This is a genomic window from Streptomyces sp. NBC_01260 (assembly GCF_036226405.1).
GTDB classification, from domain to species: Bacteria; Actinomycetota; Actinomycetes; order Streptomycetales; family Streptomycetaceae; genus Streptomyces; species Streptomyces laculatispora.
Window position 1 is genome coordinate 5,599,609 of the sequence record NZ_CP108464.1, and the last position, 57,671, is coordinate 5,657,279.

Below are 57,671 nucleotides of genomic sequence, written 5' to 3' on the forward strand. Positions count from 1 at the left end.
CCAGGAGTGACGTCTCCAAGTCCCGGAACCTACGCCGGTAGATAGGAGCAACCTCGGAGGCACAGATCAGGATTGCAGGGGCTATGGCGTGGATGGCTACTCCTACCCCATCCCTCTCCGCCACAGAACTCCATGTGTTGAGGAACAGAGAAGCCAGACCCGTAACCCACCTGAAGGCAGTAGGCCACTTCCCTCCATCCAGGCCATGCCTAGAGAGAACTGCATCGGCGGAGATAGAGAGGATGAAAGCAGCATCGGTAAGGACTCCTAGAGCCCAGCCTGACCACTGCCATTGAGAGTGGGCGGAGACGAGTGGAGTACTGGTCATCAGTGAGTAGAAGACAGCCCCGGTTACGATCAGCCAGAGCATCGAGTTAACAAGCTTACGGGTCTTGGTTACGGACTTCAGTTCCTCGGTTACGTTCATACTTGGTTACGGTCCCTTCGGTTACGCGTTCCTGGTTACGGTTACGCTCCCTGGTTACGCACATTGGTTACGGCTACTGGTTACGGATGGATGGTTACGGATGGATGGTTACGGAGAGGGCCCGCTTATGCGGGACCCTCCCCTGAGTGTGTTGGTTACGGGTTCATCGCTCCTCGGCTAGTCGAGAGAGCTACGGATCATGCAGATAGCTGTGGTCCTTCTGTTCTCTGCCATGTAGAGCTGACTACGGAACCGGCGGAGGTGAGGAGCAAGAGAGACAAGCTCCTTGAGGATGGCTATCTTCTCCTCCGCCCTCTGCTTCATGCCCTCCCAACCTCTGTGCCTGTTCTGTCGGTCTGCTATGGCTAGGAGGTAGAGAAGGGTATTGATCTGATCCATGGCTACTCCTTGATGGTTGTCGCTCTCCAGGTTCCTGGAAGAGCTGGTCTTACGGGTCGGGGCATAGCCCTCCCCTTGGCGGAGATGAAGAGGATGTCTCCCAGAGCACGGACCGGTAGGGGAGTGCTCGTAGGTTCCCTTGGCTACTGGTTCTTGGGCTGCTGAGTCAGTCGGGCAAGGACAGCAGGGTTCAGGAGAATGGACTCAGGGATTGCCTTGAGCTGCTTCCGGGTGAGGATGATGGGCTTGGGCTTCTTGGAACTGAACATGGTTGGTGGTCCCTTCGATTCAGGATGCGTAGCCTTGGCGGAGCATCCGTAAGTGTCTGGTCATGAATAAGGGCCCCTCTCCTTACGGTCGGGGCCCTGGGTGTTGCAGTGCTTCTCTTACCCTCCGCCAAGACCACGACGGGCTACCGGAGGAGTGGTCGTTAGATCTCTTCTGGTCTTACGGGGATCGCTCCCTACCGGTCGGCTCACCCCTTGGTTGCCTGGCCTTCTTCTTCCTCCGCCAGACTCTCTAGGTCTCTGGATCTGTGGGGCTCTTACTCTGTGCATAAGTTGTACCCGAGGACCGGTCTCTACTCTGTGCATAAGTCGTACCCCTGAGACTGGATGAGACGAGAGCTTCTACTCTGTGCATAAGTCGTACCCCAGGACTGCACCCCCTTACTCTGTGCATAAGTCGTACCTACCACTCCGTTGGGTCCAGCTCCTCTAGCTCCTGGTCGTCTGCCCCCAACTCGTCTTCCTCCTGGTAGAACCACCCGGACCGAACCCCGACTTCAAGGGTGTAGGTGGTCTTGGCTCCCCTCTTCTGACCGACCACTGTCTTGGTTATCCAGCCGGACCTTTCCAGCACCTTGACTCCACCTTGGACGTAGGCAATGTGCCTGCCTGCCTTGTCGATAGTCCCCACTGCATCGGCTAGAGACCGCTCAGGGATAGTCACCTCACAGCCTTCACCGGCAAGCCTGGCCAACTGTCGGGCTACGTCCCTTGCACTCCGTGGAACGTGGAGCCTGGCCTCCCAATACCAGTCAGCAGCCTGACCAATCGGGGGAGTGTGCTCGGCAGCCATGGCGAACTTCCTCTTCTTCAGCTTCCGCCGGTGCTCCTCTATCTCCGCCGAGTAGGCAGTGAGGATGTTGACGGTCTTCTTCTGCTGGGTGGTCTTGCGTCGGCTCATGTGCTGGTCTCCTTCTGGTTGGTGACATGCGAAAGGGGCCCTCACCGGATGGGTAAGAGCCCCTTGGGTTGGGGGTGTTGCTGCTCAGGGAGGCGGACCGTAAGGGAGCACTCCCGTTGTTCCTTCAATGCCCCTGTGTGCCTCTGCGCTGGCCTGTCAGATCCTCTTGGTACTCAGGGAGCCTGCATGTCCGCTGTCCCTGTACAGGGGCTCTCAGGGCCTTCTAAGTGGGCGTACGAAAGGGAGGGCCGGTTAACCCGGCCCCTCCCGTGGGGTCTTACTGGTTACTGCATCAAGTCCCGAGTCAGACGCTGGTATCTCTCCTGGCTAATGATGACTGCCTGAGTGCTCCCGTACCGAGTCAGCTCTACCGTCTGCCCCTGCTCTGCTACTCGGATCAGTTCGGGGAGTCGTGCCTTTGCCTCTGTCGTAGCCACCTTCATCAGATACCCCAATCGTCGTCGTCTGCTTCGGTCTCTTCGTCGGCCTGCTCTGTCTGCCGGGGATCGGTCTTGAACTCCCCAGTGAGGCGCCCCTCCTTGATGCCAAGCTTCTCTGCCCACTCGGCCGCATGGCTCTTGGTTCCCTTGGCGCCCATGTGCTTCTTCTCCTGCCACTGCTGGAACTTCTCTATGGCTTCTGCTGCCTCGGGGTGGATGCCCTGTTCCTCGGCCCACTTGAGTAGGGAAGGGTCTGCATGGAACTGCTCCATGCGTCCGGCCACTCGAAGGTGTAGCCACTGGCTATGGATCAGAAGCTCTGTGCTGGTCCCTCCCTTGAGAACAGCCAGCACCTGGACCGGAACACCCTTGTGCTTCTGGTAGCTGTTAGAGATGGTCTGGAGCCTGCTCAGGTCTTCCTTGCCGGTCTTGCCCAGCTTGATGTTCCCGTTGTCCATGCGGATGACATAGGTCCATCCCTTGGTGTGCTTCTCCTTGAAGAAGCCTTCCTCTTCCATCTCCGCCACTAGCTCTCTGGCCTTAGTGCTCTGGTGTGCAGCCAAGTTCCATGAGTCGTCGTCACAGAGGTTGATGGTGAAGGTGGCAGTACCCGTGTCATAGATCCTGGGCCTGCCTTCCCTGGTGCAGTCGTTGGCTGAACACGTGCTGGTCTGGTCCTCGGTCATGTCTGGTCCCTTCGATCAGGGGCGAGCGTAAGCAGAGCCCCGTGAGTGTGCCTGTGTGGCTGTGTGCTGGTTCCTGAGTGTGCGTCTGGGGAGTTGCTAGGGATAGCCCCTGACAGGCTCTTAGATGGGCCTACAGAGGGTTGCCCCCGTACCTCTCTTGCCCTGGCGTGGCTGGCAGTGGCTACCGAATGCCCTCTTGCTAGGAAAGTCCTGCCGACAGATCGGGCACCTGAGTTGGGCAGAACGAGTCTTGACGTAGAAACGCTTCATGGTGTTGGTCCTCCTTGGATCAAAAAAAGGGCAGGCCGGTTATCCGGCTGCCCGTGGGGTGGGTCGTGCTGTGTTGGTCCACCTCTGGTCAAAAGGAAGAGGCCCGATCCTCACTGGGAGAACCGAGCCTCTTACCTTGTGCTCACGCATTGAGCTTGAAGGGACCAACCTTCTTCTGCCACCTGCTGTCACTGCTGTCCGGTTGCCCGGAAGAGTCGAGGTGGAGTCTTGGGGTGTGGAGGGGAGCTGCTGTGTGCTCAGCTCTGCCGGGTAACCGGCGAGCGATGAACCCTCACTAGTGTATGTAGGCGGACGGTGGCCATGAGCGTCCGCTCGTTACCCAACTTTCTTGGCCTTCTACATCTCGGGGAGCGTCGCGGAGACCTTCGAGAGGCTCAACACTTCGTTCCCTCACTACTAGATATAGGCGAATGTTGCCGTTCGCTACTCGCTACGTTACCAAACCTTTACCAGCTTCGCCAGGAAACCTGGCAAGCGATGAACTATGACTCTCTGCCCTGGTGCTGGGGGAGGTGGCGGAGAGGGAAGGGAGGGGCTGTAGCTGCCTGTTCCCTCACTAATAGATGTAGGCGTTTCTGGCGGATCGAGAAACGTCCCCTGCCCAATCTCATCCTTGAGTATGACCAGCACTGCCCCTCGACTACTGCCCTCGTAGTACGTGAACTGTCACAGGTGTGGCTCACAACCTAGGCCCGCTAATGCGGGCCCATTGCCTGGCCATTCATATGTAGTAGTCGAGCCACCTCTCTCTATCTATGAATGCAGAGCCCTGCACCTCTCCTCTTTTCCCTCCGCCTGCCCCTGGCTGAATGCATCTGGACCAGAGAGCAAGACAACACAGCGTGACATCCTTTTCCCTCATTCTCTACGTAGAGTGACCCGGGGATGCTTAATTCAGGCCCGTGGGTGTGTGTGTGAGACCCATTAGAAATGCAACATGGATCACAGGACACGGGTATGGGGGGTCGCCCTCTGGGGTGGGGTTTCTATAGTCCCTCTCAGAACGGGTCATAATCGTGAATATCCCATGGTCTTGCCGGCCGGAGACCACTATTTCCCTCCGCCAACGCCAAAGGGCCCGCCAATGCGGGCCCCTGGTTCTCAATATCTCTCCCATGGTGACCTCTGTGGTCGCAATGGCCTCCATCCTTCTGGTGCCAGTGCTTCTCCTGACCCCCACATCCGATAACACATGCTCAACCAGGCTTCTGCTCCTCCCCTGTGCCTCCACTCAAGAGGTAAGAGGTTGGGGCCTACTGGATGAGAGGTATCGGGGAGGGTGCAGTAACCCCAGAGGTCTCTGTCGAGGATCACGTATCCGCTCTGGTCCGGCTTTGAGATCACCACGTACCGAGTCATGGCCTGGAGACTGGCCAACCACAAGGGAAGTCCGCAGCGACAGAAGGGGCGTCATGTGGGTGTCTCCGAGGGCGTCAAACCGGTGTCATTGCGCAGGTGTTCGGACTACCGTGAGCCTCATGACCACACCTACCAGGAGAGCTAACGCCACACTCCGGGCTGTCCGCATGGGGCTGCTGCTGAGCCAGGACGACCTAGCCCGGAAGCTCAGAGAAGCAGGAGACAAGGCAGGGGAACCGAACGGGGCATCCAAGAGGCTCGTACAGCGCTGGGAGTCCGGAGCCAGCATCAACCCCCGGGCTGTCTACGCCAGGGCTCTGGAGGCTGTCACAGGGCTTCCTATCCATGCTCTGGGCTTTGAGATGGCAGTGCCAGAAGGAGTCTCTGATGATGGCAGGGGAGGGCATGACCTTTCCTCTTCTTCCTCCGCCACATCTTCCAGTCAATCCCCGAGCCCGGTTAACGGGCTCGGCAGAGGGAACTACTCCGGCATCTGGCTGTCTCGCTATGAATACTTCTCCAGTGGCAGGGAGAACACTTACACCGGTCTGCATTACGTGGTTCTCCTTCAGCATGGAAACAGGATCACTGTTCGCTCTCTCCCCGGTTCCTCTGACTCTCCTCTGACTATGGATCTGGCAGTGGAGGGGAATGTCATTACGGGAACCTGGAAAGAGCAGACCGCTGGCACTGGCTACTATCAGGGGGCTGTCTACCACGGAGCAATACAGCTACTGGCAGAACCTACTGGGCGGAGGATGACAGGGAAGTGGGTTGGCTTCGGTAAGGAGTTCGACGTCAATACCGGACCCTGGGAACTGGTCTTCAAGGATGCCTCTACCAACAAGGGTTCCTTGGAGAAGTTCAACACCCCACCTGTTCAGTGACCGCATGACAAAGGACGGGCCCGCTTATGCGGGGCCCGTCCGTAGGTCTAGAAGCCTCTGTGTGCCTGTCTAAGGGCCTGGCAGCTAGGTCCTGTTTCTCGGATCTCCTGACCTGCGAGGGGTGTTGGGGCCAGGCTGGGTTCATGGGCCGTGGGGATCTGACGAATGCGGAGTGGGATCGGCTGGAGTCGTTCCTACCTCCTGGTGGTACGCGTGGAGGTCGGTGGAGCGATCACCGCCGGGTGATCAACGGGGTTCTCTACCGGGTGCGGACCGGCGTGCAGTGGCGGGATCTGCCGGAGCGATTCGGGCCATGGGAGACGGTCTATAAACGACATCGTCGCTGGTCAGCCGATGGAACCTGGCAGATGCTGCTGTCTCGCATCCAGGTAGCCGAGGACGCCGAGGGCGGCATCGACTGGGACGTGTCGGTGGACTCGACAGCCGTGCGAGCCCACCAGCACGCCGCCGGTGCGAGGAAAGCGCCCCCGGCCGCCGTCCCTCAAAGGGGGCCAAGTGGGGGACGAACCAGGTCGATCCGGTACTGCGGAGACTGACCATCCGCCTGGAGGAGGTGGTCAGGTCGGCGAATGTCTGGGACGTTCCCGCGGAGGATTCACCACCAAGATCCACCTCGTTGCCGAGGGACGATGCCGGCCCCTCGCCTTCGTCCTGACACCCGGACACTACGGAGACGGACCCCAGCTCGAGCGGGTGCTGGAACAGGTTCTGGTGCCGCGAGCCGGAGTCGGCCGGCCACGCACCCGGCCCGACCATGTCTTGGCGGACAAGGCCTACACGTCCCGGAAGAACCGCCGCTACCTGCGACGACGCGGAATCCGGCACACCATCCCCGAACGTCTCGACCAGCAGAGACACCGCAAGAACCGAGGTTCACGCGGCGGTCGGCCTACCGGTTTCGACAGCGAGCTCTACAAGAAGCGCAACACCGTCGAACGCACCATCAACCGCCTCAAAGGCTTCCGCGCCGTCGCGACCCGCTACGAGAAACGCGCCTACATCTACCTCGGCACCGTCACACTCGCAGCACTCATGATCTGGCTCCGTACATGATCCGAGAAACAGGACCTAGTACCTGTCTCCCTGGCTCTTGACTGCCTTCACGGCCCGTGTGGTGGCCATGTCGGCTGCATACCTCTTGAGCATGGTCCTGTCTTTCCACCCCGCCACAGTCATGACGTCTTCACCAGAGACCCCGGCGGAGAGAAGGTCATCAGTGAAGGTGTGCCGGAACTGGTGAGGAGAGACCGACCCATAGCCACAGTCCTTAGCTCTCCGCCCGAGCATCCTGTAGAGACCGGAGTAGGTGAGCCTGCCCCTGTTCCTTGAGCCGAGCCACAGCCATTCCCCCTCACTCAGCTTGTGATTCTCCCTGGCCCTGAGATACCGAGTCAGAGCAACCACTGTCTTGGGCTGAAGGGGGATGATCCTGCCTTCTCCTGCTGCCCTGGCATCCTTCAGGGGAACTACCTGCAAGAGCCCTTGTTCCAGGTGGAGGTAATCAAGGCGGAGGGTGAGGAGTTCTTCAGCCCTGAGTCCTTCAGTGAGAACACGGATGATGGCGTGGTCCCTGACCTTTTCGAAGTCCCTGACTCTCGGGTGCCCGTTACCGGTCACCTTGAGGAGTTCACCAATGAAGTCATGGCTGAGGGTCTTGGGCTTTGCTCCAGTGGGAGGGGCGTACCTCTGAAGCTTCTTGTCCCGATAGGGATTGGGGATGTCGTACTCAGCTTCCAGGTATGAGCAGAACGTCCGCAGGTTCCTCTGAAGGGTGTTCGTACCTCCCTGGTCATGCCCGTTGAAGTACCAGCGGAAGAACCGGTTGAGGAGAGCTGTGTCCAGAGAGAGGAAGTCTTCTTCCATGCCCTCTGCTGTCATCCACTGGTCCAGAGCCCTGACTGCCTTGCAGTAGGCCGTGACCGTCTTCTCCTGGTAGGGCCTGCCGTGCTTGTTGTTGCTGGCCCTGAGATGGGTGGCGTAGTCCTGCTGGAAGGCTGCTCTGACGGCTGACTGGTCAAGCTGGTCCGGGACTGCCCTGAGCGTGGTGGTGGGGCTGCTGCTGGCCCTGAGCGGAGATCGAAGCTGTGCCGACATGGTCTGACTCCCTGGAACGGGAGCTAGGCAAGGGCCGGTCGTCTGGTCGCCTCCCTGAGCAAGCTCGGATCGGCTAGGCACCTCACCTAGCCCTTACGAGTAGGTGAGTAACGTCGGCTTCTCCGCTCCGCCTGACCCGTACTGGCTGGTCAGACGACATCGGCTGGGCTGAAGCGCCCCCGGCAGGACTCGAACCTGCGGCCAAGCGCTTAGAAGGCGCCTGCTCTATCCACTGAGCTACGGGGGCCGGGTGGTGGCCTCGGTGACCTGGAGCCCTGGGACCCGGGCGGTCCGTGACCTGCCGGGACAAGGATAGGGCTCCGATCGCCTGGACCCGGTTGCTTCACCTGCGTGGCACGATGTGGAGGTTCGGTGAAGCGAAACGATAATCGCAGGTAGGTGCGATTCACGCATCGCTTTTGGCGTCTCACGCCCCGGGTGTTGTGTACTCGTTATGCCTGCGCCCCAGTCGTCCCCTCTGTCCTGAGGAGGAACCGCCGCGCAGAGGGGTCTATACGCTTCAAAAAGGCTCCAAAATTGGGCATTCTTCGCATGTGGTGACCTTGGACGTACGGCCTCAGCTCATCGACGCACTTTCCGCCCTGCGCGACCGTGTCGCTGCCGTGCGTCTTCCACTCCCGCTGCCGGGCGCTCCACGCGCCAGGCAGACCAGGATCGAGCTGCTCGCCCAGCTCGACGACTATCTGCTGCCCCGGCTCAAGGACCCCGAGGCGCCCCTGCTCGCCGTCATCGGCGGGTCCACCGGCGCGGGCAAGTCGACGCTCGTCAACTCCCTGGTGGGGCGCCGGGTCAGTGAGGCCGGGGTGCTGCGGCCGACCACGCGTACCCCGGTGCTGGTCTGCCACCCGGATGATCATCACTGGTTCGCCGACATCCGGGTGCTCCCGCAGCTGACCCGGGTCTGGCTGCCGCCCGAGGAGTTCGCGAACCCCGGCCAGTGCGACGACCTCGACGGACTCGACGGGAGCGCGGCCGAGGAAGGCACCGCGCTGCGCGTCGAGACCGCAGTCGGGCTGCCGCGCGGGCTCGCCCTGCTGGACGCCCCCGACATCGACTCGCTCGTCGTGCGCAACCGGGTACTGGCAGCCGAACTCGTCTGCGCGGCTGACGTCTGGGTGATGGTGACCACCGCCGCCCGGTACGCCGACGCCGTGCCGTGGCATCTGCTGCGTACCGCCAAGGAGTACGACGCCTCGCTCGTCACCGTCCTCGACCGGGTACCGCACCAGGTGATCGGCGAGGTGTCGCGGCAGTACGGCGCACTCCTCACCAAGGCCGGCCTCGGCGAGGTGCCCCGCTTCACCATCCCCGAGCTGCCCGAGTCGGCGGGCGGCGGCAGCGGACTGCTGCCCACCACGGCGGTCGCCCCGCTGCGCGCCTGGCTCACCCACCGTGCGCAGGATCCGGCGGCCCGTCAGCAGACGGTCGGACGTACGGCCGCCGGGGTGATCGACTCGCTCGATGTCCGGATGCCGGCGCTGGCCGGGGCCGTCGCGGCTCAGTACGCGGCCGCCGTGCGGCTGACCGGGGTGGTCGAGGACGCGTACCGGGCGGAGGGCACACGCGTCCGGCGGCGGCTGCACAACGGCGGTGCGCTCGCCGGGGACGCCCGGACCCGGTGGCGCGGGTACCCGCTGTACAGCACCTCGGAAGAAGTCCTCGAAGCCCTGGTGGAGAGCCTCGCCGCACTCCTGGAGTGCGCGGTGGCGGCCGCCGACGAACAGATCCGGACGACCTGGCAGCGGGAGCCCGCGGCCGCGGTGTTCGGCTTCGAGGCGGTGGGCCGGGAAGAGGGGGGATGGGGACCCGCGGAAGACATCCGGGGCCGGATCGCCATGGCCGTACGGCGGTGGCGCAGGGTCCTGGAGGAGCTGGCCGAGGAAGAGGTGCGACTCATGGAACGCAGTGCCGCGCCCGACGCGGAGACCGTCGCCACCCTGCTGGCCGCCGCCCTGCTCGGCGGTCGCCGGGCCCGTACCGCCGGGGAACAGCTCGCCGAACGCATCGGCGTCCAGGGCGCGCTGCGGCTGCGCGACAAGGGCGGGGCACTGCTCACCAGCTATCTCGACCAGGTGCTGGGCGGCGAACGCGACCGGCGCCTCGCCCCACTGGACGCACTCGACGTGACCCCCGAGCCGCAAGCCGAACTGATTGCCGCGCTGTCCGTACTGCAGAAGGAGAGGTGGCAGCGATGACTGCCGTCACTGACGAGGGTCCGGGCCGGGGGCAGGGAGAGGGACCGGAACCGGGGCGGAGCCCGGACGGGGGTTCCGCCCCCCGCGAGGGCCTGGAGAAGGACCGGGACAGGCCGGGCAGGGGCTGGGACGACGGGCTCATCGCCCGGCGCGCCGCCGGGACCGTGTCCCAGGAGGCGCCGGAAGCCGCCCCGGACGACGACGTACGCCCCCAGGTCGAGGCGTACGTCCCCTCCGGCAGCCCGCTCAGCCCCCGTCTGGACGCACTGCGCGAGCTCGTCGGACTCTCCAGGGCCCGGCTCGACCGGACCGACCTCGCCGAGGTGGGCCGGGTGCTCGACGAGGCCGCCGCCCGGCAGCGGCTCTCCTCCCGGCACACCGTCGTCGCCATCGCCGGAGCGAGCGGCAGCGGCAAGTCGACGCTCTTCAACTCCCTCGCGGGCGCGCAGATCTCCGAAGCGGGGCTGCGCAGGCCGACCACCTCCGCGCCCATCGCCTGCTCGTGGACGGACGGCGCCGCCGGGCTGCTGGACCGGCTGGCGATCCCGGGACGGCTCAGGCGCAGGCCGCAGCAGAGCGGTACGCGGGCCGACGAGGCGCTCCAGGGGCTCGTGCTGGTCGATCTGCCCGATCACGACTCGGCGGCGGCCGGGCACCGCGAACAGGTGGACCGGGTACTGGCGCTGGTCGACGCGGTGGTCTGGGTGGTGGACCCGGAGAAGTACGCGGACGCCGCATTGCACGAGCGCTATCTGCGCCCGCTCGCCGGACACGCGGAGGTCACCTTCGTCGTCCTCAACCAGATCGACCGGCTGCCCGGCGAGGCCGCCGACCAGGTCCTGGACGACCTGCGCCGGCTGCTCGACGAGGACGGCATGGCCCTCGGCGAACACGGCGAACCGGGCGCCACGGTCCTGTCGCTGTCCGCCCTCACCGGTGACGGGGTGGGGGAACTGCGCGAACTCCTCGGCCGGTTCGTCCAGGAGCGCACGGCCGCGACGCGCCGGCTCTCCGCCGATGTGGACGCCGCCGCGGCCAGGCTCCGCCCGGTGTACGTCGCCGAGGGGCGGCCCGGACTGGGGGAGCGGGCCCGGGAGGAGTTCACCGACCGGCTCGCGGCGGCCGTCGGCGCCGCCGCGGCCGGCGAGGCGGCGGAGCGCGAATGGCGCCGCAACGCCGGCCGGGCCTGCGGCACGCCGTGGCTGCGGCTGTGGCGCTGGTACGAGTCCACCCGGCAGCCGCGGAACCTGGACCGGACGGCACTCACCGCACCGCCCGAGGAGCAGCTCACCGCACGCCAGCGGGTCGAACAGGCGGTACGCACGGTCGCGGACGACGCCGTCGACGGGCTGCCGGGGCCGTGGGCGCAAGCGGTGCGCGAGGCCGCGGTGCACGGGGCACAGGGGCTGCCCGAGGCGCTCGACGAACTGGCCGAGCGGGCCGGCGCGGCACCGGGGCGGGGCGCGGACACCGCCGGCGACGAGCCTGCGGAACCCGGCGGGCGGACCGGGGCGCACCCGGGGCGAGGCGGCGGCAAGCCCCCGCGGCCGGCCTGGTGGCCCGCGGCCGTACTGGCGCAGGTGGCGATGACGTTGCTGCAGATCCTCGGCGGCCTGTGGCTGATCGGCCAGATCATCGGGGTGCTCGAACCGGGACTGCTGACGCCCGCTCTGGTGATGCTGGCGGGGATCATCGGCGGCCCGCTGGTGGAGTGGTCGTGCGCGGCGGCAGCCCGGGGGCCCGCACGACGGTACGGCCAGGAGGCCGAGCGCCGGCTGCGCGAGGCCGCGGCCGCCTGCGGGCGGGCCAGGGTGCTCGATCCGGTGGCGGCGGAACTGGTGCGCTATCGCGAGGTGCGGGAGCGCTATGTGGCGGTGACGGAGTTTTCCACAACGGGCCGTTAGTCCACAGGACCCAGCGGGAATTCCGCCTCCCCTTCAGCATGGGATCAGTGACCGGACGCAAGGGTGCGGGTCACTGAATCCAGACCGAAGGGGAGGCGGAGTCATGAACGAGACCTTGGTGACGCTGGTGGGCAATGCGGCCACCGGTGTGGAGTTCCGGGAGACCGCGAGCGGGGGAATGGCGCGATTCCGGTTCGCGGTGACGCCTCGGCGGTGGGACCGGGAGAAACAGCTCTGGGCGGACGGGCACACCAGCTTTTACACCGTGTGGGCATGGCGGACCCTGGCTTCGAATCTGACGGGTTCCGTTTCCGTCGGGGAACCCCTGGTGGTGCACGGCAGGCTGAAGGTGCGCGAGGAGGAACGGGAGGGGCAGCGACGGACGTTCGTGGACATCGAGGCGACGGCCGTGGGCCACGATCTGACCCGGGGTACGTCGGCGTTCCGACGGGTGGTCAGGGCCGATCCGGGGCTGGTGTCGCGTACCGGCGGTCCCGGGGCGGCCGAGCCGGACCGGTGGGCGGTACGCGAGATGTCCGGGCAGGACACACCTGCGCGAGGAGAGACGCGGGAGGAGACACGAGAGGAGACGCGGGGAACGGCGGAGCAGACCGATCAGCCGGATCAGCCGGATCAGCCGGAACGGGTGGAACGGGTGGAACGCCCAGCGGTCAGGCGTCGGGCGGTCCGCCGGAAAGGCGGCCCCGAGCTTGTGTCCGCACCCTGACCGGCCGCATCAACCGCCTCTGGCTCAAGCGTTACCGGGGATAACGATTCCGAGTCGGAATGGTTGTCCGACGGTATGACGGGGGACTGTGCTTCGCTTCGTCCTTAGGATTCCCCAGTACTCACAGGGCACTTGAGTCGGCAGGCGGGACACTCCCCACACGCGCACCAGGCGCGAGGGTCTCGCCCGGAGGGGAATTCTGTGTTTTTTGCTTCTTCAGCGACCGCCTCGTCATCCAGGGCGACGGTCAACTCCCGACGGATCCGGGGCATATCCCGCCTGGCGGCATCGGTGGTGGCATCCGGTCTGGTCATGGCCGGCACCCTTGCCGGTGCGAGCGGCGCGGCTGCCGACGAGGCGCCCCAGCACCAGGGCGGCGCGAGCGCGGTCCTGGACGGGTTGAAGACCTACGACGTCGCGGTGCTCCACGCGGACGGCAAGAAGCAGAGACTGCCCGCCGGGCTCTTCGAGATGACCGTCGACGGCGGCGGCAAGCTCAAGACGTACTGCATCGACATTCACAACCCCACCCAGGACCAGGCGAAGTACCTGGAGACCCCCTGGGCCCAGACCTCACTGGGCAGCAACAAGAACGCCGGCCGGATCCGCTGGATCCTCGAGCACTCCTACCCGCAGATCGACGACCTCTCGGCACTCGCCGACGCGGCGGGCACCGGGCCGCTCACCGAGAAGACCGCGGCGGCGGGCACCCAGGTCGCCATCTGGCGCTTCTCGGACAACGCCGACGTCGACGCGTCGGACGGCCAGGCCGAGAAGCTCGCCGACTGGCTGGAGAAGTCCGCCACCGATACGGCGGAGCCCAAGGCATCCCTCGCCCTGGACCCCGCTGCCGTGTCCGGCCGGTCCGGTGAGCGGCTGGGTCCCGTCACCGTCCGCACCAACGCCGGTCAGGTCTCGGTGAGCCCGCCCGCCGACTCCGCCAGCGGCATCAAGGTCACCGACAAGAAGGGCAAGGCCGTCACCACGGCGGCCAACGGCTCCGAGGTCTACTTCGACGTTCCGGCCGGTTCCGCCGACGGTTCGGCCTCGCTGACCGTCCAGGCCACCACCTCGGTGCCCGTCGGCCGGGCCTTCGCCGGGGTGACCAGGAGCCAGACCCAGATCCTGGCGGGCTCCAGCGAGTCCACGGTCTCGGCGAGCGCCACCGCCACCTGGGCCAAGAAGGGCGCGATACCGGCGCTCTCCGCGAAGAAGAACTGCGCCAAGGGCGGCGTGGACGTCACCGCGAGCAACAAGGGCGACGAGGCGTTCACCTTCGAACTGGCCGGGGCGGAGCACACCGTCGAGGCGGGCAAGTCCGAGACCGTGACCGTGCCGGTCGCCGAGGACCAGGCGTACGAATTCACGATCACCGGGCCCAACGGGTTCACGAAGACGTTCAAGGGCGTGCTGGACTGCAGGACCAGCGGCGCCGCCACCACCGGCGGCCTCGACACCCAGACCGTCGACCAGCCCAACACGACCACCGCCACGGCGGGCGGCAGCACCACGGGCGCCGAGGGCGACCTCGCCGAGACCGGAAGCTCCAACGCCACCCCGGTCATCGCGGGGATCGCGATCGCCCTGGTCGTCATCGGCGGCGGCGCGGTCTTCTTCCTCCGCCGGCGCAAGGGCCAGTCCTCCGGCGAGTGATGAGCCGTAGGCACACGGTCACGATGTGCTGGTGACAGCCCCGGTACGCACCCGCGTACCGGGGCTGTCGCGTACCTCGGGGCCGGGGCGGCGCATCCCGGGGACCGGGAAGGTGTGTACCGCGGACCGGACCGGTTTCCATCCGGGTACGGACGTCAGGCAAGATGGGTGTATCTGCCCACTCATCGATTGCCGGACGGTTTCTCTTGGCTGAGTACATCTACACGATGCGCAAGACACGCAAGGCGCACGGCGACAAGGTCATCCTTGACGACGTGACGCTGAGCTTCCTGCCCGGCGCGAAGATCGGTGTGGTGGGTCCCAACGGTGCCGGTAAGTCCACGGTGCTGAAGATCATGGCGGGCCTGGAGCAGCCGTCCAACGGTGACGCCTTCCTGTCGCCCGGGTTCAGCGTCGGCATCCTCATGCAGGAGCCCAAGCTCGACGAGTCGAAGACCGTGCTGGAGAACGTGCAGGACGGCGCCGCCGAGATCATGGGCAAGCTGAAGCGCTTCAACGAGGTCGCCGAGGAAATGGCGACCGACTACACCGACGCGCTCATGGACGAGATGGGCAAGCTCCAGGAGGACCTGGACCACGCCAACGCGTGGGACCTGGACGCACAGCTGGAGCAGGCCATGGACGCCCTGGGCTGCCCGCCCGGCGACTGGCCCGTCGTCAACCTCTCCGGTGGCGAGAAGCGCCGCGTCGCGCTCTGCAAGCTGCTCATCGAGGCCCCGGACCTGCTCCTGCTCGACGAGCCCACCAACCACCTCGACGCCGAGTCGGTGAACTGGCTGGAGCAGCACCTCTCGAAGTACGCGGGCGCCGTGGTCGCCGTCACCCACGACCGGTACTTCCTGAACAACGTCGCCGAGTGGATCCTCGAACTCGACCGCGGCCGCGCCATCCCGTACGAGGGCAACTACTCCACGTACCTGGAGAAGAAGGCCACCCGCCTCAAGGTCGAGGGCCGCAAGGACGAGAAGCGCCAGAAGCGGCTCAAGGAAGAGCTGGAGTGGGTCCGCTCCAACGCCAAGGGCCGGCAGACCAAGTCCAAGGCGCGTCTCGCCCGGTACGAGGAGATGGCGGCCGAGGCGGACAAGATGCGGAAGCTGGACTTCGAGGAGATCCAGATCCCGCCGGGCCCGCGGCTCGGTTCCATCGTCGTCGAGGTCGAGAACCTCTCGAAGGCCTTCGGCGACAAGGTCCTCATCGACGACCTGTCGTTCACGCTGCCGCGCAACGGCATCGTCGGTGTCATCGGTCCGAACGGCGCGGGCAAGACCACGCTGTTCAAGATGATCCAGGGCCTGGAGACGCCGGACTCCGGCGCCATCAAGGTCGGCGACACGGTCAAGATCTCCTACGTCGACCAGTCCCGCTCCAACATCGACCCGAAGAAGACCCTCTGGGCCGTCGTGTCGGACGAGCTGGACTACATCAACGTCGGCCAGGTCGAGATGCCGTCGCGGGCGTACGTCTCCGCGTTCGGCTTCAAGGGCCCGGACCAGCAGAAGCCGGCCGGTGTGCTCTCCGGTGGTGAGCGCAACCGCCTCAACCTGGCGCTGACGCTCAAGGAGGGCGGCAACCTGCTGCTCCTCGACGAGCCCACCAACGACCTCGACGTCGAGACCCTCTCCTCGCTGGAGAACGCCCTCCTGGAGTTCCCGGGTGCGGCCGTGGTCATCTCCCACGACCGTTGGTTCCTGGACCGCGTCGCCACGCACATCCTGGCGTACGAGGGCGACTCCAAGTGGTACTGGTTCGAGGGCAACTTCGAGTCGTACGAGAAGAACAAGGTCGAGCGGCTCGGTGCGGACGCGGCCCGTCCGCACCGCGCCACGTACAAGAAGCTCACGCGAGGCTGATCGTCTTGGCACGTCACATCTACAGCTGCCCGCTGCGCTGGTCGGACATGGATGCCTTCGGCCACGTCAACAACGTGGTCTTCCTCCGCTATCTGGAGGAGGCGCGCATCGACTTCATGTTCCGGCTGGCGCCGGGGGACGGCTCGCCGTCCTTCGCGGGCGGCTCCGTCGTGGCCCGGCACGAGATCGACTACGTCCGGCCGCTGGTCCACCGGCACTCGCCGGTGACCGTCGAGTCCTGGGTCACGAAGATCGGTGCCGCGTCGCTGACGATCGCGTACGAGATCAAGGATCCCGAGCAGGTGTACGTACGGGCGTCGACCATCGTCGTGCCGTACGACCTGGCCGAGGAACGCCCGCGGCGGATCTCCGCCGAGGAGAAGCTCTTCCTCCAGGAGTACCTGGCCGAGGAGCCCGCGGCGGCATGACCGTGCCTGTGCAGTCGCTGTTGTTCGCCGACGCGAGGGAGGCCGCGGATCTCGCGGGCTTCCTCGGTCGGCTGCTCCACTACGACCGGGCCGCCGCCGTACGGCTTCAGGCGGGCGGCGGGGCGCTGGCCGTGTTCGGCCGGCCGCCGTCGTTCGAGGTCCTGGCGGTCCGGGCGGTGCGGCTCGCGGACACACATGACTTCGACGTCACGGTGTCGGCCGGTGAACTCCTCGAGTCGCTGGACGTCGAGGGACCGGATGCCGGTGCGGGGTCGCTGCCCTCGCCGGTGACCGGACCGCCGTGGACGGGCGTGCTGCCCCCGCGCGGTGGCTGGCAGGAGTGCCAGGGCCTGCCGGGTCCAGCCGCCCTGCACGCGGCGCTGACCGCCGCCGTCGCGGAGTTCCGGGCGCGCGACGAGGACCTGCCCGAGGGCCGGCGTACCCGGGCCGAACGGGACCTCATCGGGCGCGACATCTGGTCGCGGACCGTCGGTGGCACGGAGCTGCCGTTGCGCGCCGTGCACGCGGCGCAGGCCCTGGGCTTCCTCCGGTCCGCACCGGACTTCCCCGTCGCGCTGCTCGCGGCGGGGGCGTGGCTGCGGCTGCGCACCCCCTTCGGCGCGATCGCCTTGCGGCGGGCCGGTGCCGGGGGCGGGCTGGGCATGTTCGATGTCTCGGTGGGCGGTTAGGCGGTCAGGGCGGTCGCGGGACAGGTCTCGACTGTGGGACCGGTCGCGATTGCGGGGGAGCCGGGCAGCCGGGGCAGCTGGCGGCCGGCTCTGTCCTCAGTCGCCGGACGGGCTTGAATCCGGCTCCGTGCGCGGAGTGTCCGGCCAGACGCCTATGTGGTCCTGCTCCAGTTCCAGCATCACGCGGTGCTCCATGCCCAGCGACTCCGTGTAGTCCGCGGGCAGTTGCAGCCTGCCCGCGCGGTCGAGCATCGCGTACTCGCGTGCCACCTGGGACTCCTGGCCCGTCGCCGCGTCGACCTCGGTACGGCGCAGCACCTCGAACGAGGTACGGCCGTCGCGGATGGCGACCGTGCGGCGGACCTCGTTCGCGACCGCCTGGTCGTGCGTGACGATCACGATCGTCGTGCCGAGCTCCTCATTGGCGCGGCGGAAGGCGGCGAAGACCTGCTCGCCGGTGGCCGAGTCCAGCTCCCCGGTCGGCTCGTCCGCGAGCAGCACCGAGGGGGAGTTGGCGAGCGAGACCGCGATCGCCACCCGCTGCTGCTGGCCGCCCGACATCTGCTGCGGGCGCCGGTCGCGGCAGTCCGCCACCTCCAGCATCGCGAGCAACGACTCAGCGCGCGCGGCCCGTTCGCGATTGCGCCCGCCGCCGCGCAGCTGCATCGGCAGCGTGACGTTCTGGATCGCGGTCAGATACGGCAGGAGATTGCGGGCGGTCTGCTGCCAGACGAACCCGACGACGTCCCGGCGGTAGCGGAGCCGCTCCTTCTGCCCCATGGACAGCAGATCGCAGCCCGCCACCTTCGCCGCACCCGCCGTGGGCACGTCGAGGCCCGCCAGGATGTTCATCAGCGTCGACTTGCCGCTCCCGGACGCGCCGACCAGCGCCAGCAACTCGCCCTCGGTGACCAGCAGATCGAGACCCTGGAGGGCCTGCACCTCCACTCCGTCCGTGGTGAAGATGCGCACCAGGCGGTCGCAGGAGATCAGCGCGTCGTGCCCGTAGGAGGGCCGGTCGCGGTGTGCGGCGGCCCGCTGTTCGAGCTCCGCCAGCGTGGAATCGGTCGACTGCGTCGTCATCGGGAGTCTCCTGCCCTGAGTTCGGTGATCGATCCGCGGCGGCCGGTCCACCAGGCCTGTACGCCGGCCACCGCGGCGGTGAGGACGATCACGCCCAGCGCCGGCAGGACCATCGACCACGGATCCGCCCGCAGCGGTGCGTTGTACAGCAGACCGGCGCCGGGGCCGGTCGAGAGCGCGAGGTGCACCAGATCGACGCCCGGTGCCAGCAGCGCGATGGTCGCCCGGCCGACGAGCAGCCCGCCCGCGGCGGCGAGCAGCGCCTGGGGCATGGCCTCGAAGCCGAGGAGGCGTCCGCCCTGCCGGGTGCCGATGCCCATGGTGCGCAGCCGCGCCAGCAAAGTGGTGCGCTCCGGAGCGGTCCGGAGCAGGGAGAGCAGGACGGCGAGCAGGGCGTAGCCCGCGCCGGCCGCGATCGCCGCCGTGTAGATCCGCTCGGCACCCACCTGCATGGGGGTGTCCACGTAGGCCGCGCGCGCTTCGGAGCGCAGCTGCACGGTGAAGTCCTTGCCGGCGTGGTGGGCCGCCGCGCGCAGCGCCTTCGCGTCCAGCCGGTCGCCGGTGAGCAGCAGAGCGGTGGTCTGCCGGTGGGTGAGGGAGGCGGCGTCGACGATCATGAAAGAGGTATCGCTGACGGCGGGCGTGTGTGCCACCGTGCCCGTCACCCGGACCTTGAAGTCCCCGGCCATCGACTGGAGATCGCGCGGCCGGTCCCCGAGCCGCTCGGCGACGGACGGCGAGGCGAGGACCGGCAGCACCCGGTCCTGCGACGGCATCGTGCCCTTCGGCGTCGGCGGGCCGCTGTACTTCAGCCGGTCGGCGGTGAAGGTGCCGATGCCGGTGGAGCGCGCCAGCCGGGCATAGGTCACCGGGTCGACGCCGATCAGGGTGGCGCCCCGGGCGTCCTCGAAGCCGTGCTCGGGCGACGGCAGCGAGACGCCGTACTCGATCTGGACGCGCGCCACCTCCTGTACGCCGTCCGTCCCGGACACCGTCCGGACCAGGCCGTCCGGCAGGGGTGCGGAGTCGGCCTGGCCGCTGATCCGGGCATCCGCGCCGGTCGCGAGCACCGCCGCGGTGTCCCGGGCGTCCGCGACTCCCGCGAGCACCGAGCCCCCGAACGCCGCCGTCGTCAGCGCGACCAGCAGCGCGAGCAGCGGCAGCGTGCCGGAGGCCGAGGAGCGTCCGGCACGGGCCAGCGCCAGGAATCCGACCGCGCCGCGCAGCCGCGCCACGGAGCGCAGCGCGAGCCGCAGCGGCAGCGGGTAGAGCCGCACGAGGACCAGGGACGCGATCAGCGCGACCAGCACGGGGGCCGCGCTGACCAGGAGGTCGGTGCCCCCTTCGCCGCCCGTACCGCGCCGGCGAAGGGCGACGACCGCGCCGACGGCCAGTACCAGCAGGGTGAGTTCGGCGACGGTGCGCCGCCGGGACGGCCGGACGCTCACCAGGTCCTCGCGGCCGCTCTGCAGCTGCGGTCTGCGGTGCAGCAGCACCGTACGGACCGGAAGCGCGGTACAGACCAGCGCGCCGACCGCCGCGGCGCCGACGGCGGAGGGCCCCAGCCGGGTCCCGCCGGTCACCAGCACCGCGAGCAGCAGGCCCAGCGCCGCGGCGGGCACGGCAGTCACCGCGGTCTCGGCGAGCAGCCGGCCCCCGATGGACCGCAGGGACCCGCCGCGGGCCCGCAGCAGGGCGAGTTCGTTGTGACGCCGGCCGGCGATCAGCCCGCCCGTCATCAGCAGGACGATGACGGCGACGGCCCCGATGCCGACGGCGGCGACGGTGACGACCGGGCGGATCGCCTGCCGCATCCCGTCGTACGCGCTCACGATCTCGTCCAGGTCGGTCGTCACCGTCGCGGTCTCACCGACGGCCGCGCGTACGTTCAGCAGCCCGGGGCCGCCCTCCAGGGAGGCCACGGACGAGCGGAGCAGGGGCACGTCCGGCGCGGTCAGCCGCGCGACGTCCGGCATGATCCGCCAGTACACCTCGGGCTGGCCGGTGGTGGCGAGCAGCACCGGTGCGGCGTCCGGGGGCAGCAGCAGAGCGGCGGTCCAGTAGTAACGCGGCTCGGTCTTCGTCGGTTTGGCGACCAGGGAGGGGGTGCGCAGCAGCGGTTCGGCCGACCAGTAGGCGGCCTCGGGGCGCAGCGGGGCGACGATGCCGGTGATCCGTACCGTGAACTGCCCGCCCCTGATGGCCGGGACGGAGACGGTCGCACCGGTCTTGATCCGCAGCGCCTTCGCGGTCTCCTCGGTGACCGCGGCCTCCACCTCCTCGGTGGCGGCGGTGACCTCGCCCCGGGCGGCCGGCCACCTGCCCTCGCGCAGGGTGGAGTGATCCGGCAGCGCCGACTGCGTCGTGTACGTCAGTTCGGGGTCGATGCCGTAGGGGCGGGGGAACCAGGGCTCCCCGGCAGGGATCGGGTTCGTCGTCCGGAGTCCGTACGCGGACTGGCCGGTGTCCGCCCGCAGCGGATCGGGCAGCCCGGCCAGCAGCTTCCGCTGCACGGAGGCCACCGACGGCTCCCGCACCGCTTTCTCGCGTGCTGCCTGCGGCACCTCCAGACCCGGCGCCGGGCTGCTGACCTCCAGCATGCTGCGCCGGGGGGCGGCGGCAGCGAGATCGTGGCGCAGCCCCTCTTCCTCGTAACGGTCGACGGCCCGCGGGAAGGCGGCGGCCAGGAACGCCGTCAGCAGCACCAGCAGTCCGAGCGCGCAGGCCGCGCCCGGGGCGGTGCGCAGCCGGGTCCGCACCCATGGCGCGCAGGCGGCCTCCTTGCGGGAGAACATCGGACGCGGGCTCATCAGTTGTCCCCCTGGTGGCGCAGCGAGATCGCGGGGTCGGTGCGACGCAGCGCGAGAACCGCGACGATCAGCAGCGGCAGTGCGGCGAACGAGGCCAGCAGCACCGCGACCTGTCCGGCGGGCAGTTGCACCAGCACGGCCGGCACGGGCCGGGAGGCCTGCCCGGTCAGCACGATGAGCGGCACCACCGCCCGGGTCAGTACGGCCCCGAGGACTGATCCCACCAGCAGCCCGATGGCGATCAGTACCCCCTGCTCGGCGGCGATCATGCGGGCCAGCCGTCGGCGCGGCGCCCCCAGCGCCCGCAGCACCGCGAATTCCGCGGACCGTTCACGCCGCGAGCCGACCGCCGTCACGGCGAAGCCGACCCCGGCCAGCGCCGCCGCCACGACCGCCACGGCGAGCAGCGCGGACTGCGGGCCCGCACCCAGCGGATCGCTCACCAGCTCGTCGGCGACCTCGTCCCGGACCTGCACCTGCGCCGGATCGGTGTCGGGCCGGGCACGGAGCGCTGCCGCGACCTCGGCGGTCCGGCCGGGAGCGGTGCTCAGCCACCACTCGGTCGCGGTGAGCACGGCGCTCGGGCGTTGCGCGAAGATCTGGCCGACGGCTCTGAAGTCGAGCAACAGGGCCCCGCCGTCCCGGTCCGCCCGCGCCTGGCCGGAGGACAGGGAAGCGGTGGAGCCCGGCCTGGTCGTCGGGAGTCCGTGGACGGACCGCACGATCTTCACCCGGACCGTCTCACCGGCCAGCGTCACGTCCACGCTCTGGCCGGTCCGCGCACCGGACGCCTTGAGATAGGCGTCCGTGGCCACGCCGTTCAGGCCGGCCGCCGTGGTCCGCGCCGCGGTGACCCGCACATTGAGGGCCGGCACCGCGTACGCCGCGTTCTCGGCCGTGATGTATCCGGTCTCGTAGCCGAGGGTGAGCGGCTGCGCGGCCGAGCCGGCCGGGTGCAGGTCGGGGCCCGGCTGGATCTGCCCCAACTCGTCGGTGGTCAGGGCTGCTTGCCAGCGGAATCCGCTGGGCACCGGGACCGGCCGTTCGGCGCCGCCGGCGGTCAGGGTCCGCAGTCCGCTCACGGTGAGCCGGTGCGACTCGCCCCGACCGACCGGCTGGCTGCTGTCCAGCTCGAACCCGGTCAGCGACAGCTCACCGGCCGCGGCCACCTTCAGCGAGAGCGGATGCGCCCTCCCGTCCACCGGCACGGAACCGGCGACCACCCGGTACGCGATGCCGTAGCGGTCTTCCATCAGCACGGTGACCAGCTGACTCATGTGGGAGCGCGAGGGGCTCCGGGACCTCTGCCCGGACGATATGCGCAGATCGAGGCGGAGTTGTGTGCTGTCACGCGGCAGCAGCAGTCCCGGCCGTTGGGAGTGAGCCGGTGCGAGGGAGTCGAACAGCCCGCCCTGCGCCCCGTCGGCGAGGTCGCCGCGCATCAGCATCCGCTCGTCGGCGTGCGCGGTGTCCAGGGCCAGTACCTCGGCCGTGCGGCCACCGGAGAGGTCCAGCGTCGTACGGAACGCGGGCGCCACCTCCCGTACCCCCGGCAGTCGCGCATACGCGCCCGACCGCGCCGGATCCGCGTTGATGCCGCCCAGCATCCGGACCGGCGCGCCGGACCTGAAGTCCGCCTGGTCCTTCTGTGAACGGTCCCACGACGCGCTCTGCCCGATGGCCAGCATCCCCATCGCGACCGACAGCACCAGCAGCAGCACCGGACCCGCGCCGCGCAGCGGCCGGCGGCTGAACTGCCAGCCGGCCAGCGCGGTGGTCAGCCCCCGGCCGCCGGCCGCCCGGCGCTCCGCGAGCCTGGCCGCGGGCGGCAGCAGCCGCAGCGTCAGTACGGTGCCCGCGAGCAGGGCCAGGGCGGGCGCGACGACGAGCAGCGGATCGATGCCGAGGCCGCCCGCGCGGTCGTCGCTGAGCGCACCGCTGCCCGCGCCCCCGGTCTGCCGGTCGAGCTGCCAGTACGCCACCCCGGCGACCGCCAGTAGCCCGATGTCCGCCCCCGCGCGCACCGGCGCGGGCAGCGTGGCGGCGCGGGTGGAGCGGCGGCCGCCGGCGCTCGCGGCGAGCGCGGGCGCGACCACGGCGAGGGCGCAGGCCAGTGCGGTGACGGCGGCCACCAGCCACACCGTGCCGGTGGCGGTCCCGCCGAGCCGCAGCCCGATCCGGGACAGCTCACTGCGGTCCGCCAGGAGCCGGGTCAGCGGTCCGGCGAGCAGCGGGGCGAGGACGGCGGCGGGCAGCGCGAGCAGCAGCGCCTCGATCGCGGCGAACGAGGTGATCCGGCCGCGCGATCCGCCGCGCGCACGCAGCAGTTCGGTCTCCCCGCCTCGCTCACTGCTCAGCAGCCGGGCCACCAGGAGCAGGGTGTACCCGGCCAGCAGAACCAGTTGCACGGCCACGATCATCATCGTCGAGCGGGAGACGAGCAGCCCCCGGTCGATCTGGTCGAGAACGGTGGGCAGCTCGGTCCGCGCACTCGCCCCGTTCTTGAACTCGGGGGCGGCGAGCAGCTGTTTCGGGCCCTCGGTCGCCGCGTGGCGCAGCGCGGCCATCCGGTCCGTGGTGAGGCCGCGGAAGTCGGCCGACGCCAGATAGGAGAGCTCGCCGGAACTGGTCCGGCCGGAGCCGAGCACCGCGGGGTCGGTGAGCAGCGGCCCGTACGTCGTGAAGACGACCCTGCGGACACCGCGCCCGCCGGCCGCGTCCAGCTGCCAGTACGGATCGGCCTGGTCCGCGGCCTCGTAGAGACCGGTGACCTGGATGTTCAGGCGCTTGCCGCTGAGCCGGTCGGTAAGCGTCAGCCGGCCGCCGGGCTTCAGCCCGAGGACGTCGGCGGCGGTGCCCGGCAGCGCGACCTGGACCGGGTCGCCGGTCTTCCCCGCCCCGGCCGCGGGCATCCGGCCCGCGGTGAGCCGGATGCGGCTGAGGTCGAGCGAGGCGAAGTGGGTGAGGTCGGGGTCGCCGCGGCGGGCGGCCGGGGTCTGCAGACTGCGCGGCAGCGCGTACGGCCCCGACGCCTCCAGCTTCCGTACGGTCACCGGAAGTCCGTCGAACGTGGTGTGGGCGGCCCTGCGCGCCGAGGCGTCGGCCGCGTCCCGCTGTTCGGACGCGACCTGCGCCGATATGAGGAGGGACGCGGCGGCGGCGGACCGGTGGGTGAGGGTGTGGCGCAGTGCGGCGTCGCCGATGGAGCCCGAGAAGGCCGTGAGCGCGGCCAGGACCGAGGTGGTGAGCAGCACGGCCAGTACGGCCGCCGCGAGGAGGAGCCGATGCGCCCTCACCCGCAGGAAAACGAACCCCGTCACCCTGCCCCCACCCTCAACTCACGAACACGCCCCCCGGCGCTGTATGGATGCTTTCAGAGCGCACCTGCCGTGGGATACCACCTATGGCCATACCTTGATGGGATCGTGACCGTTATCCGGCGGCGGAGTTCCGGATTCCGCACATGTCCGGGCCGGAACTCAGCCCTCGGTGTTCACCATTGAGGCGGCCGCGTAGGTGAGGTAGTCCCACAGTTGGCGCTCGTGCTCCGGGGCCAGGGCGAGCTCGTCGAGCGCCACCCGCATATGGCTCAGCCAGGCATCGTGCGCGGCCCGGTCCACCTGGAACGGTGCGTGCCGCATCCGCAGCCGGGGGTGTCCGCGCTGTTCGCCGTAGGTGCGCGGGCCACCCCAGTACTGGATCAGGAACAGCGCGAACCGCTCCTCGGCCGGGCCCAGATCCTCCTCCGGGTACATCGGCCGCAGCAGCGGGTCCCCGGCCACACCCTCGTAGAAGCGGTGGACCAGGCGCCGGAAGGTCTCCTCGCCGCCGACCAGCTCGTAGAAGGTCAGCTCCTGCACCGTGTCGCGCGGGTTCTCAGTCACCCGTCCATCGTCGCAGACGCCCCGGCGGGGGACCGGGGGCCGGGTGTGCCGATCACACCACTCGGGCCCGGAATCCGCCGGGGGCAGGTGTTCACCGGGCCTGGACATTCACAGTTCGTGATGCGAATCAGTATGGTTCGTGCTGCGAATGAGTTGTGTCATGCCGCTGGGAGTGGGGAATCACGAACCGTACGGTTGTGGTTATGGGCAGGGGGCGCTTGGTCCGGTTCCATGAAGACCACCGGCACCTTGTTCTCCAGCACCAGCCGGCCGAGCAGCCGGGCGAGCAGTTCGCGGTCGGCTGCGTCGAGGCCGTCCGACAGCCTTTCCATACGCCGGCAGGTCTCGGCGTAGAACGCCTTGGACAGCTCGTCGCCCATCGCGGTCAGCGCGACGCGGACCGCACGCCCGTCCTCGGGGTCGGCCTCGCGTCTTACCAGACCGCGCTGGACACTCCGGTCCACCAGGCCGGTGAGGCTGGACTTCGCCAGTCCCAGCATCGGTCCGAGTTCACGCATGCCGTACGGCTGCACCATCAGTACACAGAGCAGCCGGCCCTGCTGTGCGGTGATTCCGTGCACGCGACCGGACTCGGCGTATACGGCGTCCACCAGAAATGAGGATCGCACCAGTGCGGTGACGAATCCCATCTGCTCACCCTCGGCCTTTCGCATTCGGCCAGAGTACGGCAGGCGGCGAAAGCCCGGACCGGTGCGAGGGAGCCTATTCGTACTACGAACTACCGGATTCCGGCAGCCGGCGGACCGGGGGGTGGCAGCCCGGAACAGCAATGCGCGGCCGGTGAGGGGTGTCCCTCACCGGCCGCGCACGGTTCGAAGCGGTCAGCCCCGGCGGATCGTGATCGTCGTCCACGCCCCGACGTGCACCTGGTCGCCGTCCTGGAGGGGAACGGGGACGTAGGGCTGGATCGGGTCCTCGGCGCCGTTGAGCGTGGTGCCGTTGGTGGAGTTCTGGTCGACCACGGCCCAGCTGCTGTCCGGCTGTTGCACCAGCACCGCGTGCTGGTGCGAGACGCCCGGATCCTCCGGGGGCACGGACAGGTCGATGTCGGGGGACTCGCCCGTGCTGTGCCGGCGGCGGCCGATGGTGATCTGGTTGCCGGTCAGCGCAAGGTGCTGCTCCGGGGAGTACGCGGGCAGGTTGAGCCCGGTGGCCTCGGGGCCGCTGCGCTGCATCATCGCCAGGAAGTAATCACGGTCCGGAGCGACGACCGCCGTCCAGCTCGTGGACGCCGGGCCCTGACCGTGGCCCTGGTCCTGCCCCGTGCCGGGACCCTGGTTCTGGCCGGGGTAGGGCTGCTGCTGCATCGGGGACTGCGGGCCCTGGGCCTGCGACGGCGGCGACAGCAGCCAGTCGTCGTTGCCGGGCTGCGCAGCCTGCGGCTGCGGCGGGGCCGGCGGGCCGGGCTGCTCGAAGACCGGGGGAGCCGTCTGCTGGAACGCGGGCGCGGCACTCTGCTGCTGGAACGACGGCGGCGGGGGCGAGCCCTGCGACGAACCCTGGTGCTGGGCGTGCTGCTGCCCCTGCGGGAAGCCCTGCGGGCCCTGGCCCTGACCCTGCTGGAACGGCGGCGGAGGCGGCGGGCCCTGCTGTCCTTGCTGGAACGGCGGCTGTCCCTGACCGGGAGGGCCGGGACGGCCGGGACCCGGGGAGAGCGGCTCGGCCGGCCGGTTCACCTGCGAGGGGCGCGAACTCTGGTACTCGAACGGATCGCGCGGCTGCGGCGCTCCCGGCGGCTGCTGCGCCTGGAAGCCCGGCGGCAGATTGAGCCCGGGAACGGGGCCGGGGCCTCCGGGACCGCCACCCGGTCCGCCGGGACCGGCCGGTCCACCCGGGCCGCCGTGCTGCGGGGCGAGTGGTGTGTACGAGGTCGCGGTGTTCGTGAGGAAGTTCCAGCGGCACTCCTCGCAGAACGGCGCCATCGCCTCCCGCGGGGTGCGGCACTGCGGGCAGATCTCGGCGTGGGCGGTCGCGTCCGGGCCGGGGCCCTGCGGGTATCCGTAGCCGGGCGCGGGCGGCGGGGGAGGCGGCGGGGGAACAGCGCCCGCAGGCGCGCCCGCCCCGGCCATGCGATGGCCGCAGACCTCGCACCAGTCCTCGGAACCCGACTGGTGTCCGTTCGGGCAGGTCGGCATGTCGGCGCTTCCCCCTCTCCTCGTCCGGCCCCGGGGGCCGTCTATTTTTCTTGCTTCGCCGCCCGGCGAACCTGTCCGGCCGGGCGGCTCATCAGTGCGGATATGTGATTACTTCTTCACGCGGACGGTCTTCGTGGAGCGCGTTTCGAGTGTCATCTCGTCCGCTTCCGCGACCTTCGCCTTCAGTCGCACAGTACCTGTCGCCGCGTCGACGACGTCTACCACCTTCGAAAGCAGTTTCGCAGTGTCCTCGTTCCCGGACGCCGATGCCAACTGCACCGCACGGCCGAGTTTGGCCGTCGCGCCGTCGAAGTCTCCCGACTTGCGGGCATCGAGCCCCTGTTGGATGACTTGTGCCAGTTCCGCCTGACCCGTGTAGTGCGCGACCTGCGGATTGATCGAGGTCGACGCCACCATGTCGTCCGTCCACACCGCCCGTACCAGGCCCTGCGAAAGGATCTGGGGCGCCCCGCCCGACGGGTCGGGGAGGATCAGCGAGACGCGGGCCGCGAGCATCTCCTGCCCGATGCCGGCCTGCGGCACCTGCACGCACACGTGGTAGTCGCGGGACTCGTCGCCCCAGGAACCGGTGGGGTAGTCCCCGGCGCGCGGGCCCGCCTCGGTGCGGCGGTCGGTCAGCTCGGCGACCGTCGGCGCGACCTGCTTCACGAACTTGATCTCCACGCCGACCGGTGTCCACAGCCGCAGCGCGACGTCCGCGACCTCCTTGCCCATCGCGTTCTCCATCATCTGCGTGAAGTCCGCGGCCAGCCCCGTGGGATCGGCGACGATGTCGGCGGTGCCGAGCAGCGCGGAGGCGATCGCTGTGACCTCTTTCACTTCCCAGTCGGTGCCGACACCGCGGGCGTCACAGGTGAACCGGCCCGCACAGGCGTCGAGCGCGGCCCGCAGATCCTCCGGTGCCTCGTGCTCGTTGCGCCCGTCGGTCAGCAGGATGCCGTGCCGGATGCTCACCTCGGCGGCGCCCAGCAGCCGGTCGGCCAGCCGCAGCCAGGTCCCGATCGCCGTACCGCCGCCCGCGCTGAGCCGCCGCAGGGCCTCCTTCGCCTGGGCCCTGGTCTGCGGATCGGCCGTGGCGAGCCGCCCGTTGCCCGGGTAGACCTCCTTGGCGACGTGCGTACCGCCGATCACGGCGAAGGAGGTGCCGTCGCGCAGGGTGTCGATGGCCGCCGCCGTCGCATCGCGGGCGTTGCGCATCTTCGTGGGCGGATAGTCCATCGAGCCCGAGCAGTCCACCATGATCACCACGGCGGCGCTCGGTGCCCGTCCCGGTCCGTGCGAGGCCGGATGAGCGGCACTCGTCAGCGGAACCCCACCGGTGGTGCCGCCGCCGGTCGAGGTGACGGTGATGATGCCGTTGACCTCACGGCCGCCCTCGGGCAGATATTCGTTCTGGTACACCTCGACGGAGAACTGCGGCACGTTCGACTTGGAGAAGTTGGCCATCTGATCGGCTCCTTGAGGCTCCACGTGTCAGATGAAGACAGATTTGCGGACAAAGGCATCGGAGGTGCAAAGGGCGGACGGAACGGGACTCAACCGCCGTCGCAGGCGGATCCTGCCCCCTGCACCGGTACGGCGAACGGCAGCAGAGCCACTGTTACGTTGTCGTGGCCCCCGCCGTCGAGGGCGTGGCCGACCAGCACCTGGGCTCCCTGCAACGGCCGTTCGTACGCGTCCACGGGCACCGCGGCGGACATCTCGGCCGCGGACTCCGCGTAGTTCCACAAGCCGTCCGTGCAGACCACCACGACGCCGGGCCGGTCCGGTTTGAACGAGGCGGTGTGCGGCTCCAGTTCGTAGGCGTCGGCGCCCAGCCAGCCCGTGATGGCGTGGGCCCGCTCGTCCGCGTACGCCTCCGCCTCGTTCATCAGGCCCGCCGCGACCATCTGCGCGGCCCAGGAGTCGTCCTCGGTGAGCCGGGCCGGCGGACTGCTGCGGTCCTCGGGCACCCAGTACACCCGGCTGTCGCCGACCCAGCCCACGACCAGCAGGCCATTGGCCATGATCGCGCCGACCAGGGTGCACGCCGGGGCGTTCTGATGGCGGTGCGGATCGTGCTCCGCGGCCTGACCGGGCTCCTGGGCCAGCCGGTTGACCGACTCGGCGGCCGCCACGATCGCCTCGTGCATCGCCTGCTGCGGATGCGTACCGCGCGGCAGCGACTCCAGCAGCGACTCGTTGGCGGCGGTCGTGGCGGCGGCCGACGCCTCGTCGGGACGGCTGGCCGACGACACCCCGTCGCAGACGATCGCCAGGACGGCCGGGGTGCCGTCGGGCATCGCGGTCGTCGAGATCGCGAACGAGTCCTCGTTGCGGTGGTGGCGCAGTCCGCGGTCGGTGACCGCGGCGACCGAGCCGAGCTCCTGCTCCATGTGATCGCGCTCGCGGGGCTGGGCATGGCCGCAGTTCTCGCAGTAGCCGTCGTTGTCGACATGGCCGGCCCGGCAGGCCACGCACACCTTGGTGCCGGCCGGTGGCGCCGGGACGGAGCCGGTGGAGGCACGGGGATCGGGCGCCGCACCGGCGGCGGCCGGAACCGGCGCCGCCAGCTCGAAGTCGCCGGAGGCACCCGGCTCTTGGGGGCCGGCCTGCGCCGGTTCGCCCGCTCCGGTGGCGATGGCGATCGTCGGGTGGTCCCGCGGCGGCTCGGGTACGGCCGACAGGTCGTACCCGCACGCACCGCAGAACAGATCCCCCGGCTCCAGCGGCTCCTCGCAGCCGGGACACCTCGACAAGGCAGTCTCCTGGTCGTTCTGCGACATCTTCACACCCACGTTCGGGGGCGGAAACGGTTGGCCCGCTCCACCAGTTCGATCCTCTCGTCGCCGGGCTCCGCAAGCCGGGCGAGCATCCGGTACGCACGCTCGAGCCCGAAACGCAGGCCGCGCTCGTCCAACTCACTGCCGAGCAGCGTCCTCGGCCCCTGCGCCCCGCCGTGCACGGGCGACTGCGGGGCCGGGGGACGAGCCTCGGGACTCCCGGAGAGTACCCAGTCGAGGGCCGTCCCCAGCACCTCGGTCGACAACTGCTCCCGGCGCACCGCGTCCAGGCCGAGACCGGCCAGCCCCGAGACCTGGGCCGAGGCCGCCATCAGATCGACGATCAGCGGGTCGTCCGTGGCCCGTCCGCGCAGCCGTGCCCGTACCGCGGCGACCCGGGCCGCCGTGTAGTGGATCGACGCCTCCGGCACGGACTCCAGCGAGCGGACGGCCCCGCCCCGGTCCCCGGCCGCGATCTGCACCCGGGCCAGACCGAACGCGGCGCTCACGAAGCTCGGGTCGGTCGCCCACACCAGCCGGTAGTACTCGGCGGCGTTGTCCAGCTGGCCCAGGACCTCCGCGCAGATGCCCAGCGCCAGCTTGGGCGCGGGCTCCCCGGGAAACGCGTCGTAGACCGCGTCGAAGGACAGCGCCGCGTTCTCGTTGTCACCGGTCACCAGGGAGGTGATGCCCCGGTACCAGACCACCCGCCAGTCGTCCGGATGCTTCAGCTCAAGGGTGGTCAGGGTCTCCTGCGCGGCACCGAGGTCGTTCATCTCCAGGAAGGCGCGCAGCTCGCGCAGCCTGGTCTCCAGCGAGGCGGCCGGTACGGTCTGCAACGCGGCGATCAGTTCGGCGGGTGCCGACGCCATCACCCCGGCGAGGAACCCCGCGTTGGGGTCGCTCGCGTCGACCCGGGGGACCGGCAGCGCGAGCGACGTCCCCCGTACGTCGAGCCCGGCCAGCCGGGGCCCGCCCGTGCTGGGGGGAGAGGACGCGGCGACGGGGTCCGCTGCCGGCGACCGGGGGGCCGGAACGGCCGCCTGCGGCTGCGGGTACGCGGGCGCGGCGCGGTTCCCGGCGGCGCCGTTCGCACCGCCGCTGACATGCGTGGTGGACGAGGGCAGCGGACCGGCGCCCGCGGCGTACCCGGGAGGCGGTCCGGCGGGCAGCGCGCCCGGGACACCGCCCGGCGGGGCCACCGCGGCGGGGGGCGGCGGGGAAGGCGCCACCACGACCGCTCCGGCGCCCTTGCGCCGGCCGAGGAACCCGGACCCGCGGGGCGCCGGGTTCCGTGCCCCGAGGCGGGACACCTCGCCGGTCAGGATGGTGAACAGCTCCGTGTCGGTGACCCGCACCTCCGCGCCGAACAGCGTCGACAGCGCGGGACGCGGGCGCCCCGTCTGGAGCGACACCACCTCCCGCAACACACCCATCAGCTGCTCCGCCATCTCCGACGCGGAGGCGAACCGCCGGGCCGGATCGGGGTCGGTGGCCCGCACCAGCAGCCGGTAGAACGACTCGTACGCCCGGAACACCTCGATGTTGTCCGGGTCCGGCAGCGAGTCCACGAAGACGTTCGTGTAGCCCTGGAAGTCGAAGGTGAGCACCGCGAGCGTCCGCGCGACCGTGTACAGGTCGGAGGCGACCGACGGGCCGACCTCCGAGACTTCCGGTGCCTGGTACCCCACCGTGCCGTAGATGGCCGACTCGTCGTCGTCCATCCTGCGGACCGCGCCCATGTCGATCAGCTTCAGCTGGTCCTCGGTCTGGATCGCGTTGTCCACCTTGAAGTCGCAGTAGAGCAGGTTGCGGCTGTGCAGATGGCCCAGCGCCTCCAGCGCCTCGATGCCGAACGCGCACGCCTGCTCGACCGGCAGCGGGTCCCGCTTCCCGGCCGCGGTACGACGCTCGTTGGCGATCTCCTTGAGCGCCTTGCCGCCGACGTACTCCATGACTATGTAACCGTCGAGCGAACCGGTCCGCTGATCGAGGTGCTCGACGAAGTTGTAGATGCGGACGATGTTGGAGTGCTCGATCTCGGCGAGGAAGCGGCGCTCGGAGATGGCGGCCGCCATGGCGTCCTGGTCACCGGTGTCGAGCAGGCCCTTGAGCACCACCCAGCGGTCGGAGACCGCGCGGTCCACCGCGAGATAGACCCAGCCGAGCCCGCCGTGCGCCAGACAGCCCGCGACCTCGTACTGGCCGTGCACGACGTCGCCTTCCTGGAGCTTGGGCGTGAAGGAGTACGGGTGGCCGCACTTGGTGCAGAACCCCTCCGTGCGCCCCGGCCGCGCCCCCCTGGCCCGGCCCACCGGCGCCCCGCAGTCCGAACGTGAACAGAACCGCTTCCGCTCGGGCACCTCCGGGTTCTCCATCACCGCGGTGCGCGGATCGGGACGCGGGACGTCCGGCACGAGCACCAGCCCGGCACCCAGCCGGTTCCGGCCCGAGACACCGGTGGACGTCCCCGAGGAGCGCACCGAGACCGAACGCGACGCCCCGCCGGACAGCGCGCGCGAGAGCCGCCCCGACACCGACCGCCGCGAGGTCGACGAGCGCGACGAGGACCGCGAGGACGCCCTCGACGACGCCCGCGAACTGCTGCGCGCCGAGGAGCTGTTGCTGCCCCTGCCGCCGCCCGCGATACCGGTGGGCGGCGAGCTCACCATTCCGTTCGGTGAGACGACCGGAGCCAGACCGCAGGTGTCGCAGTACAGCTCGCCGCCGCCCATGTCCTCGTAACTGCCCTCGCACGCGGGGCGCTGGCACTGCGTACTCATGGTCATTCCCCCTGTTCGCCCCGCCGCCGCGGCGGCCACGTCTCTCCGTCACTACCTGTCCCGCCCGGCGGGTGCCCCGGTGGCACCGGGCGCCTCACGGCCGCCCCCGCCGGTCTTCAGGACCCGACGCCCGCTGCTGCCCCAGCAGTTCCAGCGCCGCGCCCTGATAGCGCTGCACCGCCTGCGCGGCGACCCTCAGATCGCAGGGCGCGCTCCACAGCATCCGGCGCGCCGCGTCGTAACGCTCGATGAGGACCGGGTCCTCCGCCAGGCCGTGCCGGGCCACCTTCGCCCTGTACGCGTCCAGCCGGCCGCGCAGCTCCGCCCGCACGGCCAGCGGGGCGGTGACCGCCGTCAGCTGCTCCCTGGCCCGCAGCAACTCCTCCTCGGCCTGCCGCTCCAGGGTCTCCAGGAGCGGTGAGAGCCGGTGCCACTGCGCGTGCCTGCGGTACTCCGAGGCCATGGCGAGACGCTCCTGGAGCGCGGTGGGCGGACCGTTGACCGCGGGCACCTCGGAGGCTGCGATCTTCGCCAGCACCTCGCCGCGCGCCGACCGGGCCTCGGCCAGAGTGCGGTCCGCCCGGGACAGCACGTCGCGCAGCTGGACCAGCCGCTGCTCGGCATCCTGCCGGACCGCGAGCACCGCCTCGATCTCCCGCCGCACCTCGTCCAGCGCGCGGGCCGCCCGGTCGTAGCGGGTGGTGTCCGGGCGCCCGCCGCCGGGCGCCGAACTACCCGGTCCCGGCAGCCAGAACGCCAGCGGATCGGAGATCACCTGCACCCGCAGCGTGGTCAGTTCCCGGGTGATCGACTCCAGGTCGTCCCCCGACGGGTGCTCGCCGGGCCGCACTCCGACCGAGTGCGCGAGCGAACTGGTGCGGCGCAGCTCGGCGGCGAGCAGATCTATCCGCGCGGGCATCGCCGACCACACGGAGTCGGAGGCCACGACCATGTCCAGCGAGCGGGCGTACAGCTCGTTCATCCGGTTGACCAGCTCCACCAGCGTGAACCGCTCGGAGAGTTTGGCCGGGCCGGTGATCGACGGATCGGGCCGGGCGGCGGCATGCGCCACCGTGACGCCGTCGCCGCGCAGCAGTTCGGTCAGGGCCGCCAGGTCCTCCCGGTTCGGGTGGCGCCGCCGGGCCCGCACCTCACGGGCCTCGTTCAGCACCCCGGCGTACGCGTCGAAGTAGCCCCAGAGCAGCGTGATCGACTGCTCGGTGGCGCTCCAGCGCTCCTTCGTGACACCGGTGAGCTCGGCGCCCTCGAGGAGCCGGCGCCCGGCGTGGTCCTGGAGGGCGAGGAGCGAGGTCTCGATCGCCTCGTGCTCCGCACCGAGCCGGGCCAGCGCACGGTCCGCCTCGTCCCGGTCCATGACCGGGCCGGGGGGCCGGGCCGCGTAGCTGGGGAAGGGGCCCGCGACGCCCATCGATCACCTCTCCGCTCTCCCTGCCGGACGGGGCCCGGCAGGATCCGCCTGATCCGAAGGACAGGCCCTAGTTGCTGCGGTACTTGGGCACCGGCGGCGCCGTGATTCCGGGCAGGCCGTCCTGCAGCCAGCTGCGGTACGACTTCATCCAGGGGCTGTCCTTGCCCCCCGCGCGGTAGTCGACCAGCACCTGGTTGACCCGCGCCACCAGGTCGTCGGCACCCTTCTTCGTGGCCACGCCGTAGTACTCGGTGGTGAAGGGCTTGTCGCCCTTGAGCTCCACGGCCGGGTCCTGGGCGGCCTGGCCGGCCGCGAGGGCGTTGTCCGTGACGATCGCGTCGACCTCGCCCATCTGGAGCCGCACCAGGCAGTCCAGCTGGTTGGGGACGGTGAGCAGGTCCTCGTCGGCGTCGGTGCCGTCGTGCTTGTCCTTGAACACCGAGCCGAACGACTGCTTCTCCAGCGCCTCGTACGCCGTGGACCCCTCCGCCGTGCAGACCCGCTTGCCGGCCAGCGAGGAGTTGTATCCGGTGATCGTGGAGTCCTTCGGCGCGAGGACCTGCTGCCCGGCCTGGAAGTAGGCCGTGGAGAAGGAGACCTGGTCGAGCCGGGCGCAGTTGATCGTCATCGTCCGGACGACGACGTCGACCTTGTCGTTCTCCAGGGCGGCGATGCGCTGGTTGGTGGGGATCGCCCGGAAGATCACATCGTCCCGGTCGCCCAGGATGTCCTGGGCGATGGCCCGCACCAGATCGATGTCGAAGCCTTCGAGATCCCGGGACTCCGGATTGCGGTACCCCCACTGGAAGCTGTTCTGGTCGACGCCCGCGATCAGCTTTCCGCGCGCCTTGATGCGGTCGATGGTCTTGCCGCCCGCGACGGAGGGCTCCAGGCTGGCGTCCGGATCGGTGCAGCCGTCGGCCCGCGTCTGTACGCCCCGCGCCGCGCCCGGCCCCGCGACCTCGTCGCTGAAGGCGTCCCGGCCGCTGTGGGAGAGCGGCAGCAGGGTCAGTGATGCCGTCACCGCGCAGGCCGCGGCCATGGCGGTCACACCGCCCCAGCCGCGCAGCCTGCGCAGCGGGCCCGCGGGCCCCGTCCTGGGCTCGTCCTTCCCTGTCATCGCTCCCCCTGTCACCGGAACTCCGAGAGCCTGCGGTTGACCCCGACGATCGCGGCTACCGCGCCCAGTACGGCGAGGGCCGCCGCGCCGATCGGCAGACCGCCCAGCGCGCCGCGCCCGTCCTCGGCGGCCCGGGTGAATTCGTCCTGCTCATGGGCGAGCGCCTGCCGCAGCGCCTTGTCCACCCGGTTGAACGACTCACCGGTCGAGTCCTTGGTCGAGTCCCCGGACCCGATGATCTGCTTCAGCGCGGTGTCGTAGTCGCCGCTGTCGTCGGTCTTGCGGGCGGTCCGGTGGCGGCTCTGCCACTCGGTGACCCCGTCGATGGCCTTCGCCACCGGTTCGCTTCCCGCGGTGTCGTCGGTGTCCTCGGCGAGCTTCGCGGCCTTGCCCAGCTCTTCGACGAGTGCCTTCATGCCCGTGCTGTAGTCGGTCTCGTACTTGTCGTTCTTGCCGTCCGCGGTGAGCACGGCACCCCGGGCGACGACCGTGAGGTTCTCGTTGGCGCGCGCCTTCAGCGAATCGATGCGCGCCCGGTTGAGCACATCCAGGGACTGCTGCCCGCGGGTATTGGCGTCGGCCAGATCGGAGCGGGCCACCGAATGGCCCACCGCCAGCCACAGCAGGACCACGACCGACGCGGCGGTCGCGACCAGCAGGCCGTGGTTGAGCACCCGGTTCGTGCGGCGGAAGTTGCGCCGCTGGGCCCAGAACAGCACGGCCAGCGCGATCACACCGATGCCGAGCGAGAAGAACGGCCAGGTGCGTGCGGAGTCGTAGTCCTGGCCGAGCCGGCCGGTCTCCGCCGTGTACAGCCGCTCGGCGGCCGGGAGCATGTCGTTCGCCATCTTCTGGTTCGCGTACCGGAGATAGGCGCCGCCCAGCGGCAGCCCCTGCCGGTTGCTCGCGCGGGCGCGCTCGATCAGCCCGGTGTAGCGCGGGAGTTCCTCGTTGAGCGTGGTGATCTCGTGGCCGGACTTCGTCGAGGCGTCCGTGTTGGCCGCGGCCTTCACCAGCAGCCGGGAGGCCTCCTCGATGTCCGCCACGTACTGGTCGTGGACCGCGCGCGGTTCCTGCGGACCGGCCAGGAAGCCGCTCGCCGCCGCGGCGTCGGCGTCGGCCAGGGAGCGGTAGATGTCCGCCGCGTCCGCGCTGAGCGGCTGGCTGCGCCTGACGACGTCGTCGGCGGAGGCCGCCCGGTCGGAGATCTCGAACGCTGTCACGGCCCCGAACGCGACGACGAGCAGGGCCAGTACGGCCCCGATGATCTGGAGCCGGCCCGGTTCGGTGGTCGCCGCGGCACGAAGCCGGTCGGTCACCACCGCACGGCCACTGCGCTGCGACGGCACGGGTACGGGCGCGGGCCGTTGCTCCGGCGCACGTTGCGGCGGCGCCGGGCGCACATTCGGCGGGTATGTCACTTGACCTCCCCCTCGGTCACTGACGGTGGCCCGCCCCCCGGCCGATCGGGGGACTGGTACCCGGCCAGAAGTATGGCCGCAGGGACCGACATCCACACAACGAACGCCTGGATCCCGCACCGGTCCGTGAACGCGATCAACCGCAGTCAACAGCATTCGATCAAGGTCGACGCCATCGATCAAGGCGATCGACGGCGCAGTCCCCCGAAGTTGAACCGATCTCCCCCACCAGGAACACGTCCGGGGCGGCTGATCGGTTCCCTTACGGAAGGGGCGTCCCGCAGCACGAAGGCTACGGCACGCCCCTGATACCCGCTGATGTCACAGAATGTCAGGCGTACTGCGCCCGCAGCCTGCCGTGCACCTCGGGCGCGGCACCCGTGTGGTCCAGGCCCAGCAGCCCGGCGCCCAGCACCGGGGACTCCTTCACCACCCGGACCACCGCCTTCGGGGCCCGTACCGCGAGGAGTTCGGCGATCCGGTCGTCCAGCTGCGGGTGCCGCGCCGCCAGGACGCTGCCGCCCAGCACCACCGGAGCCTGCTCGCCGAGCAGACCGAGGCGGGACAGGGCGACCGCGGCCATGGCCACGACCTCCTCCGCCAGCCGGTCCACGAGGCCGCGCGCCACAGGGTCGCCGGCCGCGCCGGTCGCGAAGAGCACCGGCGTCAGCTCGTGCCGCCGCTCCGCCTCGATCCGGCCCAGATGCAGCGCCTCTATCAGCGCGTACATCGAGTCGAGCCCGAAGTGCCCGGGCAGCGTACGGGCCAGCTCGGTCGGCTCACCGCGGCCGTCCTCCGCCCGCGAGGCGAACCACATCGCCTCCTCGGCCAGCCCCGAACCACCGCCCCAGTCACCGGATATCCGGCCTATGGCCGGGAAGCGCGCGGTGCGCCCGTCCGGCACCATGCCGACGCAGTTGATCCCCGCGCCGCACACGACGGCCACGCCGCGCGGCTCGTCGACCCCGGCCCGCAGGATCGCGAAGGTGTCGTTGCGCACCTCCACCGTGCGGCCCCAGCCGCGGGCACCCAGGGCCTCGGTCAGCTGTTCCTCCTCGACGGGCAGATCGGCGTTGGCGAGACAGGCCGACACATGGGCGACGCTCTCCGCCCCCACGCCGGCCGTGCTCAGTGCCCGCTGCACCGTGGCGCCGAGCGCGTCCACGGCGGTGCCGATGCCGACCACGGGCGGCTGGAAGCCGCCGCCGCGGGCCGTGGACAGCACGGTGCCGTCCGCGCCGATCAGTGCCACATCGGTCTTGCTGTTCCCCGCATCGATCGCGAGGACCGAACTGTTCACGCCCACGGGAGGTGCTCCCGGTTGTGCGCGATCAGCTTGTCGGTGAGCGCCTCGGCGTACTCGAACTGGCCGATCAGGGGGTGCGCGAGCAGGGCCTTGAACACCCGGTCGCGGCCACCGCGCAGCGCGGCCTCCAGCGCGAGGTCCTCGTACGCCGTCACATTGCCGATCAGTCCGGCGTAGAGCGGGTCGAGCTCCGGCACGGCGAGCGGCGTCGCACCCGTCCCGTCGACCCTCGCCTGCACCTCGATCACCGCGTCGTCCGGCAGGAACGGCAGCGTCCCGTTGTTGTACGTGTTGACCACCTGGTGCGTGGAGCCGCCGCCGCCCAGCAGGGAGGCCGCCAGGTCCACGGCCGCCTCCGAGTAGAAGGCCCCGCCGCGCTTGGCGAGCAGCGCGGGCTTCTCGTCCAGCGCCGGGTCGCCGTACATGGCGAGCAGTTCCTTCTCCATCGCGGCGACCTCGGCCGCCCGCGAGGGCTTGGTGCCGAGCTCCCGCACGACCTCGTCGTGCGCGTAGAAGTAGCGCAGGTAGTACGAGGGGACGACGCCGAGGCGGTCCACGACCGCCCGCGGCATGTGCAGGTCGTCCGCGATCGCGTCGCCGTGCTCGGCGATCAGCCGCGGCAGCACGTTCTCGCCCTCGGGGCCGCCGAGGCGCACCCCGAGCTCCCAGGTCAGGTGGTTCAGCCCGACATGGTCGAGATGCACCTCACCGGGGGTCACATCGAGCAGCCGGGCGAACTTGCGCTGGAAGCCGATCGCCACGTTGCACAGGCCGACGGCCTTGTGACCGGCCTGGAGCAGCGCCCGGGTCACGATGCCGACGGGGTTGGTGAAGTCGATGATCCACGCGTTCGGGTTGGTGCGCCGGACCCGCTCCGCGATGTCCAGGACGACCGGGACGGTGCGCAGCGCCTTGGCGAGGCCGCCGGCGCCGGTGGTCTCCTGGCCGATGCAGCCGCACTCCAGCGGCCAGGTCTCGTCCTTGCCGCGGGCGGCCTGGCCGCCGACGCGGAGCTGGAGGAGCACCGCGTCGGCGTCGGCCACGCCCGCGTCGATGTCCGAGGTGGTGACGATCCGCCCCGGGTGGCCCTGCTTGGCGAAGATCCGCCGCGCGAGACCCCCGACGAGTTCGAGCCGGTCGGCCGCCGGGTCGACGAGCACCAGCTCCTCGACCGGCAGGGTGTCCCGCAGCCGTGCGAAACCGTCGATCAGTTCAGGTGTGTAGGTGGACCCGCCACCCACTACTGCGAGCTTCATGAATCAGCCCTTTACTCCGGTCAGTGTGACGCCTTCGACAAAAGCCTTCTGTGCGAAGAAGAAGACGACGATCACAGGGGCCATGACCAGAACGGTCGCGGCCATGGTCAGATTCCAGTCGGTGTGGTGTGCGCCCTTGAAGGACTCCAGTCCATAACTCAGCGTCCAGGCAGCCGGGTTCTCGGAGGCGTAGATCTGCGGTCCGAAGTAGTCGTTCCAGGCGTAGAAGAACTGGAAGAGGGCAACGGCGGCGATGCCCGGCTTGGCCATCGGGATCACGACGCGGAGCAGGGTGCGGAACTCACCGCAGCCATCGACCTTCGCCGCGTCGAGGTACTCGTTCGGAATGGTCAGCAGGAACTGCCGCAGCAGGAAGATGGAGAACGCGTCGCCGAACGCCATCGGGATGATCAGCGGCCAGAGCGTGCCGGACATGTCCAGCTGCTTGGCCCAGAACAGGTACATCGGGATGACGACGACCTGCGGCGGCAGCATCATCATCGAGATGACGAGCATCAGCGACAGGTGCCGGCCGCGGAAGCGGAACTTGGCGAGCGCGTACGCCACGGGCAGCGAGGACACCACCGTGAGGACGGTGCCCAGGCCCGCGTACAGCAGGGTGTTCTTCCACCAGGTCAGAAAGCCCGGGGTGTTGAACACCTCCTTGTAGTTGCTCCACTCGAAGGGGTGCGGCCACAGGTCACGGGTCAGTGCCTGCTGGTCGCTCATCAGCGAGGTGAGGAAGAGGAAGACGAACGGCAGCACGAAGAAGAGTGCGGCCGCGACGCCGAGCGAGTGCACACCGATCCAGTGCAGCAGCGCCTTGCGGCGCGCGACGCGCTCGGCCGGGGTGACGGGGTCACTCACCGGGCCGCCGGCCTTCCGGGTGTCGAGAACCTGCGCCATGTCACTCACCTGCCTGGATCAGTCCGCTGCGGCGCCGCATCAGCAGTGCGGTGAACGCCATGGCGAGGACGAAGAGAACGAGCGCGACCACGCAGGCGGAGCCGTAGTCGAAGCGCTGGAAACCGAGGTTGTAGACGAGCTGCGGAAGCGTCAGTGTCGACTTGTCGGGATAGCCCGGTTCGAACTGCTGCCCGGAGCCGCCCATGACGCCCGAGGCGACCTTCCCCGCCACCAGTGGCTGGGTGTAGTACTGCATCGTCTGGATGATGCCGGTGACCACGGCGAACATGATGATCGGCGAGATGTTCGGCAGCGTGACGAAGCGGAACCGCTGGTACGAGGACGCCCCGTCCAGCTCCGCCGCCTCGTACTGCTCCTTGGGGACGTCCAGGAGCGCGGCCATGAAGATCACCATCAGGTCGCCCACCCCCCAGACCGCGAGCGCGGTCAGCGCGGGCTTGGACCAGGCGGCGTCGGTGAACCAGCCCGGGGTCGGCAGCCCGAGCTCGCCGAGGATCGAGTTGACCGGTCCGGTACCCGGGTTGAGCAGGAAGACGAAGCCCAGCGTGGCGGCGACCGGCGGCGCGAGGTACGGCAGGTAGAAGAGCGTCCGGAAGACTCCGGTGCCCGTCTTGATCTTGGTGATCAGCATGCCGATACCGAGTCCGAACACCACCCGGCAGGTCACCATGACCAGGACCAGCCACAGCGTGTTGCGCAGGGCGGGCCAGAACAGCGGGTACTCGTTGAAGACGAACGACCAGTTCTTCAGCCCGCTGAACTCCGGTGCCGAGAAACCGTCGTAGCTGGTGAAGGAGAAATAGAGCGTGGAGATCAGCGGGTAGGCGAAGAAGACGCAGAACCCGATCAGCCACGGCGACATGAAGGCCGCCGTCCGAAGCGCCGAACGGCGGCGCTTCGAACGGAGTGTGTAGGTGCTCATCGTGGTGCTACTTCGCCTGTGCGATCGCGGCGTCGATTTCCTCGGCGGTCTTTTCCAGACCCGCCTTGATGTCCTTCTGGTTGCCCTTCTCGATGTCGAAACCGAGGTTCTGCAGGGACACCAGGTACGCGCCGCCGTTCACCGAGGGCGGGGTGGTGGTGCTCTTCGGGTCGGCGGCGATGTCCAGGAAGGTCTTGAAGCGCGGGTCGTACTTCAGCTTCGGCGACTTCAGCGCGGCCAGCGTGGACGGCACGTTGTGAATGGCGTTGGCGAAGTTCACCACCGCGTCGGTGTCGGTGGTCATGAACTTCACCAGCTCCCAGGCGGCGTTCTGCTTGGACGAGGTGGCGGCGATACCGGCGATGGTCCCGGTCAGATAGCCCTTGCCGTAGGTGTCGGCCTGGTCGTCCGCGACGGGCATCGGGGCGACGCCGATCTCGAAGTCCGGCTTGGTCTCCTCAGCCATGCCGAGCCGCCATTCGCCGTCCAGCTGCATGGCCACCTGGCCGGTGTGGAACGGGTGCTTGGCGCCCCACTCGTCACCGAAGCCGGTACGGAACTTCTCCAGCTTCTGATAGCCGCCCAGCGAGTCGACCAGCTTCTTCTGGTTGGTGAGCATGGCGGCGAAGGCCGGGTCCTTGGCGATGTTCGACTTGCCGTCCGCGTCGAAGTACGACGGGTCCCAGCCACCGAGGTAGTGCTCGGTGGTCGTCTCGTAGCCGTGGTAGTTCGGCATGAAGCCGAGCTGCTCGTACGAGTCGCCCTTGGGCTTCGTCAGCCTCTTCGCGTCGGCGGCCAGCTCGGACCAGGTCTCGGGCGGGCTGGTGATGCCGGCCTCCTTGAACGCGTCCTTGTTGTAGTAGAGGCCGTACGCGTCACCGAGCAGCGGCACCGTGCAGCGCACGCCCTCGAACTGGGTGTACTCGTTCATCGCCTTCGGGAAGGTCGCGTCCGCGTCGATCCCGTCCTTCTTCAGGAACGGGTTGAGGTCGACGAAGGCCTTCGACTTGCAGAACTTGCCCACGTTGTTCGTGGTGAACGACGAGACGACGTCCGGAGCCTTGGAACCGCCCGCGCGGAGCGCCTGGTTGATCTTGTCGTCGGTCATGTTGCCGACGACCTTCACATGGATGTTGGGGTGCGCCTTCTCGAAGGCGTCGACCGTGTCCTGAATTCCCTTGACCTCGTTCGGGGCACTCCAGCCGTGCCAGAAGTTGATGGTCGTCTCCTTGGACGCATCATCCTTGGCACCGGCGCTGCTCTGCCCGGTACAGGCGGAGGCGAACAGGGCTATCGCGGCGGTCGCGGCGAGTGCGACGGCCGGCTTCCGGCGGTTTCCGGACATGGTGGTGTCTCCCGATGAAGGGTTGGGACAGGGAAGGGAAGGCGGTGTACGTCAGGGGATGGCGCAGGGGTTCAGCGCGAGGTGTCGAACACTTCGTCGCGGGTGGTGGCGAGCGCGCTCTCCAGCGCGCCGCGCAGTACGGGCCGGTGGGTCACCTCACCGGCGATCAGCCGGGGCCGGGACGCCGCGAGCTCGGCGAGCTCGGCCGCCACCCGGCTGCGCAGCGGTTCCCCGCCGCGCGAGATCAGTTCTCCCGACAGCACGACGACCTCGGGGTCGAGAACGGCGAGCATGGAGGCGAGGCCGGTCGCCAGACCGGTGGCGAACAGATCGAGCAGCCGGCCGTACGGCCCGCCCTCGCCCCGCTCCACGGACTCGGCCGCCCGGCCCACCAGACCGGCGGCGATCTCGTGGTGGGTGCCCGGACCGCGGACCGCCTCGTCGTCGATGCCCAGCTCACGGGCCAGCCTGGCGAGCACCTGCGCGCCGGCCAGTTCCTGGAAGCCGCCCGAGTTGGCCTTGGTGACCTGCCGGACCAGTGGCGCGCCCGGCACCGGCAGGAACCCGACCTCACCGGCGCCGCCGGTGAAGCCCCGGTGCAGCCGGCCGTTGATGACGAGGGCGGCGCCGAGCCCCTCCTCGTTCCACAGCAGTACGAAGTCCTCGTGCCCCCGGGCCGCGCCGAGCCGTTGTTCGGCCACCGCGACGAGGTTCACGTCGTTCTCGTACTCGACCGGCATCGGCAGGAAGGCGGCCAGCTCGTCCAGCAGGGTCGGGGAGTGCCAGCCGGGCAGGTGCGAGGCGTACCGCAGCCTGCCCGTGCCCGGGTCGAAGGCGCCCGGCGTGCCGATCACGAGCCGGTGCACGTCGGAGCGGGTCAGCCCGGCGTCCTTGACCGCCCCGTCCAGCGCGTCCGCCACCTGCCGCACCACACTGTCGGCGCGCCGGCCCGGGGTCGGCAGCTCGAACTCCCCGACCGTCTCACCCGTCACATCGGCGACGGCGGCGACGATCCGCTGGGCGTTCACGTCGAGCCCCGCCACGTGGGCGGCCGAGGCGTTGACGGCGTACAGCTGTGCGTTGGGCCCCGGCCGCCCGGCCGCGGTCCCGGTGGCGACGACCAGACCGGCCGCCTCCAGCCGGGCCAGCAGCTGGGAGGCGGTGGGCTTCGAGAGGCCCGTCAGCTTCCCGATCCTGGTCCGCGAGAGGGGTCCGTGCTCCAGCAGCAGGTCGAGGGCGGCCCGGTCGTTCATGGCCCGCAGAACGCGGGGGGTACCCGGCGTGGTTCCGGCCATGATCACTGCACCTGCCCTCTGTTAGGAAAGTTTCCTATTCGGTGAGAGGACCGTAGGGCGCGCGTCACCTGGGCGTCAATGGTCTGCACCGCTGTGGCAACCAAAGCGTTACCTGGGCGGGGGCCGGTGGTGTGGGTGACAGCCCTGCGTCCCGCGGTTGCCCTGCGGGGGTGCATTCCCAACAGGGCCGCCGCCGAACCGAGTTGGCTCGGATTCATCGCAGGACGGCAGGACGGCCGGGAACCGGTGAGGGCCGCAGGCCGGGTGCTACTTGGAGATGTTCGGGGGCTGCACGATCGGGGTCGCCGCCAGGGACTGGGGCGAGGTGGCCGAGGCGTACGCCGAGGGGGCGGCCATCGAGGCCGTCGGGTCGGCGGCCGAGGGCTCGTCGGGCTGGGCCGGGATGCCGCCGACCATGCGGATGCCCGCCTGGTCGAAGGCGCGCTTGATCCGCCAGCGCAGCTCGCGCTCCACGCCCAGGGCCTGGCCCGGCATCGTCTTGGCGGTCACCCGGACCGTCATCGAGTCCAGTAGCACCGTGTCCAGGCCCAGGATCTCCACCGGACCCCACAGGCGCTCGGTCCACGGGTCCTCCTTGGCCATCTGCTGGGCGGCCTCGGTGATGACGGAGCCGACCTGTTCGAGGTCCTCCGTGGGGCGCACCTGCACGTCGACGCCCGCGGTGGACCAGCCCTGGCTGAGGTTGCCGATCCGCTTCACCTCGCCATTGCGGACGTACCAGATCGCGCCGTTGTCGCCGCGCAGCTTGGTGACCCGCAGGCCGACCTCGATGACCTCGCCGGAGGCGACGCCCGCGTCGATGGTGTCGCCGACGCCGTACTGGTCCTCCAGGATCATGAAGACACCGGAGAGGAAGTCGGTGACCAGGTTGCGGGCACCGAAGCCGAGCGCCACCCCGGCGACCCCGGCCGAGGCCAGCAGGGGGGCCAGATTGATCTGGAACGCGCCCAGGATCATCAGGGCGGCGGTGCCGAGGATCAGGAACGAGGCCACCGAACGGAGTACCGAACCGATCGCCTCCGAGCGCTGGCGGCGGCGCTCCGCGTTGACCAGCAGACCGCCCAGAGCGGTGCCCTCCACCGCCTGGGCGCTGCGGTTCATGCGTTCGATGAGCTTGGTCAAAGCACGGCGGACCGCGGTGCGCAACACGATCGCGATGGCGGCGATGAGCACGATCCGCAGACCGGTGTTCAGCCAGGTGGACCAGTTCTGCTCCACCCATCCCGCGGCGTTGCCCGCCTGCTTCGCGGCTTCGTCCAGCGAGCCACCCGGCTCGGGTGACTGGGCTGCGGCCAACAGGGCGGACAGTGACACGGTGAAACCTCCGGTTGGGCGAGCGCTGACCAACCACACTAACGGGGCATCGGACGTGCTCCGTTGCCGTGATCGCGGGGAGAGACACGTCTCACCCGGGGATATGGAGCAGGTAGGGGACCCGGCAGGCAGCCCCGCGTGTGGCCGATCGCACATCGGGCGCGGCGGTGGCTGCGGGGTCCCCTGAACCGCCTGTTCCGGCCCGTTCCCGCCGTACGGGCGGTACGGGCCGGAGGGAAAATCCTTCCGGCCCGTTACCCGGACGTGGTGGCGCTTCTACCAGGCCGGAGGGGAGACTGAGATCGGATCGTCCCGGCGCGAGCCACGCGCCGCCGGCGTACAAGGAGGCATCAACCGTGCCGCATGTCCTGGTTCTCAACGCGTCGTACGAGCCGCTCGGCGTCGTACCGCTCCGCCGCGCGCTCGTCCTCGTCCTCGAGAACAAGGCCATTTGCCTCGAGGAGTCCGGCGCCTTCATGCACAGCGCCACCCGTGCCGTCCCGGCACCCAGCGTCGTCCGCCTGAAGCGGTTCGTGCGCGTCCCCTACCGGGGGCCCGTCCCCCTGACCCGCCGGGCGCTCTTCGCCAGGGACGGCGGGCGCTGCATGTACTGCGGCGCCGCCGCGACCAGCGTCGACCACGTCATTCCGCGCAGCCGCGGCGGACAGCACGCCTGGGAGAACGTGGTGGCGGCCTGCCGCCGCTGCAACCACGTCAAGGCCGACCGCCATCTGCCCGAGCTCGGCTGGCGGCTGCACCAGCCGCCCGCCCCGCCGACCGGACTCGCCTGGCGGATCATCGGCACGGGCCACCGCGACCCCCGCTGGCTGCCCTATCTGCAACCGTTCGGGGCGGACGACGCGATGGCCCGGATCGATGGCATCTCCGCCTGAGCCCCCTGGCCTTCGTGGGCCGGGAGCGCCGCTGGGCGGAGCGCCGCGCGGCCCTACGTGAACCGCAGCTCCGCGGGGCGCGCCACACGCCGAAGCAGCGGCAGCGACGTCGCGGCGGCCAGCAGGCAGGCGGCGTACACTCCCACGGGTACGAGGAGGGGGAGCATCGACGGGAAGGCGCCCGGGGTGACGGCCGTGGCGTACGCGAGGTGCACCGCCGTGCCGCCGATGCCCGCCAGCAGCATCGCGGGGGCCAGGGGGAGCGCGGTCTCCAGGAGCAGGGTCCTGGCCAGCACCGCGTGCGGCACTCCGGCCGCGGCCTGCGCGGCGAGCCCCCTGCGACGGGTGGCGAGGGACTCCGCGGCGCCCACGGCGAGGCCGCAGAGGCCGATGGCCAGGGCCACCAGGACGGCTGCCCCGGTGAGGTCGAGACCGGTGGTGTAGAAGCCGAGGTCCACCGGCGTGTGGCCGCCCCGCGCGCGCAGATCGGCGAGCATGACCTCCCGTACCCCCACGAAGCCCGTTCCGACGACGGTCACCAGCAGCAGCGCGGAGTGGGTACGCGCGGCGGCCCACGGGTCGTCCAGGAGGCGGCCCGCGGCGATCAGCACCGCAGGGCTCCGCGCGCCGGCCGTCAGGCGCCGGCCCAGGAAGGCGGCCGAGGTCCCGGCCGCCCAGAGCGCGCCCACCGAGGCGAGGAGCACCAGGGAGATCACCAGCAGCGCGAACGGCGTGGCGCCGGAACCGCTCTCCCCGGTCTGGACGAGGAGGGCCGCCGCGGCGACCGCGATCCCCGGAAGCAGGAGCGCGAGCGTCGTCCGGCGGCCGTGCTCCGGCCGTACCCGGCGCACCAGGCCGAGCGGTGAGGCGATCACCCGGCGCAGCGCGAACGCACTCACGAGCGCGGCGACCGCCGGCACGCCGAGCACGACCGCCACGCAGGCCGGCCAGACCGCCGGCGCGGGCGTACGGCCCGAGCCGGCGAGGACCGCGGCGAACACGGCGAAGCCGCCGACCGCACCCACCAGACACGCCGGCGCGGACTCCAGGGCGGCGATGCGCCGCACCTGCCGGGGTGACGCCCCGGCGAGCCGCAGCCCCGCCAACCGCCGGTCGCGGTGGACGGCGCCGATCCGGGCGCACTGGCCCAGGAAGCCGAACACGGGGACGAGCAGGAGCAGGAGCGTCGCCACCACACCGGTGCGCTCGCCGGGCCGGTTCAGCAGGCCGTTTCCGAACGGGATGGACGTCTGCCCCGAGACGGCGCTCACCGTGACCGCCGCGAGAGCCAGGCCCGTGGCGAGCAGGGCGCCCGCCGCGGTGAGCGCGATCCGCCACCACTCACGGCGGTCCGAACCGCGGGTCAGGATCCAGGCGATACGCGCGTCAGACCTCATGGCGGGTGGCCTCCTGGACGGTGAACCGCGTCGCGCCGCAGTGGACGGCGCCGTCGCGCAGCCACACCTCCCGGTCCGCGTACGCCGCGATCTGCGCGTCGTGCGTGATGAGCAGTACCGCGGTGCCGGACTCGCGGCAGGCGTGCACCAGAGCGGTCATCACCTGTTCGCCGGCGAGGGAGTCGAGGGCGCCGGTCGGCTCGTCCGCGAAGACGGCCTTCGGCTCGGTGATCAACGCCCTGGCCAGTGCGGCCCGCTGGCTCTGTCCGCCGCTCAGCTCGCCGGGCCGCATCTCGGCCTGTCCCCGCACGCCGAAGCGTTCCAGCCAGGCGTCCGCGCGCTGCTGTGCCTCGGCGCGGGCGGACCCCGCGAGCAGGAGGGGCAGGGCCACGTTGTCGAGCACGGTGAGCTCGGGAATCAGCTGCCCGAACTGGAACACCACGCCGAAGTCGGTACGCCGCAGCTCGCTGAGGCGCGCCTCGGGCAGCCGGTCGAGCCGCTCGGAGCCGTAGGCGACCGCACCCTCGTCGGGGCGGACGATTCCCGCGAGGCAGTGAAGCAGCGTGGACTTCCCGCTGCCGCTGGCACCGGTGACGGCGAGGATCTCACCGGCATGGAGGTCCACCGAAGCGCCGCGCAGCGCCTCCGAGCGCCCGTACCGTTTCGTCAGGCCGGTGGCGGTGATCAGTGGCGCCGGGGCGGGCTGATCGGCTTGCGTACTCATCCTGTGAAGACCTCCGTGGTCAGGCTCGTGAGGCGGGTCGCCGTGGTGGCCATCCACCGCACGTCGGCGTCCAGATGATTCAGGGCGTAGTCGGCTGAGAGGACCGTGCTGAGATCGGCCCCGGGCGTGGTCTTGAGCTCGGTCAGTTCGTGCATGCGCACCATGTGCGCGGCGCGCTGGGCCTGGAGGTACCTGGCCGCGTCCGCCGTGCGGTCACCGCCGGCGGCCGCCGCGACGAGGATCGAGGTGACGACCTTGGCGAAGATCTCGTTCGTCACGAAGGGGGCGGGCGGCGCGGTCTCGCCGGCCCATTGGGCGAGTTCGCGTGCGCCCTCGTCCGTGGAGCGGTAGAGGGTGCGCTCGGGGCCGCCGTCGGAATCGGTGCCTTCGACCGCTGCCAGACCGTCCCGCACCAGGCGCTGCAGGGTCGTGTAGACCTGCGCGTACGCCAGCGGGCGGGCCTGCGGGAAGAGTGCGTCGTAGCGCCGTTTCAGTTCGTAGCCATGGCTGGAACCCCCGGCAAGCAGCCCGAGGAGGACGTGGCGGATGCTCATGGCGGCGACTATATACTCGGTATATGTACTGAGTTAATAGTGGAGCGCGAAAGGCTCTGCAAAAGGCCGCGAAGAGGTGAACTTCGTACCTTTGAGGGGGGTTTGCTTCGAGGCCGGTGCCGTTACTCCGCCACGGCGTACGCCTGGACCGACCAGAGCGAGTAGCCGTACTGGGTGGCACGGCCGTCGCCCTGGACCCGGATGAACCGGGTGTCCTTCGCGTCCATCCGGACCGACTCGTGCCCGCCCCTGCCGTCCCGGACGGTGGCCGCCGTGCGCCAGGTGCGGCCGTCCGCGGAGACCTGCACGCGGTAACGGGAGGCGTACGCGTCCTGCCAGTCCAGCACCACCTGCCCGAGCCGGACCGGGGCGGGCAGTTCGGCCTGCCACCAGGCGCCGTCCTCGGCCGGAGAGGACCAGCGCGTCTCCGGGTCGCCGTCCGACGCGGCGGCCGCGGGGAAGTCCGCCGTCTCGTCGCCCGACGAGGAGGCGGTGGCCGTGCGCAGCAGATCGGCGCCCGCGGTGCGCGGGAAGGCCCGGACGGTCAGGGTGGTCTCCTCGGCGCCGAAGGAGAACGGCACCTCGTACTCGCCCGCCGGGGTGTTCGCGGGGACGGTGATCTCCACCGGAACGTCGGTGCGGGACCCGCGCTGGACGGTCGTCTGCTTGGGCACCCGCACCTTGATGCCCTTGGGGGCCTTCGCGGTGAGCGCGCCCCGCACCTCGGCCGGACGGCCGGCGGAGAGCCGTGCCTCGACCCGCTGCGGCTCGCCGCCGATCTCGGCGTCCGTCTCCCCGTGTGCGAGATCGAGCCGGGCGGCGGGCTCGTCGCCGAACCACGGCACCAGTGAGCGCACCCGGGGCGCCGTTCCGGCGGACGGGGCCGCGCCCGAGAGCGGCGGGATGATCAGGGGCGGTGCACCGGTGACCGACGGGGTGGCGGTCGGCCAGCTGATCCGGACCGCGTCGGCCCGCAGGCCCTGCCCCCGCGTCTGGGTCCAGCCGCTGGCCGACAGGGCGCCGAGGCTGTGCCAGCCCTCACCGGGCACGTGGGCCTGGACCGTCGCCTCGGCCGCGGCGGCGCCGCCGCCCGGTACGGCGGTCGCGGTGACCGCCTCCAGCGGACGGGCCCGGCTCAGCCGCACCGTATAGCTGCCCTGGGCCTCGGTCACCGTGCCGTTGTCGCGGTCTGTCCCGGTCCAGGCGTCGGCCTCCTTGCGCGCCCGGTCCAGGAACGGGCCGAGCACGCCCTTGCCGACCGTCGCGCCGCTCGCCTTCACGGTCCTGCTCACCGGCTCCAGGGCCAGCGACGCCTGCCAGGCGGCCGCCCCGTCGCCGCGCGCCTGGGCCTGGAGCAGATCGACGGCCAGCTCACCCGCCCTGCCGTACCGGGACAACTGCTCGGTCCACGGGCGCACTTCGTCATCGAGCCGCCCCTCGGCCAGTCCGGCCAGCCGCTGCGGGGTCTCGCGCATCACGGTGAACGCGGCCCGCAGCCGGCCCGCCGCCTTGTCCCGCGCCGCGGCGTCCGTCCCGGCGCGGGACTTCCAGAACGAGGCGAACAGCGGTTGCAGATATGCCGATTCGTCACCGCCCAGCACGGAGGCCGCACTGTTCCCGGCCAGGGCGCGCAGCGCGTCCCGGCTGCCGGTGTCCTGGCCCGCGAGGTCGTCGATGGCCGCCTGCCAGGACTCCTGCGGCTGGTACCCCCTCGGGTTCCAGGCGAAGTCGGCGGCGGTGAACAGCGGGATCCGGGAGGCGGACGGCTGCTCCATCGCATTGGCCAGCAGCGCCGCCGAACCGATGGCGACCGCCGGATCGCGGCCGGTGTACGGACCGAGGAAGATCCGGTCCTGCGCGTAGTCGTTGACCGGGTAGTTGTCCATCGTGATCAGCGAATGGCCGAACGTGGCGCGCGCACCGGCCAGTTCGCCGCCGGTGATGGTCCTCGGCACGACCCCGACGCCGGTCCAGGCGACCTGCACCCGGTCGTCGAGCTCCTTGGCGAGCGCCGTGCGGTAGTCGGTCGCCCCGTCCTGGTAGAACTCCGTCGGCATCATCGACAGCGGCTGCGAACCCGGGTGGCGGTCCGCGAGGTGCTGGGCCACCCGGCTCACGACACGGGCCTGCGCCCTGGCCGCCGCCTGCGGACCGTCACCGAAGGTGTCGGAATCGGCCGAGCAGTGCCATTCGCTGTAGCTGACGTCCTGGAACTGCACCTGGAAGACCCGCACCCCCAGCGCCCACATCGCGTCGATCTTCTTCGTCAGCGCCTTCACATCGCGGTCCGAGGACAGGCACATCGACTGGCCGGGCGCCACGGCCCAGCCGAGCGTCACGTGCTCGGCGGCGGCCCGCTCGGCCAGCGCGCGGAAGTCGGCACGGCGCTCGGCGGGGTACGGGTCGCGCCAGCGGGCCTGCCGGTAGGGGTCGTCGCCCGCCGCGTACAGATACCGGTTCTGCTTCGTGCGCCCCATGAAGCCGAGCTGGGAGAGCCGTTCCTCCTGGGTCCAGGGCTGCCCGTAGAACCCCTCGGTCATCCCGCGCACGGCACTGGACGGCCAGTCCCGGACGGTGACGCCCGCGACGGTGCCGCCCCGGATCAGCTGACGCAGGGTCTGCACCGCGTGGAACAGCCCGTCGTCGCCCAGGCCGTCCACGGCGACGGTGTCGCGTCCCGCGACCGGGCCGGCCGCGATGCGGTAGCCGCCGACGGGCAGATCGGCGCGGTCGGGCGCGCGCAGCGTGCGCAGCGCGTCCAGGGCCCCGTCGCCGCCGAGCCGGATGACGGGGCCGCGGCCCGGCAGGGCTTCGTGGACGGTCCGCACACCCGCGTCGCGCAGGACCTGGCGGAGCGCGGCGACGGCGTACGGGTCGGCCTGCGCGTCGGCGACGAGCGTGACCTCGCCGGAGAGGGGGACCGAGGAGCCGGACGCCTTGATGCTCTGCGGCCGGGGCCACACGGTGGGCAGGGCGCCGTCGTCCGCGCGGTCGGGGGTGCTGGCGGCGGGCGTACCGGGCACCGGAGGGGCTGCGAAGGCGGCCGGGGCCCCCGCGGAGAGGAGTCCGCCGAGCACGGCCACGGCGACCGCCGCCGCCTGCTTCCTGCGCCTGAGCTGCATGCCCGTTCTCCCTCGCTCCCACCGGTGGGCTCCGAGCCCACCACCCGCGCGCGAGGGTGTCAATGCGCGTGGTCGTTGTGGTGCAAATGCCCGATGTGACGGATGGGGTCGGACAGGCGCGGCTGACGTCGCGTCACGCGAAAGATGGCGCCGAATGGCCGAAAACAGCGGACGTCTTACGGGGAACCGGCCTCCGGGGAACGGATTGTGACCCGGAGCACGTTGAACTCGTTGTCATAACGCCTACGTCTGCGGACGCGTCCGCTGGGTAGGCCTGCTGTGTCCTGCTCTCCACGGCCAGGAGGCCACCATGCCCGCTGCCGCGCAGCTCCTGCTCTCCGCCCTGACCGAACAGGTGCCGGGACCCGCCCCGCTGATCAGCGCATGCCCCGCCACCGTCCCCGGCCCCGGCCCGCTCACCAGCGAAGCGCCGCTCGCCGACGCCATACCCCTGACCAGCGAGCCCCCGCTCGCCGACGCCACGCCACTGACCAGCGAACCCCCGCTCGCCGTTCTCGCCCCGCTGACCAGCGAGCCGGCTTCCTCCGGCAGCGCTTGGGGCATGGAGTCCCCAGGAGTCTGAATGGGCTTGTCCCGGCTCGCCGCACTGCACGGCGTCGCCACCTCCTACTCCCCGTCCGCCGACGCCACGGTGTCCGTCCCCGACGGCACGGTCGTCGCGGTGCTCGCCGCGCTCGGTGTCGACGCCGCCACGCCCGCGGCGGTACGGGAGGCGCTCGCCGCCGCCGAGTCCGCGGCCGGCTCCCGGCTGCTCCCGCCCACGGTCGTGGTGTGGGCCGGGGAACCGCTGCCCGTGGCCCTGGCCGCGCTGCCGCCCGGCACGGAGCTGACCGTCCGGCCCGAGGAGGCCGGTTCGGCCCCGCCGGCCCGGATGCGGACCCCCGCCGGGGATACGGATCCGGCCGTTTCCGGGGCGCCCGGCCCGGCGAGCGGCGCGCCCGCGCCCGGCTGGTGGACCGAACCCCCGCTCGGCGTGCACCGGCTGACCGCCCGGGCACCGGAGCGGCCGGCCGAGTCCTGCACGCTCGTCGTCGCCCCGGCCCGGGTCCCGCAGCCGCCGCTCCGCAGCCACGGCTTCCTCGTGCAGCTCTACTCGCTGCTCTCCGCCCGCTCCTGGGGCATGGGCGACCTCGGTGACCTCGCCGATCTCGCCTCCTGGTCCGGGCGGTCCCTCGGTGCCGGCTTCGTCCAGGTCAACCCGCTGCACGCGGCGGTCCTGGGCAGCCCCACCGACCCGTCGCCCTACCGTCCGTCCTCGCGGCGCTTCCCCGACCCCGTGCACCTGCGCATCGAGTCCCTCCCGGAGTACGGGCACGCGCCCGACCTGGCCGCACTGGACGAGCTGCGCCGCAAGGCGGGAGAGCTCCGCGACGGAGTCCTCAACAAGGGCGCCCTGATCGACCGCGACGCCGTCTGGGAGCTCAAGCGGCAGGCCCTCGCCATCCTCGCCGACGTCCCCCTCACGCCCGGCCGCCGCGCCGCCTACTGCGACTTCCTCGCCGAACAGGGACAGGCCCTGGAGGACCACGCCCTGTGGTGCGCCCTCGCCGAGCTGCACGGCTCCGACTGGCACAGCTGGCCGGCGGGCCTGCGCGACCCCCGCTCCAGGGAGACCGCCCGCGCCCGCGGCGAACTGCTCGACCGGGTCGACTTCCACTGCCGGCTCGCCTGGCTGACCGACACGCAGCTCGCCGACGCCCAGCGGGCCGCCCTGGACGCCGGGATGGCCGTCGGGATCGTCCACGACCTCGCCGTCGGCGTGCACCCCGGCGGCGCCGACACCTGGGCCCAGCAGGACGCCTTCGCGCACGGCATGTCCGTCGGCGCGCCCCCGGACGCCTTCAACGCACGCGGCCAGGACTGGGGTCTGCCGCCCTGGCGCCCCGACGCCCTCGCCGCGTCCGGCTACGCCCCGTTCCGCGGTCTGCTGCGCGGCATCCTCGGCCGGGCCGGTGCCCTGCGCATCGACCACGTCATGGGCCTGTTCCGGCTCTGGTGGGTGCCCGAGGGGCGCCCGCCCACCGAGGGCACCTATGTCAGCCACGACGCCGAGGCGATGCTCGCCGTCCTCGTCCTGGAGGCCCACCGGGCGGGCGCCGTCGTCATGGGGGAGGACCTCGGCACCGTCGAACCCGGCGTCCGTGAGGCACTCGCCCGCCGCGGCGTCCTCGGCACCTCCGTGCTCTGGTTCGAACGGGACTGGTCGGGCACCGGCCGCCCGCTGGCCCCCGAGGAGTGGCGCGAGGGCTGCCTGGCCACCGCCACCACCCACGATCTGCCCTCCACCGCGGCCCGGCTGACCGGTGACCACGTGACGCTGCGCCACCGCCTCGGGCTGCTCGCCCGCCCGCTGGACCAGGAGCGGACCCAGGACGGCGCCGACACCGCGGAGTGGCTCGGCCTGCTCTCCCGGCTCGGCCTGCTCCCCGAGGGCGGCGGTGACGAGGAGGCGGCCGTCCGCGCCGTCCACCGCTTCCTGCTGCGCACCCCCGCCCGGATGGCCGGGGTCTGGCTGCCCGACACGATCGGCGACCGCCGCCCGCAGAACCTGCCGGGCACCTGGGACGAATACCCCAACTGGCGGCTGCCCATCGCCGACGCCGAGGGCCGCCCGGTCACCCTGGAGGAGCTTGCCGCCTCGCCGCGGCTGCACAGGCTGATGGAGGTTCTCAGCCCTCGTCAGGAGCCCCCGGGGGCCCGTACGGCACCCCCGGGCGCGCGGCCCTCGTAGCCGTTCGCTACGTTTGCACCGTGGACAAGAAGAACGCTATGCGCGCCGGTGCCGTCGCCGCCGGAACGACGCTGATGATGCTGCTCATGACGTCCCCCGCGCTCGCGCTCACCCGCGACGACGGTGACGACCCGGGTACCGGCCTGAGCGTGATCGACACGATCGGCCTGTTCGTCGTGGCCCCCCTGGTGCTGTTCGGGGTCATCGCCGGGCTGGTCATGGTCCTCGACAAGTCCAAGAAGCAGGCCTGACACCCGGCTGCGCGGCACACAGGGCCGCGCGGCTCCCCGGCTCCGTCCAGGGCGTCCCGATGCGCGCAGGCGCGTCGTGGCGCCCTGTCCGCGTTGGTCCGTCGACCACCTCGCTCATCGTTAAGCTCTGCTTCAAAAACCCCTCGGAAGTATTCGATAGACCTGAATACTCTCTCGGTGTGACGGTGGGTCCCGTGACCGACGCACCCCCGCACGGGGGAGAGGGCAGGGGATTCCATGGCCGTGCTGGACCGCATCCGCGGCAGTGGGACGGCTGGTGCGAGAGGGGCGCGGTGGAGCTTGGGGGCGGGCCTCCTGCTCGCCCTCGTCGCGACGGTCGTCTGGTCCGGGAGCTTCGTCGCCGCGCGCGCCCTGCACGACACCGTCCCGCCCGTCCAGGCCGCCTTCTGGCGCTGGATCGTCGCCGTCGCGACGGTCGCACCCTTCGCGGCGCGGGAGACCTGGCGGCAACGTGCGCTGATCCGCAGGCACCTGGGCTTCGTCACCCTCGCCGCGCTTCTCGGGGTCACCGTCTACAACACCCTGGTCAACCAGGCGGGCATGTCCACATCGGCCGGCCAGATGGGCATGATCATGGCTGCGTCGCCGGTGGTGATGGCGGTGTACGAACGCCTCGGCGGCCGGCGGCTCGGGTGGCGCCGCATCGCCGGGATGGCCGTCGCCTGCACCGGGGTTCTGCTGCTGGTCGGCAACGGGTCCCTGGCGCCGCACTTCGCGCCCGGTGATCTGTGGATGTTCGCCGCGATGCTCAGTTTCTCCTCGTACAGCGCACTGCTGCGCCACCGTCCCGCGGAGATCGGCCAACTGGCCTTCCTCCTGACCACCTTCGTGCTGGGTGCTCTGATGCTGGCCCCCGCCTTCGCGGTCGGCGTCGCCGTCCAGGGCGGGTTCGAGCCGACGGCCGGCACCGTCGGGCCGCTCCTGTACGTCGGTGTCCTCTCCTCGGCGGTCGCGTTCTTCGCCTGGAACAGGGCCGTGGCCCTCATCGGCGCCTCGCGGACCGGGATCGTCTATTACCTCCAGCCCGTCTGCGTGGCCGGGCTCTCCTTCGCCCTGCTGGGCGAGTCGACGGGACCGGTGCGGATCCTCTGCCTGGTCCTGATCCTCGGCGGAGTGGCGCTGGGGGCGGGCCGGGCCCGTGGCCGGGCGGCGGCTAATGTGCGGACATGACCGAGTGGGACATCAAGAAGCTCCGGATCCTGAGGGTGCTGAGCGAGCGCGGGACCGTCACGGCGACGGCCGAGGCGCTGCTGATGACCCCTTCCGCGGTGTCCCAGCAGCTGTCGAACCTGGGCCGGCAGCTCGGTGTGCCACTGCTGGAGGCACAGGGCAGGCGGGTCCGGCTCACCGACGCCGCGCACCTCGTACTCCGCCACGCCGAAGTGGTGTTCGCCCAGCTGGAGCGCGCCGAGGCCGAGTTGACCGGCTATCTGCGGGGCGAGGCGGGGGAGGTGCGGGTCGGGGCGTTCTCGACCGCCGTGCCCGCCCTCGTCGTACCCGCGGTCCAACTGCTGCGCGCCGAGGGGCGGCCGGGGCCCGAGCTGCGGGTGCGGGAGGCGGAGGCCGCACAGGCGTACGAACTCCTCGCGGCCGGTGACGTCGACCTCGCGCTCTCGCTCGCCGCGCACGCGCCGACGGCGCGCGACACCCGGTTCGCCCTGCTGCCGCTGCTCGCCGACCCGCTCGACGTCGCCCTCCCCATCGGGCACCGGCTCGCGAAGGCCCCGGAGCTCCGGCTGGCCGACCTCGCCGCCGAGCCCTGGATCTTCGGCGGCTCGGGCCCCTGGTCGGAGATCACCACCGCCGCCTGCGAGGCCGCCGGGTTCGTCCCCGAGCAGGCCCACAGTGCCTCCGGATGGACCGCGATCCTGGCCATGGTGGAGGCCGGCATGGGAGTCGCGCTGATCCCGCGGATGGCGTCGGCGGAACGCCGCAAGGGCGTGGCCCTGCGCGTTCTCGGTGCCGACCTGCCCCGGCGCCATGTGGTGGCGGCGGTACGGCAGGGGGCCGAGGCCGGTCCGGCGGTGGCCCGGGTGCTGGCCGCGCTCAAGGAGGTCAGCGCCGCGCGCGAGGAATCATTCAGGTGAAATGAATGAAGTGTGCGAAAACTTTCGATGGACCTGATGGATGAGTCCGTACGACAGTGGGGCACATGACCTTCGACGCGAGCGAGACCCCCGCCCTGGACAACGACCCCCATGCCAACGACGCGGCCCCGTACGGCGGCGGTGACCCGTACGCCGACTACCGCACCACCGACCTCCCCTTCACCGAGCTGGTCGACCTCGCCGACCGGCGCCTCGGCGCGGGTGTGATCGCCGCCAACGACGAGTTCTTCGCCCAGCGCGAGAACCTCCTGGTCAGGGAGCGTGCGGTCTTCGACCCGGAGCACTTCGGCCACAAGGGCAAGATCATGGACGGCTGGGAGACCCGCCGCCGCCGCGGCGCGGACGCCGCCCATCCCTTCCCGGCCCCCGACGAGCACGACTGGGCGCTGATCCGCCTCGGTGCCCCCGGCATCATCCGCGGCCTCGTCGTCGACACCGCCCACTTCCGCGGCAACTACCCGCAGCGCGTCTCGGTCCAGGCGGCATCGGTGCCGGGCTCGCCCGGCCCCGAAGCGCTCCTCGCCGACGACGTCAAGTGGGACGAGATCGTCCCGCCGACCCCCGTACGCGGCCACGCCGCCAACGGCTTCGAGATCACCGGCGGCCGCCGCTACACCCACCTGCGCCTCTGCCAGCACCCCGACGGCGGCATCGCCCGCCTCCGGGTGCACGGCGAGGTGGTCCCCGACCCGGCCTGGCTCGCGGCACTCGGCA

General features: G+C 70.5%; 44 protein-coding genes, 1 tRNA gene and 1 pseudogene (2 of these 46 only partly in view). 16 read left to right on the top strand and 30 right to left on the bottom strand.

Annotated features, from left to right (window positions below; translation table 11 throughout):
* The 5 genes from OG322_RS24895 to OG322_RS24910 form a co-directional block, all read right to left on the bottom strand.
* Positions 1 to 427 carry the 5' portion of a hypothetical protein gene (locus OG322_RS24895; protein ID WP_329306951.1) on the bottom strand. Its footprint begins 287 nt before the window's first position, so 427 of the gene's 714 nt are visible here — the first part of the coding sequence; its start codon is at positions 425 to 427; its stop codon lies beyond the left edge, outside the window.
* A 177-nt stretch (positions 428 to 604) separates the two neighbouring features.
* A complete protein-coding gene (locus OG322_RS24900; protein WP_329306952.1) occupies positions 605 to 826 on the bottom strand; it encodes a hypothetical protein in 222 nt (73 codons plus the stop codon).
* Positions 827 to 1,516: 690 nt separating this feature from the next.
* The gene (locus tag OG322_RS24905; protein ID WP_329306953.1) at positions 1,517 to 2,014 is read right to left on the bottom strand and encodes a hypothetical protein; all 498 of its coding nucleotides are present in this window, start codon (positions 2,012 to 2,014) and stop codon (positions 1,517 to 1,519) included.
* A 284-nt stretch (positions 2,015 to 2,298) separates the two neighbouring features.
* Positions 2,299 to 2,457, bottom strand: a complete 159-nt coding sequence (locus tag OG322_RS41625) for a type II toxin-antitoxin system Phd/YefM family antitoxin (RefSeq protein WP_443066556.1) — start codon at positions 2,455 to 2,457, stop codon at positions 2,299 to 2,301.
* Positions 2,457 to 3,140: a hypothetical protein gene (locus OG322_RS24910; protein ID WP_329306954.1), complete on the bottom strand. Its 684-nt coding sequence runs from the start codon at positions 3,138 to 3,140 to the stop codon at positions 2,457 to 2,459. The genes OG322_RS41625 and OG322_RS24910 overlap by 1 nt, the downstream gene beginning before the upstream one ends.
* Before the next feature lie 1,769 nt (positions 3,141 to 4,909).
* Here OG322_RS24910 and OG322_RS24915 point away from each other — a divergent pair.
* Positions 4,910 to 5,677 (top strand): helix-turn-helix domain-containing protein, encoded by a 768-nt coding sequence (locus OG322_RS24915; RefSeq protein ID WP_329306955.1) that lies wholly within the window; start codon positions 4,910 to 4,912, stop codon positions 5,675 to 5,677.
* A 143-nt stretch (positions 5,678 to 5,820) separates the two neighbouring features.
* Positions 5,821 to 6,751 (top strand): IS5 family transposase gene (locus OG322_RS24920; RefSeq protein ID WP_443066535.1). Its coding sequence is split into 2 segments (ribosomal slippage): positions 5,821 to 6,158 and positions 6,157 to 6,751, totalling 933 coding nucleotides; the frame shifts between segments, so codons are not numbered across the junction.
* 15 nt (positions 6,752 to 6,766) lie between these two features.
* Here the strand turns inward: OG322_RS24920 and OG322_RS24925 are convergent.
* Together OG322_RS24925 and OG322_RS24930 are read right to left on the bottom strand one after the other, a co-directional pair.
* Positions 6,767 to 7,792 carry a tyrosine-type recombinase/integrase gene (locus OG322_RS24925; protein ID WP_329306956.1) on the bottom strand — a complete coding sequence of 342 codons (1,026 nt, stop codon included), beginning with the start codon at positions 7,790 to 7,792 and terminating at the stop codon, positions 6,767 to 6,769.
* A 174-nt stretch (positions 7,793 to 7,966) separates the two neighbouring features.
* Positions 7,967 to 8,039: transfer RNA gene (locus OG322_RS24930), tRNA-Arg, on the bottom strand.
* Positions 8,040 to 8,355: 316 nt separating this feature from the next.
* Here OG322_RS24930 and OG322_RS24935 point away from each other — a divergent pair.
* The 7 genes and pseudogenes from OG322_RS24935 (at position 8,356) to OG322_RS24965 (ending at position 17,280) form a co-directional block, all read left to right on the top strand.
* On the top strand, positions 8,356 to 10,008 hold the full coding sequence (locus OG322_RS24935) for a dynamin family protein (RefSeq protein WP_123471150.1): 1,653 nt from the start codon (positions 8,356 to 8,358) through the stop codon (positions 10,006 to 10,008).
* Positions 10,005 to 11,912 (top strand): GTPase, encoded by a 1,908-nt coding sequence (locus OG322_RS24940; protein WP_124284031.1) that lies wholly within the window; start codon positions 10,005 to 10,007, stop codon positions 11,910 to 11,912. Before OG322_RS24935 ends, OG322_RS24940 begins: the two co-directional genes overlap by 4 nt.
* A gap of 103 nt (positions 11,913 to 12,015) precedes the next feature.
* Positions 12,016 to 12,423 (top strand): annotated as a pseudogene (locus OG322_RS24945) (single-stranded DNA-binding protein); the annotation flags it as partial.
* A 417-nt stretch (positions 12,424 to 12,840) separates the two neighbouring features.
* Complete coding sequence (locus OG322_RS24950) at positions 12,841 to 14,292, top strand: LAETG motif-containing sortase-dependent surface protein (RefSeq protein WP_266411995.1); 1,452 nt, start codon at positions 12,841 to 12,843, stop codon at positions 14,290 to 14,292.
* A gap of 206 nt (positions 14,293 to 14,498) precedes the next feature.
* On the top strand, positions 14,499 to 16,163 hold the full coding sequence (gene ettA / locus OG322_RS24955) for an energy-dependent translational throttle protein EttA (protein WP_123471144.1): 1,665 nt from the start codon (positions 14,499 to 14,501) through the stop codon (positions 16,161 to 16,163).
* 5 nt (positions 16,164 to 16,168) lie between these two features.
* On the top strand, positions 16,169 to 16,591 hold the full coding sequence (locus OG322_RS24960) for an acyl-CoA thioesterase (RefSeq protein WP_164494322.1): 423 nt from the start codon (positions 16,169 to 16,171) through the stop codon (positions 16,589 to 16,591).
* On the top strand, positions 16,588 to 17,280 hold the full coding sequence (locus OG322_RS24965; protein ID WP_123471141.1) for a hypothetical protein: 693 nt from the start codon (positions 16,588 to 16,590) through the stop codon (positions 17,278 to 17,280). The genes OG322_RS24960 and OG322_RS24965 overlap by 4 nt, the downstream gene beginning before the upstream one ends.
* 96 nt (positions 17,281 to 17,376) lie before the next feature.
* Here OG322_RS24965 and OG322_RS24970 read toward each other — a convergent pair whose 3' ends face one another.
* The 19 genes from OG322_RS24970 to OG322_RS25060 all read right to left on the bottom strand — a co-directional run bounded on the left by OG322_RS24970 (position 17,377) and on the right by OG322_RS25060 (position 45,135).
* Positions 17,377 to 18,363, bottom strand: coding sequence for an ABC transporter ATP-binding protein (locus OG322_RS24970; protein ID WP_123471139.1), 987 nt, complete (start codon positions 18,361 to 18,363; stop codon positions 17,377 to 17,379).
* The gene (locus tag OG322_RS24975; RefSeq protein WP_329306957.1) at positions 18,360 to 21,173 is read right to left on the bottom strand and encodes an ABC transporter permease; all 2,814 of its coding nucleotides are present in this window, start codon (positions 21,171 to 21,173) and stop codon (positions 18,360 to 18,362) included. The genes OG322_RS24970 and OG322_RS24975 overlap by 4 nt, the downstream gene beginning before the upstream one ends.
* Positions 21,173 to 24,493 (bottom strand): ABC transporter permease, encoded by a 3,321-nt coding sequence (locus tag OG322_RS24980; protein ID WP_329306958.1) that lies wholly within the window; start codon positions 24,491 to 24,493, stop codon positions 21,173 to 21,175. Before OG322_RS24980 ends, OG322_RS24975 begins: the two co-directional genes overlap by 1 nt.
* 159 nt (positions 24,494 to 24,652) lie before the next feature.
* Positions 24,653 to 25,057 carry a globin gene (locus OG322_RS24985; protein ID WP_123471133.1) on the bottom strand — a complete coding sequence of 135 codons (405 nt, stop codon included), beginning with the start codon at positions 25,055 to 25,057 and terminating at the stop codon, positions 24,653 to 24,655.
* Positions 25,058 to 25,215: 158 nt separating this feature from the next.
* Positions 25,216 to 25,707 carry a MarR family winged helix-turn-helix transcriptional regulator gene (locus OG322_RS24990; RefSeq protein WP_266413194.1) on the bottom strand — a complete coding sequence of 164 codons (492 nt, stop codon included), beginning with the start codon at positions 25,705 to 25,707 and terminating at the stop codon, positions 25,216 to 25,218.
* A 192-nt stretch (positions 25,708 to 25,899) separates the two neighbouring features.
* Positions 25,900 to 27,213, bottom strand: a complete 1,314-nt coding sequence (locus OG322_RS24995) for an FHA domain-containing protein (RefSeq protein WP_123471129.1) — start codon at positions 27,211 to 27,213, stop codon at positions 25,900 to 25,902.
* A gap of 108 nt (positions 27,214 to 27,321) precedes the next feature.
* Entirely contained in the window at positions 27,322 to 28,680 is a 1,359-nt protein-coding gene (locus tag OG322_RS25000; RefSeq protein WP_123471127.1) for a vWA domain-containing protein, read from the bottom strand.
* A gap of 89 nt (positions 28,681 to 28,769) precedes the next feature.
* On the bottom strand, positions 28,770 to 30,005 hold the full coding sequence (locus tag OG322_RS25005) for a PP2C family serine/threonine-protein phosphatase (protein WP_266413195.1): 1,236 nt from the start codon (positions 30,003 to 30,005) through the stop codon (positions 28,770 to 28,772).
* Positions 30,002 to 32,779 carry a serine/threonine-protein kinase gene (locus tag OG322_RS25010; protein WP_123471497.1) on the bottom strand — a complete coding sequence of 926 codons (2,778 nt, stop codon included), beginning with the start codon at positions 32,777 to 32,779 and terminating at the stop codon, positions 30,002 to 30,004. The genes OG322_RS25005 and OG322_RS25010 overlap by 4 nt, the downstream gene beginning before the upstream one ends.
* Before the next feature lie 94 nt (positions 32,780 to 32,873).
* A complete protein-coding gene (locus OG322_RS25015; protein ID WP_123471125.1) occupies positions 32,874 to 34,208 on the bottom strand; it encodes a hypothetical protein in 1,335 nt (444 codons plus the stop codon).
* A gap of 67 nt (positions 34,209 to 34,275) precedes the next feature.
* Positions 34,276 to 35,328, bottom strand: a complete 1,053-nt coding sequence (locus OG322_RS25020) for a glutamate ABC transporter substrate-binding protein (RefSeq protein ID WP_443066557.1) — start codon at positions 35,326 to 35,328, stop codon at positions 34,276 to 34,278.
* A gap of 11 nt (positions 35,329 to 35,339) precedes the next feature.
* Entirely contained in the window at positions 35,340 to 36,749 is a 1,410-nt protein-coding gene (locus tag OG322_RS25025; protein WP_185095715.1) for a hypothetical protein, read from the bottom strand.
* Positions 36,750 to 37,080: 331 nt separating this feature from the next.
* Positions 37,081 to 38,055, bottom strand: a complete 975-nt coding sequence (locus OG322_RS25030; protein WP_123471121.1) for an N-acetylglucosamine kinase — start codon at positions 38,053 to 38,055, stop codon at positions 37,081 to 37,083.
* Positions 38,046 to 39,311, bottom strand: coding sequence for a 6-phospho-beta-glucosidase (locus tag OG322_RS25035; RefSeq protein WP_123471119.1), 1,266 nt, complete (start codon positions 39,309 to 39,311; stop codon positions 38,046 to 38,048). The genes OG322_RS25030 and OG322_RS25035 overlap by 10 nt, the downstream gene beginning before the upstream one ends.
* A 3-nt stretch (positions 39,312 to 39,314) precedes the next feature.
* On the bottom strand, positions 39,315 to 40,217 hold the full coding sequence (locus OG322_RS25040; RefSeq protein WP_123471117.1) for a carbohydrate ABC transporter permease: 903 nt from the start codon (positions 40,215 to 40,217) through the stop codon (positions 39,315 to 39,317).
* A 1-nt stretch (position 40,218) separates the two neighbouring features.
* Complete coding sequence (locus OG322_RS25045) at positions 40,219 to 41,160, bottom strand: carbohydrate ABC transporter permease (protein ID WP_123471115.1); 942 nt, start codon at positions 41,158 to 41,160, stop codon at positions 40,219 to 40,221.
* Between the two features lie 7 nt (positions 41,161 to 41,167).
* Positions 41,168 to 42,505, bottom strand: coding sequence for an ABC transporter substrate-binding protein (locus tag OG322_RS25050; protein ID WP_123471113.1), 1,338 nt, complete (start codon positions 42,503 to 42,505; stop codon positions 41,168 to 41,170).
* A 71-nt stretch (positions 42,506 to 42,576) separates the two neighbouring features.
* Positions 42,577 to 43,800 (bottom strand): ROK family transcriptional regulator, encoded by a 1,224-nt coding sequence (locus OG322_RS25055; RefSeq protein ID WP_123471495.1) that lies wholly within the window; start codon positions 43,798 to 43,800, stop codon positions 42,577 to 42,579.
* Positions 43,801 to 44,067: 267 nt separating this feature from the next.
* Positions 44,068 to 45,135: a mechanosensitive ion channel family protein gene (locus OG322_RS25060; RefSeq protein ID WP_123471111.1), complete on the bottom strand. Its 1,068-nt coding sequence runs from the start codon at positions 45,133 to 45,135 to the stop codon at positions 44,068 to 44,070.
* 356 nt (positions 45,136 to 45,491) lie between these two features.
* Between OG322_RS25060 and OG322_RS25065 the strand changes: the two genes are divergently transcribed.
* Positions 45,492 to 46,028: an HNH endonuclease gene (locus OG322_RS25065; RefSeq protein WP_123471109.1), complete on the top strand. Its 537-nt coding sequence runs from the start codon at positions 45,492 to 45,494 to the stop codon at positions 46,026 to 46,028.
* A 53-nt stretch (positions 46,029 to 46,081) separates the two neighbouring features.
* Here OG322_RS25065 and OG322_RS25070 read toward each other — a convergent pair whose 3' ends face one another.
* The 4 genes from OG322_RS25070 to OG322_RS25085 form a co-directional block, all read right to left on the bottom strand.
* Positions 46,082 to 47,425, bottom strand: coding sequence for an FtsX-like permease family protein (locus OG322_RS25070; RefSeq protein WP_124284004.1), 1,344 nt, complete (start codon positions 47,423 to 47,425; stop codon positions 46,082 to 46,084).
* Positions 47,415 to 48,149 (bottom strand): ABC transporter ATP-binding protein, encoded by a 735-nt coding sequence (locus OG322_RS25075; protein ID WP_123471104.1) that lies wholly within the window; start codon positions 48,147 to 48,149, stop codon positions 47,415 to 47,417. The genes OG322_RS25070 and OG322_RS25075 overlap by 11 nt, the downstream gene beginning before the upstream one ends.
* On the bottom strand, positions 48,146 to 48,703 hold the full coding sequence (locus tag OG322_RS25080; RefSeq protein ID WP_123471102.1) for a PadR family transcriptional regulator: 558 nt from the start codon (positions 48,701 to 48,703) through the stop codon (positions 48,146 to 48,148). The genes OG322_RS25075 and OG322_RS25080 overlap by 4 nt, the downstream gene beginning before the upstream one ends.
* Before the next feature lie 122 nt (positions 48,704 to 48,825).
* Positions 48,826 to 51,825 carry a beta-N-acetylglucosaminidase domain-containing protein gene (locus tag OG322_RS25085; RefSeq protein WP_329306959.1) on the bottom strand — a complete coding sequence of 1,000 codons (3,000 nt, stop codon included), beginning with the start codon at positions 51,823 to 51,825 and terminating at the stop codon, positions 48,826 to 48,828.
* Positions 51,826 to 52,135: 310 nt separating this feature from the next.
* On the opposite strand from OG322_RS25085, the gene OG322_RS25090 reads away from it, so the two are divergent.
* From OG322_RS25090 to alc, 6 genes are all read left to right on the top strand, one after another.
* Entirely contained in the window at positions 52,136 to 52,408 is a 273-nt protein-coding gene (locus OG322_RS25090; RefSeq protein WP_123471098.1) for a hypothetical protein, read from the top strand.
* Positions 52,409 to 54,577 (top strand): 4-alpha-glucanotransferase, encoded by a 2,169-nt coding sequence (gene malQ, locus OG322_RS25095; protein WP_329306960.1) that lies wholly within the window; start codon positions 52,409 to 52,411, stop codon positions 54,575 to 54,577.
* A 20-nt stretch (positions 54,578 to 54,597) separates the two neighbouring features.
* The gene (locus OG322_RS25100) at positions 54,598 to 54,828 is read left to right on the top strand and encodes a hypothetical protein (RefSeq protein WP_123471094.1); all 231 of its coding nucleotides are present in this window, start codon (positions 54,598 to 54,600) and stop codon (positions 54,826 to 54,828) included.
* A gap of 237 nt (positions 54,829 to 55,065) precedes the next feature.
* On the top strand, positions 55,066 to 56,019 hold the full coding sequence (locus tag OG322_RS25105) for a DMT family transporter (protein WP_329306961.1): 954 nt from the start codon (positions 55,066 to 55,068) through the stop codon (positions 56,017 to 56,019).
* Positions 56,016 to 56,936, top strand: coding sequence for a LysR substrate-binding domain-containing protein (locus OG322_RS25110; RefSeq protein WP_124284002.1), 921 nt, complete (start codon positions 56,016 to 56,018; stop codon positions 56,934 to 56,936). The genes OG322_RS25105 and OG322_RS25110 overlap by 4 nt, the downstream gene beginning before the upstream one ends.
* A 65-nt stretch (positions 56,937 to 57,001) precedes the next feature.
* Positions 57,002 to 57,671, top strand: the 5' portion of a protein-coding gene (gene alc, locus OG322_RS25115) for an allantoicase (RefSeq protein WP_124284001.1). It continues 476 nt past the right edge of the window; only the first 670 of its 1,146 coding nucleotides appear in the window; its start codon is at positions 57,002 to 57,004; its stop codon lies off the right edge, out of view.

What these genes read in the sequence shown, in the direction of transcription:
- OG322_RS25110 (WP_124284002.1), top strand. Translation starts at nt 56,016, where the DNA reads ATGACCGAGTGGGACATCAAGAAGCTCCGGATCCTGAGGGTGCTGAGC.
- OG322_RS24975 (WP_329306957.1), bottom strand. Translation starts at nt 21,173, where the DNA reads ATGAGCCCGCGTCCGATGTTCTCCCGCAAGGAGGCCGCCTGCGCGCCA.
- OG322_RS25070 (WP_124284004.1), bottom strand. Translation starts at nt 47,425, where the DNA reads ATGAGGTCTGACGCGCGTATCGCCTGGATCCTGACCCGCGGTTCGGAC.
- OG322_RS25085 (WP_329306959.1), bottom strand. Translation starts at nt 51,825, where the DNA reads ATGCAGCTCAGGCGCAGGAAGCAGGCGGCGGCGGTCGCCGTGGCCGTG.
- OG322_RS41625 (WP_443066556.1), bottom strand. Translation starts at nt 2,457, where the DNA reads ATGAAGGTGGCTACGACAGAGGCAAAGGCACGACTCCCCGAACTGATC.
- OG322_RS24925 (WP_329306956.1), bottom strand. Translation starts at nt 7,792, where the DNA reads ATGTCGGCACAGCTTCGATCTCCGCTCAGGGCCAGCAGCAGCCCCACC.
- OG322_RS24900 (WP_329306952.1), bottom strand. Translation starts at nt 826, where the DNA reads ATGGATCAGATCAATACCCTTCTCTACCTCCTAGCCATAGCAGACCGA.
- OG322_RS25055 (WP_123471495.1), bottom strand. Translation starts at nt 43,800, where the DNA reads ATGGCCGGAACCACGCCGGGTACCCCCCGCGTTCTGCGGGCCATGAAC.
- OG322_RS24995 (WP_123471129.1), bottom strand. Translation starts at nt 27,213, where the DNA reads ATGCCGACCTGCCCGAACGGACACCAGTCGGGTTCCGAGGACTGGTGC.
- OG322_RS25050 (WP_123471113.1), bottom strand. Translation starts at nt 42,505, where the DNA reads ATGTCCGGAAACCGCCGGAAGCCGGCCGTCGCACTCGCCGCGACCGCC.
- OG322_RS25090 (WP_123471098.1), top strand. Translation starts at nt 52,136, where the DNA reads ATGCCCGCTGCCGCGCAGCTCCTGCTCTCCGCCCTGACCGAACAGGTG.
- OG322_RS25015 (WP_123471125.1), bottom strand. Translation starts at nt 34,208, where the DNA reads ATGGGCGTCGCGGGCCCCTTCCCCAGCTACGCGGCCCGGCCCCCCGGC.
- OG322_RS24965 (WP_123471141.1), top strand. Translation starts at nt 16,588, where the DNA reads ATGACCGTGCCTGTGCAGTCGCTGTTGTTCGCCGACGCGAGGGAGGCC.
- OG322_RS24990 (WP_266413194.1), bottom strand. Translation starts at nt 25,707, where the DNA reads ATGGGATTCGTCACCGCACTGGTGCGATCCTCATTTCTGGTGGACGCC.
- OG322_RS25045 (WP_123471115.1), bottom strand. Translation starts at nt 41,160, where the DNA reads ATGAGCACCTACACACTCCGTTCGAAGCGCCGCCGTTCGGCGCTTCGG.
- OG322_RS25075 (WP_123471104.1), bottom strand. Translation starts at nt 48,149, where the DNA reads ATGAGTACGCAAGCCGATCAGCCCGCCCCGGCGCCACTGATCACCGCC.
- OG322_RS24970 (WP_123471139.1), bottom strand. Translation starts at nt 18,363, where the DNA reads ATGACGACGCAGTCGACCGATTCCACGCTGGCGGAGCTCGAACAGCGG.
- OG322_RS24940 (WP_124284031.1), top strand. Translation starts at nt 10,005, where the DNA reads ATGACTGCCGTCACTGACGAGGGTCCGGGCCGGGGGCAGGGAGAGGGA.
- OG322_RS25010 (WP_123471497.1), bottom strand. Translation starts at nt 32,779, where the DNA reads ATGAGTACGCAGTGCCAGCGCCCCGCGTGCGAGGGCAGTTACGAGGAC.
- OG322_RS24910 (WP_329306954.1), bottom strand. Translation starts at nt 3,140, where the DNA reads ATGACCGAGGACCAGACCAGCACGTGTTCAGCCAACGACTGCACCAGG.
- OG322_RS25080 (WP_123471102.1), bottom strand. Translation starts at nt 48,703, where the DNA reads ATGAGCATCCGCCACGTCCTCCTCGGGCTGCTTGCCGGGGGTTCCAGC.
- OG322_RS25000 (WP_123471127.1), bottom strand. Translation starts at nt 28,680, where the DNA reads ATGGCCAACTTCTCCAAGTCGAACGTGCCGCAGTTCTCCGTCGAGGTG.
- OG322_RS24915 (WP_329306955.1), top strand. Translation starts at nt 4,910, where the DNA reads ATGACCACACCTACCAGGAGAGCTAACGCCACACTCCGGGCTGTCCGC.
- OG322_RS24905 (WP_329306953.1), bottom strand. Translation starts at nt 2,014, where the DNA reads ATGAGCCGACGCAAGACCACCCAGCAGAAGAAGACCGTCAACATCCTC.
- OG322_RS25020 (WP_443066557.1), bottom strand. Translation starts at nt 35,328, where the DNA reads ATGACAGGGAAGGACGAGCCCAGGACGGGGCCCGCGGGCCCGCTGCGC.
- malQ (WP_329306960.1), top strand. Translation starts at nt 52,409, where the DNA reads ATGGGCTTGTCCCGGCTCGCCGCACTGCACGGCGTCGCCACCTCCTAC.
- OG322_RS25105 (WP_329306961.1), top strand. Translation starts at nt 55,066, where the DNA reads ATGGCCGTGCTGGACCGCATCCGCGGCAGTGGGACGGCTGGTGCGAGA.
- OG322_RS25035 (WP_123471119.1), bottom strand. Translation starts at nt 39,311, where the DNA reads ATGAAGCTCGCAGTAGTGGGTGGCGGGTCCACCTACACACCTGAACTG.
- OG322_RS25040 (WP_123471117.1), bottom strand. Translation starts at nt 40,217, where the DNA reads ATGGCGCAGGTTCTCGACACCCGGAAGGCCGGCGGCCCGGTGAGTGAC.